This window comes from Paraburkholderia sp. BL6665CI2N2 (assembly GCF_004366535.1).
Taxonomy (GTDB): Bacteria; Pseudomonadota; Gammaproteobacteria; order Burkholderiales; family Burkholderiaceae; genus Paraburkholderia.
The window spans coordinates 2180912-2236484 of the sequence record NZ_SORC01000001.1; the positions used below are offsets into that span (position 1 = coordinate 2180912).

Consider the following 55573-nt stretch of genomic DNA (forward strand, 5'->3'; position numbering starts at 1 on the left):
GCCTCGACGGTTATGACGACAACGAGCCGGCGACCTCCGCCGCGGGCGAAACCTGGAACGCGATGGGGCCGCTGGCGCCTTCAGCTTCCGGCGCCTCCAATGATGCACAAGCTGAAGCAGCGAATCCACGGCCCGTTACGCCAGGCAATTCGGGCGAGGCAGGCGCGACGAACCCGTCTTCGCTTGCTGCGAGCAGCCACGTGCTGTGCATTCCCGGACGCGGCCCGCTCGACGCATTGGCGACAACCATCCTGTTGCAGTTGCTGGGCAAACATGGGTTCACCTCGCGTGCGTTGCCGCATGAGGCCGCATCGCGCGCGTCGATCGATCAGCTCGACGCGGACGATGTCGGCATCGTCTGCATTCTCTACTTGCAGATCGACGGCATTCCGTCGCACTTGCGCTATCTGGTCAGGCGCATTCGCGCACGCTTGCCGAACGTGTCGATCGTGGTCGGATTGTGGGCGGCGGAAGATACGGAGAAGTGGAGCGCGGATCTGCAAAGCGCAATCGGGGCGGAGTGTTATGCGAGCACGCTGCAGGAAATTCTCACGGCTTGCGGGCGTGTCGAGATGGGGAGAAGCCGGACCGAGGAAGAACTATCCGTCGTCGCGGTCAATGGTTAACTCGCCACGATGCCATTGACGGTGGTTCTCTTTGCGCGGCAATGCTATTGCAGGGCGTCTGAACGGTGCGATACCTCATTAGAAAAAACCGCCCGCCGGCAATCCGGCTGGGCGGTTCATCTCCGCTTGGCGTGGCTCGGCGCGGCCTAGTGTGCAGCCGGTTTCTTTGCGTCCGATTTGTCTTTCGTAGCGGCGTCCTTGTCGGGGACGATCTTCGTAGTGCCGCCGGTGGAAGGCGGATCGCTCGCGGGGAAGCTGTCTTCGACCTGCTTGTCAATCTGCTTCTCGCTCTTGTTCGAGTGCGGGTGCTTTTCCTTGTGTTCTGTCATCGCGTTTCTCCTTCAGGTTACCGGTTATTCATTTCGTGACACACGAAGCGCCGCCGACGATCGCCAACGCTTCCGCGCGCGACACGCCACCTCTCATCGCATCGATCAGCCGCGCGGTGTGCGCTTCGCGTTCGCAGGCGAGCACGGCGACCACCTTGTCGTTCTTCACATACAGCGAGACGAATTGCTGACGATCGAGGTCGCCATCGGTCACGATCTCGTCCCACTCGCTCGCATGGCCGAGATACTCGAAGTTCTTGCCGAAGTGATAGGTCCAGAAATACGGCACGCCGACGTAGCGATGACGCGCGCCGCACATGTTTTGCGCGGCGATGCGCGCATGCTGCTGCGCGACGCGCCAATGTTCGATACGGACAGGTTCCCGATCTTCATGCAAAGGAAACACGGCGATATCGCCTGCCGCGTAGAGACCGCACGCGGCCTGCATGCCCGCATTGACGAGCACGCCACCGTCTTTCTGCAGGGGCAGGCCTTCGACAAAACCGGTGGCCGGCGTAACGCCCGTGCCCAACAGCACGATGTCGGCGGCGACATGCTCGCCGTTTTCGAGCATCACCTGATGCACGTTGCCTTCTTCGCCTTCGAGCGAAGCGACCTTTGCTTCGAGATGGAACACCACGCCGTTGCGCTCGTGAAGCGCGCGGAACATCGCACCCGCGCGCTCGCCAAACTGCTTGGCAAACGGTACTTTCTCCGGCGAAATGACGGTCACCGGCGTGCCGCATTTGCGCAGCGCGGAAGCCGTTTCGAGTCCGATGAAGCTGCTGCCCAGAATGACGACCTGAGTCTGGCCGGCATCATCGCCGACGGCGTCGACGAGCGCGGCGGCATCGTCGAGACTGCGCAGCACGTGTACGCCGCCGAGCTCCACACCGGGAATGTGGGGAAGCTTCGGCACGCTGCCGGTCGCAAGCAAGGCCGTGTCGTACGTCAGGGCGCCGCCGCTTTCGAGATGTATCGTGCGGGCGGGCACATCGAGCCGCGCAACCTTCTGGACGATCCGTTCGACGTCGTGCCGTTCGAGCCAGTCCTGCGCCAGAAGCGGCGGCACATCCGTGGGCGCCATTTCACCGGACGGCACGAATTTGCTTAGCGAAGTGCGGTCGTAGGGTGCATGCGCTTCATAGCCTACGAGCGTGATGCGGCCACCAAAGCCACACTCGCGCAGAGCCGCGCAAGCGGCGGCGCCTGCCGCACCCGCGCCGATCACCACGTAATGCGGTTGTTTGTCGCTGGCATTGCGCACCGGCTGCGGGATTTTTTCCGGCGTGACCATCACGTCGTCGCCTGCGACCACCACGGGATAGCGGTCGAGCGCGACCAGCGCGGGCGGTTCGAGCACGTTGCCGGTGGCGACGTCGAACGTCCCCTTGTGCCATGGACAGATGATCCGGCCGTGGCAGAGCGCGCCTTCTTCGAGTGGGCCGCCGGCGTGCGGGCAATCGGCGGAATAGGCGTGCACGGTATCGCCGTCGCGCACCAGCAGAATCTTTTCGTCGTTCACCACGACACGTTCAGCGCGGTCGGTTCGCAATTGCGAGAGCTGAGCGACGCATAGAGCTGTCGTGGGCATGGCCGGTTCCTCGCGGACGGTGGAATAAGAAAACACAACGTAGAACAGCGCGAGCCGTGCAAAGCGCATGATCACGCCGCGATACAGCACGCCTTGCAGGTCGCCGAACTCTTACGCAGCAGCAATCCATGTGCCTAGCCGCACGCGCCGCTGCAAGCGCGCTCTTGCTCGGCCGCCGCACTATGGAGAACGGCCGAAGTGCGGTAAATTCGGGGAAAAGGAAATAGCGCACGAACATGCGGCGAGCGTGCCGCGCCATGGTGTCCCTGACCTGTGTTGAACCTTATGGAGATCGTGACCGTGCAACGTGCCGAACGTGCAGCAGTCGATTTCCCCATGCCGTCGCGCAATTTCGCGGCAACGCGGCGCATGCTGCTGATCGTCCTCGCCGTTTCGATTGTGTTTCCGCTGATCTGCCTTGCGGGCTATGGCTACTTCGATTACCAGCGCCGGATCGCCGATTCGAACGACATGATCGACCGCCTCGCGCGCGTCGCGGAGGAACAGGCCGCCAAGGTGCTGGACCTGAACCAGCAGATGTCATCGCGCATCGTCGAACTGCTCGGCAACGACGACGACGCGCAAATCCGCGCGCGCGAAGCGATGCTGCACGACCGTCTGCGTGGAATCGGCGGCGATTTTCCCCAGGTCTCGTCTATCTATCTGCTCGGCGCGAAGGGCGACCTGCTGGTGTCGAGCCGCACGTTTCCCGCGCCCGCCCTGTCGATTGCCCAGCGCGAAGACTTCACCAGCGCGAAAGCGATGCGCCCGCAGCCGTATTTTTCGCTGCCGATGTTCGGCCCGCTCTCACAGACCAATGTGTTCACCACGGCGACGGGCCGCTCCGACGCCAACGGCCAGTTTCTCGGCGTGGTCTCGGTGGCGTTGCGCAACGAATACTTCTCGCGCTTCTATCGTGAACTGACCAACGGCGATGCGTCGCTGGCGCTCGGCCTGTATCGCCAGGACGGCAACCTGCTGGTGCGCTATCCGCCGTGGCCGGCGGGCGCGAAGCCTAGTCCGCAGAGCAAATTCACGCAGGCGTTGCGAGACAAACAACTGTCCGGCCACGTCCGTTTGAATTCCAGCGTGGATGGCGTGGAGCGGCTGCTGGCGTTTCGCCGCGTCGGCGACTATCCGCTCTATGTCATGAGCGCCTATGCCACGTCGTCGATCGGCAAAGCATGGCGGCAGCATTTCATCATGATCGCGGCATTGACTGCGCTGCCTTGCCTCGCCATCTGGCTGCTGGTGGTCTACTCGCTGCGTCAACTCGAAGGCGAGCGCCGCGCGTGGGAACGCTGGCAGGGCGAAGTGGCGATGCGTCTGTCCGCCGAAGCCGCAAGCCGGCAACTTCAGCGCATGGGCGCGCTCGGCAACCTCGTCGCCAACGTCGCACACGATTTCAACAATCTGCTGATGGTGGTGTCCGCCAACACGGAACTCGCGCGGCTCAAGCGCTTCAACAACGTCGAGAAAGAAGTGCTGGCGGTGGAGCGTGCCACCGCCACCGCCGAATCGCTCACGCGACGCCTTTTGAGCGTGGCGCGCAAGCAGCCGCTCAAACAGCGGCCGCTTGACCTCGCCACGTGGCTGCCCGCCGCCGTGCCACTGATCGACGCCGCGCTCGGCGATAAGGTGGAGTTGGCCTTGAACATGGTCGATCAGGTCTGGCAGGTGCTAGCCGATCCGACCGATCTCGAATTCGCGATCATGAACCTGGCCGTCAACGCGCGCGATGCGATGCCGCGCGGCGGACGCTTCGTGATTCGTTGCCAGAACAACCGGCTGGTCGCAAGCGATACCTTGCTGCCCGACGGCGAATACGTGCTGATTGCCTGTTCCGACGACGGCGAGGGCATGCCCGAAGCCGTCGCGCGGCGCGCCTTCGAGCCGCTCTTCACCACCAGGCTGCACGGTTCGGGCACGGGCCTCGGCCTCGCACAGGTGCTTTCCATGTGCGAACAGGCGGGCGGTACGGCGAAGATCGACAGTGTGCCGGGCAGCGGCACAACGGTGCGGCTGTATTTGCCGCGCTATCGCGAACGCCAGAAGGCGGCGACGGTGCAGAGCGGGACAGTCCCAGCGCCGGTGCCGGCGCCGAGCGGCGTCGTGCTGCTGGTCGAAGACAACGAAGATGTCGCGGCAGGCGTGGCGGCGGTCTTGGAGACCTTCGGTTGCGAGGTGCGCCATGAACCCACCGCCGACCAGGCGCTCGACGTCCTCACGGGCGGCGCACGCTTCGAACTCGTGCTGTCCGACATCCAGATGCCCGGCAAGCTCAACGGCATCGACCTCGCCGAGAAGGTGCGCAGCGCGTGGCCGTCGCAGAAGATCGCCCTGATGACCGGCTACGCCGACGAACTCGAACGTGCGCGGCGGCTCGGCGTGGCGATACTCGCCAAGCCGTTCAACATCGACGAATTGCACGCGCTGGTGGCGTGTGAACCATAGGCTCGCTGTTGGCGGCTCCCCGCGTGGGATGTTCGAAGTGCTCCATGACTCGCGGCACACCCTTTGCTGAGAGAAAGACGAGGTATGCGCATCTGGTCGAACCGGCTGGCGCAACCCGCTTCTTTTCGCACAGGAGAAAGTCATGAACCTCGGAAACAAGACTCGCAGCGCAATCCTCATCTCGGCCTTGCTCGCCGCTTCCTCGATCGCGATGGCACAGGGCAGCGGAGGCGGCGGTGGCGGTCCGGCAGGCAACGACCCGAGCGCGGGCACCAATGCCGGTGCGACGCGTGAAGGCGGCGACATGCAGGCATCGGGCGCGATGGCGCATTCGAAGTCGACTAAAAAGCATCACATGAAGTCGTCGAAGACGAAGCCGGCAACCGACACGACCAATATGCCGGGCGCCGACGCGAGCAGCGATACAAAGGGGCAGTAGCGCAGACACAGCCCGAATTGCACTTCGTCCATAGGTATAGCGCTTGCTGAAATCGACCGCATGCACGGTTGTCGAGCGCCGGTCCTGAAAGCCTCCGATGAGTCCGTGCCCCTTCATTTTTTGCAGGAGCATGGACATGACACTCGGCGACACGATCAAAGGCATGGTCGGCATGGATCCAACGGGACATGCCGACCCCGACATGAAGGCGGTGCTCGACGCGTTCGGGAGTCTGAACCCGAAGCCCATCGAAGAGTGCACGGTGGAGGAGGCGAGGCGGCAGCCAACGCCCGCCGACGCCGTCAAAAAGCTGATGCAGAACCCCGCGTTCAGTGCGCGGCCGGCGCTCGAACTGGAGGCGGTGCGCACCCAGGACATTATGATTCCCGGCGCGGCCGGCAGCAATCCGGCGCGGGTCTACACGCCGCAAGGCGAAGGGCCGTCCCCGCTCATTCTGTATTTTCACGGCGGCGGCTGGGTGATCGCCGACCTCGACACCTACGACGCCACGCCGCGTTCGATGGCGGCGCTCAGCCGGGCCATCGTGGTGTCCGCGCATTACCGGCAGGCGCCCGAACACCGTTTGCCCGCCGCGCATGACGACGCGTTCGCCGCGTGGCACTGGCTGATCGGGAATGCGGCGAACCTCGGTGGCGACCCCGGCAAGATCGCGATCATGGGCGAGAGCGCCGGCGCCAATCTGGCCATCAACGTGTCGATCCGCGCGCGCAACAGCGGTGTCCGCATGCCGATGCACCAGGCGCTCATCTATCCGGTGGCGAGCAACAATATCGTGTCGATCTCTTATGAAGAGAACCGCAACGCCAAACCCTTGAACAAGCCGATGATGCTGTGGTTCATGCATAACGTGATCAACAGCGAGAGTGATCTCACCAGTCCGTTAATCGACGTAGTGAGCGTGGATCTGTCACGCTTGCCGCCGGCCGTGATCGTGACGGCGGGCATCGATCCGCTGCGCTCGGACGGTGAGAAGCTCGCGCAGAAACTGCACAACGCGGGCGTGCCGGTCGAGCATCGCAATTATCGGGGCGCGACGCATGAGTTCTTCGGCATGGCAGCAGTGGTGCAGGCGGCGCGCGACGCGCAGGCGTTCGTATCGCTCGCGCAGCGCCAGGCATTCGGCGGAGCGCCGCTGTGAGGCGGTGAGCGGGTGGTCATTCGCCGATCAGATGCAGCACGATGTCACGGTGCTGCGTGTGACGGCGATGCTCGAACAGATACAAGCCTTGCCATGTGCCGAGCACCATCTGCGCGTGTTCGACCGGCACCGACAGTTGCACTTGCGTGAGTGCGGTGCGTAAATGAGCCGGCATGTCGTCCGGGCCTTCGGCGCCGTGTTCGTAGCGCTCGGCGTCTTCGGGCGCGAGGCTCGCGAAGTAGCGCTCCAGATCGCGCTGCACGGACGGGTCGGCATTCTCCTGAATCAGCAATGAGGCGGACGTATGCCGGCAAAACAGCGTCAGCAGGCCGGTGTCGATCGCCTGTGCGGCGACGAAGCGGCGCGCTTCGTCGGTGAATTCGACCAGGCCGCGGCTGCGGGCCTTGACGCTCAGGTGATGGATGGCTTGTCGCATGATCCGTGTCGGGTTGGGATGGCGCCGCGCATCGAACGCGGCATGCACCGTGCGAACTCAGAGCGACGTCAGAACGTCAGCGACTGCCGCGGCGTTGGCCGGGCGCACCACGCGCGCGACTTCCGCGCCGTCGCGCATCAGGATCAGCGTCGGCCAGAGTTTGACCTTGAACGAGCGGCCGAGCGGCCGGCCCGGGCCGTCCTCGATCTTCAGATGCCTAAGGCCGTCGTGCGGTTCGAGGGCCTGGGCAATCGACGCCTGCGCGCCCTGGCAGTAGCCGCACCAGTCCGTGCCGAATTCGACCAGGGTGGCACCCGGCAGGGCGTCGAGTTGGGCTCGCGAGGGGGCTTGGGAAGAATAGGCTGTCTGGGTTGCCATGCGTGCTCCGGAGCGGTTTAACCTTTACGGGCAAGGGTTTGCGCCGTCGTGGCGTCCCCTGCGGGCGGATTTGGCAAGATTAGCAGCTATGCCTGGAATCGTCAGTGAGCGCGGCCTTGCCCGAATGCACGGCGCGGCGGTGTGAATTTCAAGCAAACTCATAGTCTTGCCGGCATGGCGTGTTAAATATTCGTCCGGGTGTCGCCGTCGTGCGGCGACTCATCGAGGTCGGAAAGGGAAGAAATGGGCGAAAAGATTTATCTGCGATGCCCCGGCAAGGAAGAAACCGTCGCGGTCGCCACCGGCTTTAGCTGGGGCGCGTGTCTGCTGGGCTTCGTATGGGCGTTGTCGAAGAAGATGTGGTTTGCCGCTTTCATCATGCTGGCGATCAACCTGCTGCTTTTCTGCTCGGGTCTATGGGGCGAAACCGCCGACCTGATCGGACTCGTGCTGTCGGTGCTGTTCGGTATCGCGTGCGGTATGTATGGCAATCAATGGCACCGCTGGACTTTGGAGAAACGCGGTTACGTCGTGCTGTAACGCGCGCTCGGGGAATGCTCCACGCCGTCAGCCGTGCGGAAAGCTTGCGGCGTGCAATTTTGGGACGCGGTGGCACGGGTTTACGCGCCCGCGAGCTAAGCCGATAATGCCCCGGTCGTTCCGGCCACGAAGTGTGCGGCGTGCATTGCGCGTCGCAGACTCGCTTTCCCTGACCCACCGCCCCTCGTGTTAAAGACCTCACGTTTTTTCGATCTACTGCGCATTCCCGGCTTCAAGCCGCTCGCTGCCGCGACGCTCATGCTCGGCGTGGCGATGTCGTTCACCGCTCCGTATCTCTCCCTGTTCGGCGTCGAGCGCGCCGGCATGACGCCGTTCAGGCTCGGCGTGTTCATGACGCTGATCGCGGCGAGCGGGGTGCTCGCCAGCACTTTCGCGGGCCGCTGGAGCGACGCGAGCGGACGGCACCGGCCCTTGCTGCTGGCGGCACTGATCGCCGCGGCGCTCGGCTATCTGTGTTTATGCGTGGTGCGTGATTACCGGCTGCTGCTGGTGGTCGGGATCGTCTTTATCGGCGCGGGCGGCTCGGCCATTTCGATGGTGTTCTCGTTCAGCCGCGCCGCCTTGCCGGTGGCGGACCCGGCGGAGCGGGTCTTTGCCAGCGCGACCTTGCGGACCATTCTGTCGGCGGCGTGGGTGTTCGGGCCGTCGGTGGGCGCGCTGGTGCTCGCCGCCAGCAGCTTTTACGGACTTTTCCTGTTCGCCGCGGCCAGTTTCGGCGCCTGCGCGACGATCGTCTGGCGCATGCGCGAGCCGCAGGGCCATCTCGGCGATCACACGGTGGAGGACACCGCGTCGGAGCCGTCGGCTTCGATCACCGTGCCGCCGCTCACCACGCCCGGCGAAGACGCGCACGAGGATTTGCCGGGCGTCGCCTCGGCCAACGACATCGGCCGCGCGGTCGCCGCGCTCACCTTGCTCGGCCTCGCCGCGAACGCGACCATGATCGTGCTGCCGCTCTATATCGTGCACGGGCTGAACGGCACGCATCTGGACGTGTCGGTCATGCTCGGCCTCGGCGCCTTGATGGAGATTCCGATGATGCTCGCGCTCGGCGCGAAGTCGTCGGCGCTGCACAAGCCCAACTGGCTGGCCGCCTGCGCCGCGGTGCACGCGGTGTATTTCGTCGGCATGTCGCTGGCGGGAAGCGTCCACGTGCTGATTCCGATGCAGATGCTCAACGCCTTCGTGGTCGCCGTGACCTCGTGCCTCGGCATGACCTACGTGCAGGATCTGATGCCGCACGCACCCGGCCGCGCCACCGCGCTGTTCTTCAACGCGGCGCGCGTCGGCTCGATTCTGTCGGGCGTGTTGTCGGGTTTGCTGGTGCAGGCGTTCAGCTATCGCGGCACGTTTCTGTTCTGCGGCTTGCTGGCGCTGTGCGCGCTGGTGCTGTTCGCCGTGCCGGGCGATCGCTATCCGTTGATGTGGAAAGCCACCAGGCGTTTTGCGCGTTCGCAATATGGCAAGCTCCAGGCCAGACAACGGCAACGGCAGCCCTAGACGCGCGGGCGGCAACGGCAAAACGAACTGTAAGAAGGCAGTCGGCCGAATCTAAGCCGGTGCGCGCCACGCCTGACAATCCAGTGCGACCGCAACCGCCAGGAACTTTACGCCGCGCAAAACCTCTGCAAAAGGGCGTATTGTCTTTCGATGCATGCGGCGCTGCGCGCTTCGCTGCAAGAGCGCTTCAGGGCTGCTACCGTGTGTCCGGCGCGCGCGAAAAAACACCACTACAGTGAGCATAGCCACGCGCGATCCCCGGCGCCGCGACTGAAGCGCTCAGCGAAAACGTAGCGAAGCGGCAGTAGAACGAAGCAAATCGTCGAAGCACATCCAGCAGCGCAACGAGGCACTTTCCGGAGCGAGATATGCAGCTAGGCATGATTGGATTGGGACGCATGGGCGCCGACATGGTGCGGCGCCTGACGAAGGGCGGTCAGCAATGTATCGCCTACGACGTGCAGCCGGCGGCGGTCGAGAAGCTGAAACAGGACGGCGTGGCGGGCGCGGCATCGCTGGAAGACCTCGTCGCTCAACTCGACAAGCCGCGCGCCGTGTGGCTGATGGTGCCGGCCGCCGTGGTCGACATGACGCTGGAGAAACTCGTGCCCTTGCTGGAGCCGGGCGACATTGTGATCGACGGCGGCAACTCCTATTACCACGACGACATCCGCCGCGGCACCGAACTGGCCGAGCGCAAGCTTCACTATGTGGACGTGGGCACGAGCGGCGGCGTGGCGGGCCGCGAGCGCGGTTACTGTCTGATGATCGGCGGCGAGCCGGACATCGTGAAGCGGCTCGAACCGATTTTCGCGACGCTCGCGCCGGGTGCCGGCTCAGAGCCGGTCACGCCGGGCCGTGTCGCCGGCTCGAGCACCGCGGAGCAGGGCTTCCTGCATTGCGGGCCGCAGGGCGCGGGGCACTTCGTCAAGATGGTTCACAACGGCATCGAGTACGGCATGATGGCCGCGTATGCCGAGGGCTTGAACATTCTGCATCACGCCGACGCCGGCAAGCACGCGCGCGAGGCCGACGCCGAAACCTCGCCGCTGCGCCGCCCCGAATTGTATCAATACCACCTGAATCTCGCCGACGTCACCGAGGTCTGGCGGCGCGGCAGCGTGATCAGTTCCTGGCTGCTCGATCTGATCGCCGGGTCGCTCGTGAGCGACGCCGATCTGAAGAACTACGCGGGACGCGTATCCGATTCGGGCGAGGGGCGCTGGACCGTGGCGGCCGCCATCGACGAGGGTGTGCCCACGCCGGTGCTGAGCGCGGCGCTGTTTGCGCGCTTCAGCTCGCGCGGCGAGGCGGATTTCGCGAACCGGGTGCTCTCGGCCATGCGCGCTGATTTCGGTGGCCACGCCGAGAAAGCGGCCGCGCCGTCCGACAAGCCGAAAACCTGATTCCACGGAGCCGCGATGCCAGCCACCACCTCTACGCCGCACGACGTCGTCTTTCTGTTCGACTGCGACAACACCTTGCTGGACAACGACCATGTGCTCGCGGATCTGCGCGCGCACATGATGCGCGAGTTCGGCGCGGAAAACAGCGCACGGTACTGGGAAATCTTCGAGAACCTGCGTGCCGAGTTGGGCTATGCCGACTATCTGGGCGCGTTGCAGCGTTATCGCTCGGAGCGTCCGCGGGACACGCGGCTGCTGTTGATGTCGTCATTCCTGATCGAGTATCCATTTGCGAACCGTCTGTATCCAGGCGCGCTGGATGCGCTCGATCATGTGGGCAAGCGCGGCCCCACGGTGATCCTCTCCGACGGCGACGTGGTGTTCCAGCCGCGCAAGATCGCCCGCTCGGGGCTATGGGACGAGGTCGAAGGACGCGTGCTGATCTACATCCACAAAGAGTTGATGCTGGATCAGGTGATGGAGTGCTACCCCGCGCGCCACTATGTGATGGTGGACGACAAGCTGCGCATTCTCACGGCCATGAAAAAGGCGTGGGGCGCGAAGCTGACGACGGTGTTTCCCCGCCAGGGGCACTATGCGCTCGATCCGAAAGAGATCGCCAGTAATCCTCCGGCGGACGTGACGGTGGAGAGGATCGGCGAGTTGGCGGAGATCGATGTCGAATCTTTGTTGGCGGAGAAAGGCTAGCGGTTCGTGCGCTCGCGCGTCTCCGTGTGAAGGTCATGCATAGGGAGACGCGCGAGCGCCGCGGGCCAATCACGGTTCGCTTTATGAGCCGAGTTCCTTCAGGCGCGCTTGCGCATCGCCGGCGCCCATGCGGCCGGCCGCATCCATGGCCGTCACACCGTTTGCGTCGCGGGCCTTCGGGTCCGCGCCATGTGCAATCAGCAACTCCATGATCGCCGTGCGATTGAACATCGCCGCGATCATCAACGCGGTGCGTCCGTCCGGCGACGCGCCTTCCACATCCGCGCCATGCGCGAGCAAGCTTTCGATCACCTTGTCGAAGCCCTTGAAGGCCGCGCCCGCAATCGGCGTCTGTCCGTTGTCGTTACGCAGATTCGGATCGGCGCCGAGTTCGAGCAGCGTGCGCACGGCGTCCGCATGACCGTGGTAGCTGGCGAGCATGACGAGGCTGTCGCCTTTGTCGTTGCGCAGATTCGGCGGCACGCCTTTTTCGATCACCGCCGCGAGCATGGCGGCGTCGCCCCTGCGCGCGAGGTCGAAAACCTGATGCGCCAGTTCGAGCAACTCCGGGTCGATCGGCTGGCCGGGGGGCGGGGAAGTATCAACGTGGTCCGTCAAATGAAACTCCTTGCAATGAAGCCGGGCGCCCCGGGTCTGGGCAAGGCAGGAGACCCTGTGTGAAGGCGCCGGGAAGATTGCTCAGGATACACATTTTGCGCCGGCGACGCCCACGCGGCGGCGCTCAGGCGTGGCCGAACAGCTTGACCAGCAAGCCGAACACGCCGATCAGGATGGCGACGCCCGCGAACAGGAACACGCATGTGAGAACGAGGATCAACGGCGCTTTGAGGCGGCTGGGTGTCGGCATGATCGAGTGTTCAGGTAAGAGGCGAGCAAGGCGGGATGCGCCAGATGCGGTCCGCCGTCGCGCGTGCGGCACCGGAAGCTTAACGGCATTCACTTAATATGCGCTTAAAGTCTAGCGCATGCGGCGTGAGGTGGACGCTTGCCACCGTCGCGAAGTCGCAGTTGGATCAAGGTTTGACGATCGAGTCGAACCATGCGGCGCGCTTCCTGTCACACTGGGGCTCGCTGAACAAGGGCGCTCAAGCCCGCCGCCAACACGGGTTGCTACCCGTACGCTTCTCTTGTGTCGTTCGCGTGACAGGACGAGCGCCGCCGCTGATTTCTTTCGCGCCTCCTCCTCACGAACCACCGTTGCCGCATTCGCCAACCTGCCTGACAGTCCTTTTCGAGGAGTGACACCATGGCTGAAGCAACCTCCCAACCCACACCGCCGCAAACCCTGGACGCCGACACGTTGCGCAACATGGATCGCTACTGGCGGGCCTGCAACTATCTCTCTGCCGGCATGATCTATCTGCGCGACAATCCGCTGCTGCGCGAGCCGCTGAAACCCGAACACATCAAGAACCGTTTGCTGGGCCATTGGGGTTCCGACCCAGGGCAGAGCTTCCTGCTCGTGCATCTGAACCGGCTGATCAAAAAGCTCGATCTGAATGTGATCTACGTAGCCGGTCCCGGTCATGGCGCACCGGCCACGCTGGCCAATTGTTATCTGGAAGGCCACTACTCGGAAATCTATCCCGACCGCAGTGAAGACGTAGCCGGCATGCAGCGCTTCTTCCGGCAGTTCTCGTTTCCCGGCGGCATCGGTTCGCATTGCACACCGGAGACACCCGGCTCGATTCACGAAGGCGGTGAACTCGGCTATAGCCTTTCGCACGGCTACGGCGCCGCGTTCGACAATCCCGACCTGATCGTCGCCGTGATGATCGGCGACGGCGAAGCGGAAACCGGCCCGCTCGCTACTTCGTGGCATTCGAACAAATTTCTCAACCCGATCCGCGACGGAGCGGTGTTGCCGGTACTGCATCTGAACGGCTACAAGATCGCCAACCCGACCATTCTCGCGCGCATCCCCCGCGAGGAACTCGAAGCCTTGCTGACCGGCTACGGCCACAAACCTTATTTCGTCGAAGGCGACGATCCGGCCGTCATGCATCAGCAGATGGCCGCGACCCTGGAACAATGCATCGGCGAAATTCGCGCGATCCAGCAGCATGCGCGCGAGAACAACGACGCGTCGCGGCCGCGCTGGCCGATGATCGTGGTGCGTTCGCCCAAAGGCTGGACCGGTCCGAAGGAAGTCGACGGTCACAAGGTGGAAGGCTCGTGGCGCGCGCATCAGGTGCCCGTGCTCGACCCGGTGACCAATAGCAAGAGCCTGAAACTGGTCGAGAACTGGCTGCGCGGCTACGAGCCCGAAACGCTGTTCGACGATGCAGGGCGGCTCGTGAAAGAACTGCGCGAACTCGTGCCCGAAGGCGCGCGCCGCATCAGCGCCAATCCGCATGCGAACGGCGGGCTGCTCTGCAAGACGCTCGACATGCCGCCGTTCCGCGATTACGCGGTGGCGGTGAAAAAGCCAGGCGGCTCGTACACGTCGCCGACCGAGGTGCTCGGCAAGTTCCTGCGCGACGTGATGCGCAACAACATGACGAACTTCCGCGTGTTCGGCCCCGATGAGACTTCGAGCAACAAGCTGACCGCGATCTACGAGGCGTCGGAAAAAACCTGGCTCGCGCAAACTGTGCCGAGCGACGCCGACGGCGGCGAACTCGCGGTGGACGGCCGCGTGATGGAAATGCTCAGCGAACATACGCTCGAAGGCTGGTTCGAAGGTTATGTGCTGACCGGGCGCCATGGTCTGTTCGCCACGTACGAAGCGTTCGTCCACGTGATCGATTCGATGTTCAACCAGCACGCCAAGTGGCTGGAGAAAGCCAAACGCGACCTCGGCTGGCGTCAGCCGGTGCCCTCGATCAACCTGCTGATCACGTCGCTCGTGTGGCGTCAGGATCACAATGGTTTCACGCACCAGGACCCCGGCTTTCTGGATGTCGTCACGAATAAAAGCCCGGACGTGGTGCGCATTTATATGCCGCCGGACGCGAACTGCCTGTTGAGCGTCGCGGATCATTGCCTGCGTTCGCGCGATTACGTCAACGTGATCGTCGCCGACAAGCAGCCGCATCTGCAGTATCTCGACATGGACGCCGCCGTCACGCATTGCACCAAGGGTATCGGCATCTGGGACTGGGCGTCGACGGATCAGGGCGTCGAACCCGACGTGGTGATGGCCTGCGCCGGCGACATCCCGACCATGGAGGCGCTCGCCGCCGTGCAGATTCTGAAGGAGCAGTTCGCCGATCTGAAGATCCGTTTCGTCAATGTTGTCGACCTGTTTCGCCTGATGCCCGAGCATGCGCATCCGCACGGCCTGTCCAGCCGCGATTTCGATTCGCTGTTCACCGCGACCAAGCCGGTGATCTTCAACTTCCACTCGTATGCTTCGCTGGTGCACAAGCTGACCTATAACCGCACGAACCACGACAACCTGCATGTGCACGGCTATCACGAGAAAGGCAACATCAACACGCCGCTCGAACTGGCGATCATCAATCAGGTCGATCGTTTTTCGCTGGCGATCGACGTGATCGACCGCGTGCCGAAGCTGCGCGGTGTCGGCGACCATGCGAAGGAATGGCTGCGTGGCCAGATCATCGAGCACCTGGCATATGCGCATGCCGAGGGCATCGATAAGGAAGAAATCCGCAACTGGACGTGGAAAGGCTGAGCGAGGCATGACCATGCACACTGAAAACAGCGCTGACGATCAAACGATTCTGGTGTTGAACAGCGGTTCGTCGTCGCTGAAGTTCGGGCTGTTCAGGCACGCGGGCGGTGACGAATCACTGCTGCTGGAAGGCAGTGCCGAGGGCATCGGGCGCGACGACGGCAGTCTGCGGATCAAGGCGCCCGATGGCCGCGTGCTGGTTGAGCAGGAGCGCGTGCTCGAATCGCAGATCGACGCGTTGCAAAGGCTCGCGCAGGTGCTCAAGGAACAGCACCATGCGCGACCTGCGGCGGTGGGGCATCGGGTGGTGCACGGCGGACCGCATTTGCGCGCGCATCAGCGCGTTACCGCGGACGTGCGCCGTCGATTGCAGGAGGCCGTGCACTTCGCGCCGCTGCATATTCCGCCAGCGCTTGCGTTGATCGACGAGGCCGAGAAGATTTTCGACGACGCGCCGCATTTCGCCTGTTTCGACACGGCATTTCACGCAACGCTGCCACCGCGCGCGGCGCAGCTTGCATTGCCGCGCCGTTACGCGGAAGCCGGCGTGATGCGCTACGGCTTTCACGGGCTCTCGTATGAATCGCTGGTGACACGGCTCGGCGCCGACTTGCCGGCGCGCGCGGTGTTCGCGCATCTCGGCAACGGTTCGAGCGTGTGCGCGTTGCGCGACGGTCAATCGATCGATACGTCGATGGGTTTGACGCCGACCGGCGGCGTGCCGATGGGCACGCGCAGCGGCGATCTGGATCCGGGCGTGCTGCTGTATCTGATGCGCGTGGAGAAGCTCGACGCGGACGCATTGGAGACGCTGCTGAACCGCCAGAGCGGTCTCGCCGGTTACGCGGACGGCGAGAGCGATATGCAGGCACTGGAAAGACGCGCAGCGGCGGGCGACGCGAATGCGTCGCTGGCGCTCGATGCGTTCGCGACCGCCGTGCGCAAGACGATTGGCGGCTATGCGGCGCTGCTGGGCGGAATTGATTTGCTGGTGTTCACCGGCGGTATCGGCGAACACAGCCAAGAGATCCGTAAGCGCGTGTGCGACGGGTTGGCTTTCATGGGGCTGACGGAAAGTGATCCGGCCAGCAAGGTGAGAGCGATTCACACGGAAGAGGAAAAGCAGATCGCGCGGCATTGCCGCATGCTATTGCACCAGGCAACTAAGGGCTGACCTTCATTCGGCCTTGACGACGGTGTGATCCGATACGCCGGTTACACCGAACAGGCGCGTCACGTCTTCTAGCGCGGCGGTGCGTTGCTGATCGCGCTGCAGTTCGCCGCGCAGCGTGACGCGGCCGCGCGAGACATGGACTTTTACGGCGTGTTCGGGGACCGCGGCGTCCCAGGCGAGACGGCGGGTCGCCTCTGCGGCGATTTGTGCGTCGCTCAGGCGTGCGCTGTCTGCCGATCTTTTTGCTCGGGCATGAGGCATGGTTTCTCCGCTGCGGTGATACGTATGGGGAGAACACTAGCAGAACTACGGGATTTTGTAGCCGGCAACGGCAGCCATGTCGAGACACGGCGAATGGCTGGATCGGCTATATTCGACGCCACTGCCCAACTTCCGCTCACAGAGGAGAATGCCGTGCCCGCATTCACAACGCTGCTCGCTTTCGGCCTGGTTTCGCTCGGCATGGTGCTGACGCCGGGTCCGAACATGATCTATCTGATCTCGCGATCGCTCTGCCAGGGGCGGCGCGCGGGTCTCATCTCGCTCGGCGGCGTCGCGCTCGGTTTCGTGTTCTACATGTTCTGCGCCGCGTTCGGCATCACCGCGCTGCTGTTGACGGTGCCGTACGCGTACGACGCATTGCGCTTCGGCGGCGCGCTGTATCTGCTGTATCTGGCGTGGCAGGCGGTCAAACCGGGCGGCCGTTCGCCGTTCCAGGTCCGCGATCTGCCGCACGACAGCCGCCGCAAGCTTTTCACCATGGGCCTCGTCACCAATCTCGCCAATCCGAAGATCGCGGTGATGTACCTGTCGCTGCTGCCGCAGTTCATTTCGCCGGGACACGGCAGTGTGCTTGCGCAGTCCATCGCGCTTGGGTGCGTGCAGATCGTCGTCAGCGTGACGATCAACGCGCTGATCGCCAGCATGGCGGGTTCGATCGCCGTGTTTCTCGGCGGCCGGCCGGTGTGGCTGCAGGTGCAGCGCTGGCTGATGGGCACCGTGCTCGCCGGACTCGCGGTACGCATCGCGCTCGATTCGCGTCGCTGAGTTGTGTCGAGGCGCGCTATTCGTTGCGCGCCCTGAACACCCAGCCATTGAACAGCGCCCCGCAGAGCATCAACGCGCTGGTGATGAGAAACACCGAAGGCATGCCGAGATGCGCGCCGGCAAAGCCGCCCGCGAGCGGCCCCGCCACCTGTCCCGCGTAATTCGCCGAGGTCGCATAGCCGAGTATGTAGCCGGCCGAGCGGTCGGGCACGTTGTGGCGGATCACGCTCGTGATGGACGGCAGCAGGCCGGCCAGCGCAAGACCCATCAAAAAACGCAGCGCCACCAGTTGCCAGCCGCTCGTGACGAACGCCTGCGGCACCAGCAAGGCCGCGCACACGGCGAGACACGCCACGATCACCTTGGGCGCGCCGATGCGGTCGGCCAGACGGCCGACCCGCGAAGCCGCCAGCACGCTGCCCAGCGCCGAGGCCGACATCACGAAGCCCGACACCAGCGTGACATGCCGTGCGTCGTGCACCAGCTGGCTGACATACACGGTGATGATCGGCTCAATCGACATGTTCGCGAACATCAGCAAGCCGGAGGTGAACAGCATCGCCAGCACGGGCCGCCGACCAGCCCCGCCAGAAACCGCAGCCCCACCAGTTGCCAGACATTCTGCGCGAGCCCCAACAAGGACATCACGATGGCCATGCCGAGGCTCGCGCGAATCAGGATCAGCTTGCGTCCGTAGCGGTCGGCCATGCGGCCCCACAGCGGCGACACCAGCGCGGCAGCGAGGAAGGTTGCGCCAAATGCGACGCCGGACCATTGCACGGCGGCCGCGGCCGAATCGACACCGAGCTGCTGCACATAGAGCGGGAGGAAAGGCAGCAGCAGGGTCATTGCCACGATGGTCGTGAACGAGCCGAACAGGCAGACATAGAGATTGCGCTGCCAGTGCGGCGCACCGTCGGCGGGAGTGGCTGAACTCATCGAGGCAGGATGCGAAGCGGGCGAATGACGTCGGGCCGCAGCGAGCGGCGAAGAACCGATTGTGCCCGAGAGCGGGCAACTGGATCGACGAAGCGGGCAGGGCGCGGCCGATCCGAGGGCTTTCGGGCGACGCAAGGAGAGCAAGCCGGTAACGTCGGTCGGCGCGGTTCTGATTCCATCCTGAATGGCGGGTCGCCATGGACCGGGTATGCTGACTGCACCGATGATCGGCCGCGCGCCACCCGCGCGGCGCATTTCTTGTCTCGAACACAAAGGCTCACCCATGTCCGACTTTCCCATCGACAACCCGTTTCTCGAATCGCTCGGCGTTCGTCTCACGCAATGGCGCGACGGCTACGCCGAACTGCTCATGCCGATCGATGCGAGCAAGCTCAATCGCCAGGGCGTGCTGCAAGGCGGCGCGATCGCGACGCTGCTCGATGCGGCGGCGGGCTATGCGGGAATCTTTGCGGAAAGCGGCGCACCGGCGCGGCATGCTTTCACGCTCTCGCTGACCACCAACTATCTCGACAAGGGACTTGGCGAGTCCGTCACCGCGAAGGGGTTTCTGGAGCGCGCTGGCCGCTCGATTTTCTTCTCGCGCGGCGAGGCCTGGGTGGACGGCAAGCTGCTGATCGCAAGCGCCCAGGGCACCTTCAAGTATTCACGGCCGGCTTGAGAGGCACCCGCTCATAGCGCCTTGTACATGATGGTGGTCGCATCGAACTCATGGGTGTGCGTGCCGCGCGCGTACCCTGGGATCACGCCCGCGGTTCGATAACCCAGTTCGGTATAAAGCGGCTCCGCGTGGTCGCCGGTGCGGGTGTCGAGCGTGAGCAGGTTGCGTTGCAGTGCAGACGCATGGCGTTCGAGCTCCGTCATCAGAGCGCGCGCGACGCCCTGGCGGCGAAAGCCAGGATGAACCAGCAGCTTGCGCACTTCGGCGCGATGCCGTTGATTCGGCATCGTGTCGTAATCGAGTTGCACGGTGCCGGCAATCGTTTCGCCTTGACGCGCGACCAACAGCACCAAGCCGCCGGCACGCAGCGAAGGCAGCACTTTGCCGCGCCAGAACCCTTCACTTTCCTCGACATCGCACGGCATGACGAAGCCGACGCTGGCGCCGTCATGCACGCAGGCACGCAGCAGTGCGCCGAGTTCGGGAAGGTGACGCAGAAGGTCGTCGGCGGTGAAGGTGGCGATGGTGCTGATGGTCTCGCTCATGCTCTGGCTCACACGATGAACAGAAGGTAGCGGGCGCCGCTGTGCGTGGGCGTCACGAATGCGCTGGCGCCGAACAGTTGATAGCGCAGGCAGTCGCCCGGTTGCAGGTCGTGGCGCTGGCCGTCGACGGTGATTTGCAGTTGCCCGTCGAGCAAAATCAGATGATGTTCGAGCCCAGGCCGCGGCGACGCGTCGTAAGTGATGCGCGCGCCCGCGTCGAATTCGCATTCGAGCGCCTCGCCGCTCAGCGCTTGCGCGGGCGGCGAGACGGAGCGCCGCCGGAAGCCGACGCTGGCGTCGGTCCAGACCGGCTGGGCGGCGCGCGGCACGAGCGGCGCGAAGTCTTCCTCGACCATGTGCATGAGGCGCGACATCGGCAGGCCGTAGGCCACGCAGAGCTTGCCGAGCACGCTGGCGGTCGGGCTCACGGCGGCGTTTTCGAGGCGTGACAAGGTCGCGCGGCTAACGCCGCTGAGTTTGGCGAGATCGTCGAGCGACCAGTTGCGCTCGGCGCGCAAGGCCCGCAGCCGTTGGGCGATGCGGCGGTCGATGGCGTTGTCGTCCGAGGGTGAGAGTGCGTTTTCCATATTCGGGAAATTATCTCGAATATGGAAACTCGTCAATTGGAAAAAAAGCGGCGTCTTGACCGTGGCAGCGCGCCGGCTTACTCGTGCCGGGTCATGCGCAGCATCGACGTGTCGTAGCCGAGCGCGCGAACCCGCTCGATCAGCGCGTCCTTCGCGCTCGCAGCAGGAATGGCCTCACGCGTGAGAATCCATAGATAACGGCCGCTCGGCTCGCCGACGATCGACCAGCTATAGTCGTCCGCGTGATCCAGCACCCAGTAGTTGCCGACGAAGAACGGTCCGAAGAACGACACCTTCAACCTGGCATTCTCCGAGCCGGCGACCACTTTCGCACGGCCCTTCGACACGTCGAGCGCTCCGTTCACGCCGCCCTTATGACAACTGTTGGTGACGTCGATCAGGCCGTCCTCGCGCGTGGCGTAGTCGGCGGTGACGGCTTCGCAATCGCGTTCGAAGCCGTTTTCATAGCGCGCCAGTTCGTACCATCGGCCGAGGTAGCGGTTCAGGTCGACCGGCTTGGCGGGCTCCGGCACGTGCGCGTTGCCGCTCTTGCCGGCAGGGCTGAACGCGCAGGCGCCGAGCAGGCACACCGCGCCAATCGCAAGTGAAAGGGCGCTCGCGCGCAGCACCGATTGTCGGCGTAGGGCCATTGACTGACTCCATGAATGATGGACTTCCTGTGGCAGCACGCGACATGCCAGGCGACGCCGCGCGCGCCACGATGCCGCCGAGATTCGCACACTCGCGCGCCCTGGGCCGTTTATCATAGTGCCCACAAACCAGAAAACGCCGTCCGGCTGTGCAACGGTAAGGCACCTCATCCACGAGACCCGGCGGCTATTGCCGCGACATCACTTATGAATTCCACTCCCGACGCTTCTTCCCGTCCATCGATCCGCGCGTTGACCCTGCTCGAAGGACGCGTGCTCGGCGTGCTCGTCGAAAAGCAGCACACGGTGCCGGACAGCTATCCGCTTTCGCTCAACGCGCTGACGTTGGGCTGCAACCAGAAAACCGGCCGCGCGCCGGTGATGAACGCCACTGAAGCCGAGGTGCTGACCGCCGTCGACGGCCTGAAGCGGCTCAGCCTCGTGATGGAAGGCAGCAGCAGCCGCGTGCCGCGCTTCGAGCACAACATGAATCGCGTGCTGGGGCTGCCGAGCCAGTCGGCGGCGCTGCTGACCACCTTGCTGCTGCGCGGCCCGCAAACCGCGGCTGAATTGCGCCTGAACAGCGCGCGTCTGCATGGCTTTGCGGATATCTCGTCGGTCGAAGCGTTTCTCGACGAACTGGCGGCCAACGACCCGCCACGGGTCGTCAAACTCGCGCGCACGCCGGGCGAGCGCGAGAACCGCTGGACGCATCTGCTATGTGGTGAAGTGAGCGCGAGCGAGCTGGCGCAGCCGGGCGATGAAGACGACTCGGTGCCGCTGTCCGCGTTCGAGGCGCTCAAGGCCGAACAGAAGCGGCTTGCGGATGAAGTGAGCCGCCTGCAGATCGTCGTCCGGCGCATGGCGGCGGAGTTGGGCATCGATGCAGGGGATCTCACCGCAGGCGAATGACGCCGCGGAAGAGCGCGAACGGCCGATGCTGCTGCTCGTCTGCCCGACCCGTTGAACTCACGGCACTAGTCGCCGCGCTTACGCTGCGCATCCGTGGACAGCGTCCGCTGCGTCCGGTAGAAAACGCGCGGCGGCACGTTGGGCGAATCTTCGGCCAGCCGGTCGAGTTCATCACGAATTGCCGTGAGGTAATGGCCGTCACGCGCATCGGCATCGCCCGCGAAAATTGCTTCGAGCCTGCGGCGCACCGCGCCATAGCGCGCGCCGGCCGCGCGATGCTTTTCGGCGCGCTCGGCGTAGCGCAGGAACGTCTGCAACGCGGCGGAGACCGCGGCCGTCACGCTCACGAGGCCGACGAAAATCCTGAGTTCCGGCGAAACCGCCGACAGATTCAGCGATGCGAACACCGCCGTGCCCACGAAAGCGGTCAGGGCGGTCACGAGCCAGCCGACCTTGCGGTCGCGCGCCGACAGCAGGTCGGCCATGTCGTAGTGGCTCATCTGGGATTCGCGCGCGCGCCGGATCCATTTCAGCAAAAGCTGGTTCTCGTCGACCGGCGGCTCGTAGGCAGGCAGGTTCTTCATGTCGCTCGTCAGGGCTGTTCGGTTGCGCAAGCTTAGCGCATGCGCCTGACGATACTGTGCCATACGAAGCCGGCGACCCGCGCGGCAGCGGTCCTATGCTGTTGCCGTGGCCGCTTCGGTTGCCGGCACCGTTTCCCGCGCCACGCCGAAGCGCTCGTTGTGTGCGTTGCCGTTCAGGTAAAAATCACCGATTGCGGCCTCGCGAATGATCGCGGGATTGTGCGACGCCAGCACGCGGGCATTGCGCCAGTAGCGATCGAAACGGCGCGTCTCGCTGGTCGCCGATGCGCCGCCCACTTCGAACAGCAGCGTCGCCGCCTGCAACGTCTGCTCTATGACGATCTGTTGCGCCTGGAAGGTCTGGATGTCGAGGTTGATGTAGGTGTGTTCGGTGGTACGGCCTTCCTGTCGCGCGACCGAAACCTCGTCGATGGCACGCGCGAGCGACGCGCTGATGCTCTGCGTCGAGTAAGCCAGACTCGCGAGCCGCCCGACCACGCGATGCACGAGCGGATTGTCGCGCGGACTCGATTCGCCCGGCACACCGAACGTGCGCGTTTTGGTTTGCGTGAACGCGACCGCGTCGCGCAGCGCCGCGCGGCTGATGCCCGCAAGGTTCGCGACATGCAGCGCCTGGTAGTAAGCGGTGAGCAGACTGTTGCGACGCGGCTCGGAGGCGTTGTAGCGCCGATAGAGATTGTCGGGCGAAACCGCCACACGAGTGAAGCGCGCCGTGCCGCTGCCCGTGAGCCGTTGCCCGAAACCATCCCAATCGTCGATACGTTCGAGGCCCGGCGTGTCGGCTTTGACGAGCACGCGCACGTCGCTCTGGCCGTCATGCGCGGTCACGTCGACCCAATCCGCGTAGAGCGTGCCGGTGGTGTAGTACTTCTCGCCATCGAGATGCCAGGCGCCACCGGTTTGCGTGAGACGCACGCTGTTGTTGGTGACACCGGTGCGCTCCGACACCGCGCCGCCGACAATCTGACCTTGCGCGACACGTGTGAGCCAGCGGTCGCGCAACGATTCATCGCCTTGTTCCAGCAGCGATTCGATAAAGCCGCCATGCACGCGCAGGATTTGCGGCAGATTCGAATCCGCTTCGCCAAGGCGCGTAACCAGCGCGAAGAACTGCGCGAGCGAGATGCCTTCGCCGCCGTATTGTTTGGGCACCCGCAGCCTGGTGTAGCCGGCTTCGCGGAGCCACTCGACCGGCGCATAGGCGAGTTCGCGACGCTGCTCGCGCTCGACCGCGCCCTCGGCGATACGCGCGAAAACCGGTGCGAAGCACCGGGTCAGCGGGTCGTCGCCGAAGAGTTGCGCGGCGTCGGCGATGCTGTGATCGGGATTCATTGCTTGAACTGCGGACATGGGTTCTCCGAAACGGGTGCGCGCAAGGCGCAATCAGAGAACGTTAAGGGACGCGGCAGGGCGCTAGCAACGAAGTATTTGGCCGATTCTTAGCAGCAGGAGTGAAATGGTAGTGGCGCGCGCCGCGATAGGCGCGCGGCTTATTTCAGTCCCGCCGCCACGCGCCTGCGCGCGAGTATGCGCACGGCAAGCAGGCACACGCCCATCACGGTCAGCGACAACAGCGTCGTCATGGTGCCCAGCGCGTAGATCACCGGCGTGGTCACCGATGTGGTGAGACCCTGAAGCTCGAGCGGCAAGGTGTTCTGGTCGCCGATCGCCTGCGAGGTGCGGGCGATTTCGTCCCAGGAGAGCGTGAAGCCGAACATGGCGACGCCCACCACCGAGGGACCGATGATCGGCAGCACCACATGCCGGAAGCTTTGCCATGGGGTGGCGCCCAGATCGCGCGAGGCTTCTTCGTAAGCGGGATTGAAGCGGTTGAAGACTGCGAACATGACGAGCAGACCGAACGGCAGCGTCCACGTCAGATGCGCGCCGAGTGCCGAGGTGAACAGGCCCATCGACGTGGTATAGCTGTCGGCGAAAGACTGATAGCCCCACGCGGTGGCGAAGTACTTCACGCCGTTATCCAGCAGGCGGAACGTCAAGCCGATGCCGAGCGAAACGATAATGGACGGCATGATGAGACTGGCCACGGAGACATAGAACACCGCGGTATCGCCGCGAAATTTTCTGCGAAACGCGAGACCGGCCGCGACGGAAAAGAGCACCGTCAGCACCGTGACTGCCAACGCGAGCCGCACAGAACGTCCGAACGCACCCCAGATATCGACATCGCCCACGCCATCGCGCAACATGGCGAACCAGTGTAGCGACACACCGCGCATTGGAAACGTGAGGCCGCCTTCGGCGCCTTGAAACGACAGAATGAAAATCGTGATCACAGGACCATAAAGAAACAACACGAACAGGCCGAACAGCAGCGCGAGCCAATAGAAGCTCGCCGGACGGCGCTCACGATGTTTGACGCGAATGGCCTGCATCTTCACAACTCCTTGCGGATGTCGACCACCCGCGTCAAGCCCCACACGATCATCAGCACCACGGCGAGCAGCATGATCGCGTTGGCCGCCGCAGCGGGAAATTGCAGGTAGCCGGTTTGCACCTGAATGATCTTGCCCACCGACGCGATCTGCTGGCCGCCCATTACGCCGACGGTCAGGAAATCGCCCATCACGATCGTGATGACGAAGATCGAGCCGATCACGATGCCGGTTTTCGACAGCGGCAGGACCACGTCTCGCACCACTTGCCAGCCGCTCGCGCCGGCGTCGCGCGCGGCTTCGAGGAGCGAGCGGTCGATGCGCATCATCGCGTTGAAGATCGGCACGATCATGAAGAACGTGTAGAGGTGAACGAAAGCGAGCACCACCGAAAAGTTCGAATACAGCAGCCATTCCAGCGGCTGGTCGATCAGATGCGCGCCGAGCAGCGCCTGATTGACGAGACCGTTGCGCCCGAGCAGCGGCATCCACGAAATCATGCGGATCACGTTCGAGGTCCAGAACGGAATCGTGCAGACGAGAAACAGCACGGTCTGCATGCTCGTGGTGCGCACATGGAACGCGAGAAAGTAAGCGATCGAAAATCCCAGAAGCAGGGTCACTGTCCACACGATCGCGCAGAACTTGAGCGTCGACCAGTAGGTCTTGAAAGTGACGCAAACGTCCGTGAGCGACGAACAGCCGTTGAAGATCGCCGCGTAGTTCTTCAGCGTGAATGCGGGAATGATCTGGTATTCGTTGAAGTCCCAGAAACTGACGATCAGCGTGATGACCAGCGGCACGATGAAAAACAGCAGGAAGGTCAGCGAGAGCGGCGTCGCCTGCAACCACGCCGGCGCGCGGCGATGTTTGACGGGCTCGTCCTGCGCGTGCGAGGGAAGGTCGATCGTTGCCATGGGCGTATTTCTAAGGAATGGACTATGCGTTCATTCGGACAGGTGGTGACAGCCGGCGTGTCGCGTGCCGGCTGTCATGGCGAACCACGGCTGCGATCAGGCCGCGATGAACTCGTTCCACTTCTGGACCATATAGATGTTCTCGTCCATCACCGCGTTCCAGCAGGCAATCGCGCCCATGCGCTGGTTGTACGAGCCGCCGTCGCGCACGGTGCCGGCTTTTTCGAGCAACTGGCCGTCCGGTGCCTTGATGTCCTGCGCGGCTGGTTTACCTTCGATCCAGTAGTCCCACTCGTACGGCTGCATGTGCGTTTTCGCGGTTTCCAGCACGCCCGAGTAATAGCCCTGACGCATCAGATACGCGCCCGCCCAGCCGTCCTGGAACCAGTTGACGAACTCATAGGCGGCGTCGAGCTTCTTGCCTTGCAGCGAACGCGGGAAACCGAAGCCCGACGCCCACGAACGATAGCCTTCCTTGAGCGGCTGAAACTTGCAGGCGACACCCATGGTGCGGACTTTCGTGACCGCCGGCGACCACATCGACTGGATCACCACTTCGCCCGACGCCATCAGGTTCACGCTCTCGTTGAAGTCCTTCCAGAATGCGCGAAACTGGCCGGCGCGTTTTGCTTCGATCAGAATCTTGATGGTCTGGTCGATCTCGGCCTTGGTCATGTTGCCTTTGTCGCCGTATTTCACGTGACCCATCGCCTCGATCGCCATGGCCGAATCCATGATGCCGATCGCGGGAATGTTCAGCAGCGCCGCCTTGCCCTTGAACTGCGGATTCAGCAGTTCCGCCCAACTGTCGATGGGCCGCTTGATCAGGTCGGGCCGAATGCCGAGCGTATCCGCGTTGTAGGTGGTGGGGAGCAGCGTCATCCATTCGGTCGGCGTGGCGGAGAATTCCGTCGAGCGCGGGCCGGTGAGGAACATCACCTTCTTCGGCGCGGTGCCTTGATCGCCGATCTTCTTGCCGTTCACTTCGCCGCGCGTGAGCACCGGCGTGATCTTGTCCGCGAGCTTGATGCGCTTCGCGTCCATGCCGGCCAGCGTGCCGGCCGGAATCAGCTTCTTGAGGGCGAAGTATTCGGTGTCGACAATGTCGAACGAGTTGGGCTGGGTGATGATGCGCTTGGCGACGTCGTCAGTGGTCACCGGCACGTATTGAATTTCGATGCCGGTGTCTTCCTTGAACTTCTTCGCGATGTCGGCGCTTTGATTGACCGCCGTGCCGAGGTAGCGCAACGTGATTTTTTCCTGCGCGTGCACGTACGGAAAACCGGCAATGCCGGCCGCCGCCACCGCGCCCTTGATGAACGTGCGGCGCGACAGGCCTTTTTCCTTCACATCCGTTGCGGCCGCTGCCGGGCTTTCGTTCGCTTCACTCATTGCTTTCTCCTCAGTTGACGTTCGATTGACGCTTGGTTGGCGTTTGGTTATCGCTTGTTCGAAGTTGCAGCCACGTCTGGACGACTCGGTTCGTTACTCACGCCGCAAGCGGATGCGCGTCCCGCTCTTCCCACCAGACCACCACGCGCGCCTCGGGGCCGAGCCGCGCCGGGTCGTAATCGCCGTCGCTCACGAGCGAGACGAGTTCGGGCGAACCGTCGAGCGGGTCGAGCGTCACGCGCAGATGCGTGCCTTGATATTCAGCTTCACGCACGGTGCAGGGCACGCCGCCGATGCGCGTCATGCCGTTGTCGCCGCTCGCGTTCTGCACCGGCGTAACGCCATGCGGCACGACACGCAGATGATCGGCGCGCACGGTGAACGCGCGGCCATTGGTATTGAAGACGTTGTGACCGCCGAGAAAGCGCGCGACGAACTCGGTGCGCGGACGGTTGAACACTTCGTGCGGCGTGCCGCTTTGCTCGATACGTCCATGGCTCATCACCACGACGAGATCGGCCAGCGCCATCGCTTCTTCCTGCGAATGCGTGACGTGCACGAAGGTGATGCCGAGTTCTTTCTGCCAGCGCTTGAGTTCGGCGCGCATCTGCACACGCAGGAACGGGTCGAGCGCGGAGAGCGGTTCGTCGAGTAACAGGCAGCCCGGCTGATTCAGCAACGCGCGGGCAAGCGCGACCCGTTGCTGCTGGCCGCCGGATAACTGAGCCGGTTTGCGTTCGGCGTACGCCGACATGGCGACCAGTTCGAGCAATTCGGCGGCGCGTTTGCGCCGTGCGTCCTTGGCGACGCCGCGCATTTTCAGGCTGAACGCGACGTTGTCGAGCGCGCTCAGATGCGGAAACAGCGCGTAGTTCTGGAACACCATGGCCGTGCCGCGCGCAGCGGGTTCGGCGCGCGTGACATTGCGGCCGGCAATCAGAATGTCACCGTCGGTGACCGATTCATGCCCGGCGATCATGCGCAAGGTCGAGGTCTTGCCGCATCCCGACGGCCCGAGCAGACAGCAGTACTGGCCACCGTTGATGCGCAGATCGATCGCGTCGACGGCAAGCGAGTCGCCGTATTGCTTCGACACGTGCACCAGTTCGATATCGGCGGCTTTGGTTTCGAGCACCGTTGAAGCAGGCTGAATCATGAAGGGGTGTCCTCGTGAGCGACGATGAAGCGAGGGACGCGGAAAGCAACGCGGCGCCTGAACGAGACCAGGCAAATGCAAGACATGTGCCATCGTTCGCATTGCGATAGCCGATTGATTGCCGACGCGCCGGTGTGCTTAACGTCTACGAGTTGGCTCACATATTGCAAACGATCCGCAGCGTCGATCGTTAGCGATTCCAACGATTCTTTTGCGCGATCGCGGTGCGCGCCGGGTCCGTCGCGGGGCATGAACCGGCCATTCCGGTTCATGCGCACACGCGGCGCGGCGCTTTTTCTCACCCACGGCTTCCTCAAATGAACGACATACGGAACATGGCCGCCGCAGCGAGTCGCGCGCGTCAATTGCTTGCCACGCATGGCCGCTTCGCGTACCGCCCGATCACCGACAGCGACGCGTACCGCTGGCCCGGCGGCAGCGGGCTCGCGGTCTATCTGGGTTTCAACATCGAACACTTTGCCTTTGGCGAAGGGCTCGGCGCCGCGCTCGGTCCGATCTCGCCGCAGCCGGATGTGCTGAACCATAGCTGGCGCGAATACGGCAATCGGGTCGGCGCATGGCGCTGCATCGAGCTGTTCGATCAACTCGAGCTGCCCGCGGGCACGCTGATCAACACCGCGCTCTACGATCATTGCCCGGAGTTAATCGCGGCCTGTGTGGCGCGCGGCGACGAACTGATCGGCCATGGCCATACGAACGCGCACCGCCAGAGCGATCTCGACGAAACCGGCGAACGTGAACTGCTTCTGCATTGCCGGGAACGGATCGCCGAAGTGTCCGGTATAGCGCCGCACGGCTGGCTGTCGCCGTGGATTTCCGAGTCCCATCTCACACCCGATCTGCTCGCGGAAACCGGCTATCGCTACACACTGAACTGGTGTCACGACGATCGTCCCGTGCGGATGGCCACACGCGGTGCGCCGCTCTGGTCGATTCCGTATCCGCAGGAACTCAACGATCTGCCGATGATGGTGGGCCGCCATATGGATGGCCGCGCGTTCGCCGACATGATCGTCGACCAGTTCGACGAGATGCTCGAACAGGCCAATCGCGGTGCACAGCCGCAGTCGCTCGTGATGGGCATCGCGTTGCATCCGTATCTGGTGGGGCAGCCGTATCGTTTGCGGCATCTGCGCCGCGCGCTCGAACATATCGCCGCGGCGCGCGCCCGAGGCGACGTGTGGATCACCACACCGGGCGCCATTGCCGATCATATGGACGTGCTGGAGCGGGACGGCATCGTGCGCCCGGCCATCGCATGAACGCGAAAGCCGGCGCGGCCACCGCGAAAAAGCCTCTGAAAGACGACGCGGATCTCGACGCACGTATCTACCAGTCGATCTTCGACGGCGTGCTGAATCATCGTCTGACGCCGGGCACGAAGCTGCCGGAGCCCGAGCTGTGCCAGCTGTTCGGCGTGGGCCGGGCGGTGGTGCGGCGCGTGCTGGAAAAGCTCGCGTATGACGGCATTGTCGTCTTGCGGCCGAACAAGGGCGCGGTGATCGCCGAACCCACGCCCGAGGAAACGCGCGAGATCTTCGAAGCGCGCCGCTCCGTCGAACGGATGCTGGTCGAACTGGCCGTGCAGCGCGCGAACGCCAAAGACATCAAGGCATTGCGTCAACAGCTCGCGAGCGAACATGAGGCGATGCATCGCTTCGATCAGCCTTCCTGGGCGACGCTCGCCAGCGGCTTTCATATGCGTATCGCCGCGCTGGCCGGCAATTCGATCCTGCAAAACTATCTGAAGGAACTGGTGTCGCGCTGCTCGCTGATTGTCGGCGTGTATGAACCGCCGGGGCATGCGCCGTGCGAACACGCGGAGCACGCGGCGATCGTCGATTGCATCGAGGCACGCGATGCGGCAGGCGCGATGGCGCATATGGAAGCGCATTTGCGCGACCTTGAAGAACGGATCGAAACCTCGCGGATGCGCGGCGAAAAGAGCCTCGGCCAGTTACTCGGCATCACCGCATCCGTCACTCCCAACCAGGCGCCGACATGGAAATAGATTTCGAAGCGATCACCGAATATCAGCGTTACAAGCTGATGGCGAGCCTGATCGTGCCGCGCCCGATCGCGCTCGTCACCACGCTTGGCGCCGACGGCACCATCAACGCCGCGCCGTTCTCGATGTTCAACATGCTCGGCGAGGAGCCGCCGATCGTGATGATCAGCGTCAACCGGGTGGCCGACGGCACGCTGAAGGACACAGCGGTGAACATCGTGCGCACCGGCGAGTTCGTGGTGCATCTCGCGGACGAAGCCATCGCGGAAAAAATGCACCGCTGCGGCGAAAGATTGCCGCCGAACGTGAGCGAACTCGCCGAAGTCGGCTTGACGCCGGTGCCGAGTTCGCACGTCAAGCCGCCGCGCATCGCCGAAGCGCCCGTCGCGTTCGAGTGCACGACATGGGAGACGCTGGAGACGACGAGCCGGCAGATTTTCATCGGACGCGTGCATCGGCTGCACGCGCGCGACGAGTTGATCGACACGCAAACGTGGCGTGTCCGGCTGCAGCATTATTTCCCGGTGGGCCGCTTCGGCGCGAGCGACTATGTGACGACGCGGGACCGGTTCACCCTTGGGTGAGGCCCCAGCGTCCATCACGTAGCCGCGCACCACGTCACGACACGTCACGTCGGATCACACCGCGAGCGCCCGGCCGTCGCTGCGAGGATCGTGCGCGCCGGTGGCCGAGCCGTCCGCCTCGATGCGGATCACGCCCGGATGCCCCGCCAACGGACTTTGCGCCGCAATCGCGCTCACTTCATGTCCGCGTGCGGCGAGCGCCGCGAACACGTCCGCGCCGGCGTCCGCTTCGAGTTTCAGCGCGTCGCGCGTGTCGGAGAACGTCTTGCCGAGCAGAAACCGCGGACGGGCGAGGGCGGTCAGCGGATCCATGCCGTAGTCGATCAGCCTCGTGAGAATCGCCGCCAGCGTTTGCGGCTGACCGTCCGCGCCTTGCGTGCCGAACAGCAGTTGCGGCCGGCCGTCCTTCACATACATGCCGGGATTGAGCGTATGGAAAGGCCGCTTGCCCGGCTGCACGGCATTGTGATGTGCGGGGTTCGTGCTGAACGACGCGCCGCGGTTGTGCCACAGAATGCCGGTGTCGCCCGCCACCACGCCGCTGCCCCAATCGAAGTAGACCGTTTGCAACACGCTCACGCTGCGGCCTTCGCGATCCGTCGCGCCGATGAACACGGTATCGCCCGGACGGAACACATGCGGCCATGCGCGCGCTTTACGCGGATGGATCGCGCGGGCGTGGGCGTCGAGCGTGGCGGGTGAAAGCATCTCGTCGACCGGCACGAGGTTGAACTCCGGATCGCAGACGAAGCGGTCACGATCCACGAACGCGCATTTCACCGCTTCCACCAGCACGTGATAGTAATCGGCGCTGCCTTCCGGAATGGCGGCAAAATCGAAACGCTCCAGCGTGCCCATGATCTGCAAGGTCGTCACGCCTTGTGTGGGCGGACGCAAACTCACCAGTTCGCCGCCGCGATAGGCGACCCGCAGCGGTGCTTCGTTGCGCGCGTGCGTGCGGGCCAGGTCGGTCGCACTGAGTGGCGAACCGGCTTGCCGGAGACCATGGGCGATCCGCTCAGCCAGGTCGCCCTCATAGAACTCACGCGCGCCGAAACGCGCAATACGATCGAGGCTCTTTGCCAACGCGGGTTGAACGAAGCGCTCGTCGATCGCGGGAATGTGGCCGTGCGGCGCGAAAATCGCCGCGAAGCCGGGCAACGCCTGCAATTCGCCGGCGCGCAGGCTTTGCCAGAAATGCTGCGACGGTGTGACGGGAAAGCCGTCGGCGGCAAGTTCGAGTGCACGGTCGAACAGCGACGACCACGACTGCTCGCCGCCCCAAACGCTTTGGCTGATTTCGTAAGCCCGATGCCATGTATCGACGGTCGCGGCGGTGGTGATCGCAGAAGCCGGACCGCGCACCGGAATCGCAGCGTCGAACGCCGGCAGTTGCGCCGCGGCCTGGCCGATGCCCGATAACGTGCGCAACGTGCCTTGCCGGTCGCCGATGACCCAGAAGGCGTCGCCGCCAAGGCCTGTGAAATGCGGGTACGTCACGCACAGCGCGGCGCCGATCGCGATGGCCGCTTCAATGGCATTGCCGCCCGCGCGCAGGACCTCGCGGCCGGCCTCGCTGGCTAACGCGTGCGGACTGGTGACCATGCCGCCTCGCGCGACGGCGGGTTGTGGATCGTGCATCGATGCTCCGCTACTGAGGGTTCGCGAAAACGTGTCGCGAGTATAGATCGTAGATTGCGCGCGAGGCGAAGCAACGCTCGGTCGCTGCCGCGCGCGCCGATGAGCGACAGCGCATGAGATGGTGCGAGCGTTCGTGGTTGCCCCGGCATCGCAGCCCGCGTTGCCGAAGCGCGCGCCGGCGCGAATCCAGGGCGCGTGAGCCCCGAGTTGGTGAGCGCTGCACCACGGGCAGCGTGGGGCGGGGCGTTTCCGGCGGTGCTTCGCGCATCGGCACGGACGGAAGAACCCCGCCCAGCAAGGGTTCGAAGCGGTTTATTGAGGTTGAATAAACACTTGGCATAGCTCCTGCTAATTTGAGTCCAAACTTGTATTCAAGATTGAACTCAAGGAAAAACAGGTGCTTAATCCTTCACCCATGACGGTCAAAGGTCTGCTCGCCGCATACGCTGCGGGGAGCCTGACGCCGACTGAAGCCGTATCATCGGCGCTGGCGCGAATCGACGAAATCGACCGCCCGGAAGTCTGGATTCTGCGCGTGCCGGCAGCCGATTTGCAGGCTCGCGCGAAGGCACTCGAAGCGTTATACGACGCCCAAGGCAGCGCGGTGTTCGAGCACATGCCGCTGTTCGGCGTGCCGTTCGCGGTCAAGGACAACATCGACGTCGCCGGCTTGCCGACCACGGCCGCTTGCGACTCTTTCGCCTACACGGCGGACACGTCGGCGTTCGCCGTGCAGCGGCTCATCGATGCCGGCGCCATCCTGATCGGCAAGACCAATCTCGATCAGTTCGCCACCGGCCTCGTCGGCACGCGTTCGCCGTATGGCGCCGTGCGGCACAGCGAGTCGCCGTTGCACGTGTCGGGCGGATCGAGCTCCGGCTCGGCGGTCGCGGTGGCGACGGGTTGTGTAGCGTTTTCGCTCGGCACCGACACCGCGGGTTCCGGCCGCGTGCCGGCCGGATTCAACGGGCTGGCCGGTCTGAAACCTTCGCTGGGACTGGTCAGCAAACGTGGCGTGGTGCCCGCGTGCCGAAGCCTCGATACGATCTCCGTGTTCGCACCAGACGTGGACGATGCCTGGCGCGTGCTGACCGAAATCGCCTGTTTCGATCCGCTCGACGGCTACTCGCGCAAAGTGCCGGCTCTCGGCTTGTTGCGTCCGGCTCCACGGATTGGCGTGCCGGAGCGCCTGGAGTTCTATGGCGACGCAGTAGCGAGCCAGGCGTTTTCACAAGCGCTCGACACGCTCACGACGCATCTGCATCTGCCCACGCAAGCAATCGACTTCGAGCCGCTCAAAGCGGTCTCCGCCTTGCTCTATGACGGCCCGTGGGTCGCGGAACGGCGCGCGGCGCTCGGCACGTTCTTCAAGACCCATCATCAGGCGATCGACGCGGTCGTGGCCAAAGTGATCGGCAAGGCCGAGCAGTTCAGCGCCGCCGATGCCTTTAACGGTCAGTACGCGCTAGCGGACCTGAAGCGTCACGCCGAAGCACTGTTCGAAACGATCGACGTCCTGATCGTTCCCACCACGCCGACGCATCCGCTAATCGCCGACGTGCAGGCCAGTCCCGTCGAATTGAACAGTCAGCTCGGCTACTACACCAACTTCGTCAACCTGCTGGATCTATGCGCGCTGGCCGTGCCGTGTCAGCGGCGCAGCGACGGCTTGCCGGCCGGCGTGACGCTGATCGCGCCGAGCGGCGCGGATCGGCGCCTCGCCGAACTGGGCGCACGGATTCAGGCGTTGTTCGCGAATCGCGCCGAAACCGCGGAAGCCACTACGACAACCGCGCTCATCCAGCCGTTGCCGTTTCAGGAGCCCACCATCACCCTCGCGGTGGTCGGCGCGCATTTGCGCGGCCAGCCGTTGAACTGGCAACTCCAGCAAGCCGGCGCGCGTTTCGTGAAAGCGACGCACACCGCACCAGGCTACAAGCTCTACGCGCTCGCCAACACTCAGCCGCCGAAGCCCGGCCTCGTGCGTTCGACGCAACAGCAAGGCCGGCCGATCGCCATCGAACTTTGGGAAGTGCCGCTGCGTACCTTCGGTCAATTTGTCGCCGACGTGCCCGCGCCGCTAGGCATCGGCACGTTGCAACTCGCCGACGGGCACAGCGTGAAGGGCTTCATCTGCGAGCCGTCCGCCGTGAGCGACGACAGCGGTGCACTCGACATCACCTCGTTCGGCGGCTGGCTCGCGTATCTGGCCAGCCTCAAGCCAAAGCCGCAAGCCAGCCCTCAGGCCAACGCTCTTTAACCTTCGATCAGGAATTGGACACCATGACCAGCCGCCGCCATTTCATCAAGAGCGCCAGCCTGTTGACGCTCGGCAATATTCTGCCCATCCAGTCGGTGTTCGCCGCGCCGAAGACCACCGTCGGCGTGATCTACGTCGGCGCGCGCGGCGACTACGGCTACAACCAGGCGCAGGCACAAGCGGCCGCGGTGATCAAGAAGATGCCGGACGTGAAGGTGGTGGAAGAAGAGAACGTGCCCGAGACCATCGCCGTGCAGAAGACCATGGAAGCGATGATCGAACAGGACGGCGCGACGCTCATTTTCGCGACCTCATTCGGCTACTTCGACCCGCACGTGCTGAAGATGGCGGCGAAGTATCCGAAGGTGCGATTCGCTCATTGCGGCGGGTTGTGGAAGCAGGGCAACCCGTCGAACATCACCAGCTACTTCGGCTATATCGACGAGTGCCAGTACCTGAACGGCGTGGTCGCCGGCCATATGACGAAGAGCAAAAAGCTCGGCTTCGTCGCGGCCAAGCCGATTCCGCAGGTGCTGCGCAATATCAATTCGTTCACGCTCGGCGCGCAGTCGGTCGATCCGTCGATCACCACGCAGGTGATTTTCACGGGCGACTGGTCGATGCCGGTCAAGGAAGCGGAAGCCACCAACAGTCTCGTCGATCAGGGCTGCGACGTGCTGACCTGTCACGTCGACGGTCCGAAGGTCGTGGTGGAGACAGCGGAAAAACGCGGCGCGATGAGTTGCGGCTATCACGCGAGCCAGGCCGCACTTGCGCCCAAGGGATATCTGACCGGCGCGGAATGGGATTGGGCGACGCCGTACAAGCAACTGGTGACGGGCGCGCAAGCCGGCACGCCACAGCCCAACGTATTGCGCGGCGGCCTGAAAGAAGGCTTCGTGAAGATGTCGCCGTATGGCGCGAAAGTGACGGCCGCCGCGAAGCAGAACGCCGACTCGATCAGAAGCAGCATGGTGGCCGGCAACTTCGTGATCTTCAAAGGCCCGATGAAGGACAACAAAGGCGGCACGGCAATCGCCTCGGGCGCGAGTCACAGTCAGACCGACTACACGTTGGAGAGCATGAACTATCTGGTCGCGGGTGTCGTCGGCCAGATCTGATTCCGGTGACGGCGATGTTTGCTTCAATCAAGGAGCCGTGATGCGCCCCAATGCCTCTGCCGCGAGAGTGATGCTCTCGCTCCTGCCCGCGCTGCCGACCGTGCTGGCGGTGCTCGGCACCTTGCTGCTGTTCTCGCTGTTCCTGCTCGTGCAGGGACAGCCGGCGCCCGACGCGATCGCGCTGATTTTCCAGGGCGCATTCGGTTCCTCCTTCGCGTGGCAGAGCACCTTGCTGCGCGCCGCGCCGTTGATGCTGACCGCGTTGTGCGTCGCCTTGCCCGCACAAGTCGGCTTGATCGTGATCGGCGGCGAGGGCGCGCTCGCGCTCGGCGGCATGTGCGCTGCCATCGTTCCGCAGATGCTGCCGCATAACACGCCCTGGCTCATCGCCACACCGTTGATGGCGCTCGCGGGCATGCTCGCCGGCGGCGTCTGGATCGGCGCGGTCGGCGCGTTGCGGCAATGGCGCGGCGTCAACGAGACCATCAGCAGCCTGTTGATGTCGTATATCGCGATCGCGGTATTCAAGCATCTCGTGGAGGGGCCGCTGCGCGATCCCGCGAGCCTGAACAAACCGTCGACGCTGCCGGTGCCCGACGCGATGATGATCGGCTCGATCCCCGGACTCGAGACGCATTGGGGACTGTTCTGGGGCGTCGTCGCATGCGTCGCGGCGTGGGTGTTCGTGAAGTTCAGCACCAAAGGCTTTGCGATGCGCGTGGTGGGCGGCAGCAATCGCGCGGCGCGTCTGGTCGGCTTGCCGGTCAATGTGCTCGCGCTCACGGCGTGCGTGCTGGGCGGCGCCGCGGCGGGCCTAGGCGGCATGTTTGAGGTCGCGGCGGTGCAGGGCAGCGCGAATGCGTCGCTGCTCGCGGGCTACGGCTACGCGGGCATTCTCGTCGCCTTCGCGGCGCGCCAGAATCCGCTCGCGATCATCGCATGCGCACTGATGATCGGCGGCATCGAGGCGAGCGGCAGTCTGCTGCAACGGCGCCTCGATCTGCCCGACGCCACCACGCTCGTTCTGCAAGGCCTGCTGTTCGCCAACCTGCTCGCGTGGGAAGCGCTCGGCGGGCGTATCGCCGCATGGCGCGTGAAGTTGCAGGCCATTGCGCAAACCGGTCTTCCCGTGCAACTGGAGCAGACCCATGCCTGATATGCACTCGCCCATCGTCATTCTGTTGCTGTCTCTGTTCGCGGGAGCGATCCGCGTCAGCACGCCTTATCTGTTCGTCAGTCTCGGCGAGTGTCTCACCGAGAAGGGCGGCCGCGTGAATCTCGGCCTGGAAGGCATTCTCGTGTCCGGCGCGATGAGCGGTTATGCGGGCGCATTCCTGAGCGGCTCGCCATGGATCGGCGTGCTTGCGGCGGGTTTGGTCGGTTTGCTGCTCGGCTGTCTGCACGGTCTCGTGTGTTCGTTGCCGCGCGTGTCGGATATCGCGTTCGGTATCGCGTTGATGCTGCTCGGCACCGGGCTTGCGTTCTATCTCGGCAAACCGTTTATCGAACCACAAGCGCCGATGCTGCCGTTCATCGACCTCGGCGCGTGGAGTTCGTCGCCGCAACTGCATAACGCGCTGCATCTGAATCTGCTGTTCGTGATCGGCGTGGCGCTCGCGTTCGTTCTGCAATGGGGCTTGCGCAATACGCGTTGGGGCATGGTGCTGCGGCTCGTCGGCGATCACGCGGAAACGGCGCGCGCGATGGGTTATCCGCTCACGCGCGTGCGTATTGCGGCGACCGCGGTGGGCGGCGTTTTTGCGGGCGTCGGCGGTGCGTATCTGTCGCTGGTGTATCCCGGCAGCTGGAATGAGGGGCTCTCCAGCGGGCAAGGGCTGATGGCCGTCGCGCTGGTGATCTTCGCGCGCTGGCAGCCGCTGCGCTGTCTGTGGGCTGCGTTGCTGTTCGGCGCGGCGGGCGCGCTCGGTCCGGCGTTGCAGGCGATCGGCGTGACGAGTGGCTACTACCTCTATAACGCCGCGCCATATGTGCTCACGCTCGTGATCATGATCATCAATTGCCGTCCGGACCGCACGTTGGCGGGCGCGCCTGGCGAGCTGAGCCTGACGCGCTGACACGCTCGCCCATTCACGGACCTTGCCGATATTCAGGAACCCAAACCAGGATACCCAGACCATGACCCGATTCATCGAAGCGAGACCCTACCCGTGGCCTTACGACGGCAATCTGCGCCCTGAGAACACCGCGCTCGTGATCATCGACATGCAGACAGACTTCTGCGGCCACGGCGGCTATGTCGACAAGATGGGCTACGACCTCTCGCTCACGCGCGCGCCGATCGAGCCGATCAAACGCGTACTGAAGACCATGCGCGAGCAGGGCTTCACGATCATTCACACGCGTGAAGGCCATCGCCCCGATCTCTCCGACCTCCCCGCCAACAAGCGCTGGCGCAGCCGCCGCGCGGGCACCGACGGCGTGGGCATCGGCGACGATGGTCCGTGCGGCAAGATCCTCGTGCGTGGTGAACCGGGCTGGGACATCATCGACGAACTGAAGCCGCTGGCGGGCGAGATCGTGATCGACAAGCCCGGCAAAGGCTCGTTCTGCGCGACCGATCTCGAACTGATTCTGCGCACGCGCGGTATCGAGAATCTGATTCTGACCGGCATCACGACCGATGTCTGCGTGCACACGACCATGCGCGAAGCCAACGACCGCGGTTTCGAATGCACGGTGCTCGCCGACTGCTGCGGCGCAACCGACAAAGGCAATCACGACGCCGCCTTGCACATGATCACGATGCAGGGCGGCGTGTTCGGCACGGTGTCGGACTCCGGCGCTTTGCTGCTAACGCTAGGTGGATGATCATGTCGACCGTACGGCAAGCTCTCGGTGTCGAAGTCATGCATGCGTGCAAATCGTTCGGCGCGTTTCGCGCGCTGGACGATGTCTCGATCAAGGTGAAGGCCGGCACGATCCACGCATTGCTCGGCGAAAACGGCGCGGGCAAGAGCACGCTCGTGAAGGGACTGGTCGGTTACGGCGTGCTCGACGACGGACAGATCGCCGCCGATGGCCGCGAGGTGCACATCCATTCGCCGCGTGATGCGCAGGCACTTGGCATTGGCATGGTGTATCAGCATTTCACGCTGGCGTCGGGCTTGTCTGTCGAAGAAAATCTGCTGCTCGCGCGCGGACAGATGCCGTGGAAAATCGACTGGAAGGCGGAACGCGCCGCATTAGTGGCATTCATGCAGCGCATGCCGTTCCGCCTGCCGCTCGATGCGCCGGTCGCGGCGCTCGCCGCGGGTGAAAAGCAGAAGCTCGAAATCCTCAAGCAACTCTACTTGCAACAGCGCTTCCTGATACTCGACGAACCAACGTCCGTGCTGACGCCGCAGGAAGCCGACGAAGTGCTCGGCCTGATGCGCGACCTGACCACGCGCGGCGAGCTGACCGTGCTGATGATCACACACAAGTTCCGCGAAGTGATGTCCTACGCGGACGACGTCACCGTGTTGCGCAAGGGGCGCCAGGTCGGCACCAGCGCGGTGGCGAACACGAGCCGCGATGAACTCGCCGCATGGATGATGGGCACGGTGGCAGCGAGCGACGCGCCGGTCATGGCCGCAGTGACAGAGGAACGTGTCCCGCGCAAACCGCTCGATGAATCGGCACAGGTGCGTCTTGCACTACGCGACGTATCCGTGGAAGACGATCGCGGCCACACGGCAGTGAAGCACGCGACGCTGTCCGTGCGCGCGGGCGAAATTCTTGGGCTCGCGGGCGTCTCCGGTAACGGTCAGAAGGAACTCGTGGAGGCGCTAGTCGGCCAGCGTCGCGTGAAGACCGGCGACATGCAGGTCGCCGGCAAGCCGTACCAGGCGACCCGCGAGCAGATGACGCAACGGCGCGTCTTCGCGATCCCCGAAGAGCCGCTCAAAAACGCCTGCGTCGGCGGCATGAGCGTGGCGCAGAATCTTGCGCTGCGCGACTTCGACCGCGAGCCGTTGCGGCGCGGCGGCTGGTGGCTAGATCGCAGCGCCATGCGCGAGCGCGCCGCGCAGTTGATCGGCGAATTCAATGTGCGGCCGCCCGTACCCGAGCGCGCGATCGGCACGCTTTCGGGCGGCAATGTGCAGCGTGCGGTGCTGGCGCGCGAACTCGGGCAACCGGTGGATGTGCTGATCGTCGCGAATCCCGTGTTCGGGCTCGACTTCGCATCCGTGGCCGATATCCATGCGCGTCTGATGGCCGCGCGCGATGCGGGCGCGGCCGTGCTGCTGGTCAGCGAAGACCTCGACGAACTGCTCGAACTCGCGGACCGCATCATGGTGATCGCCGAGGGCGAGCTGGTGTACGAAACCCCGGCGGCACGCGCGGATCGCACCGTGCTCGGCCAGCATATGGCCGGCCACGGCGACACGCCCACGCAACCCGCCGTGCCGGCCGAAAAACTCAGGGAAGCCATCGGATGACATCGACTAATACGCTGACCATCGACGCCCAACCCGGCCCGTTCAGCTTCGACTCCGCGAAAACCGCGCTGATCGTGATCGACATGCAGCGCGATTTCGTCGAGCCGGGCGGCTTCGGCGAATCGCTCGGCAACGACGTCTCGCTGCTCGCGGACATCGTGCCGACCGTGGCCGCGTTGCTGGCCTTCGCACGCAAGCAGGGGTGGTTCGTCGTGCATACGCGTGAATCGCACGCTCCGGATATGTCCGACTGTCCGCCGGCCAAACGTCTGCGCGGCGCGCCGAATGCGCGCATCGGCGACGCCGGGCCGATGGGCCGCATCCTGATTCGCGGCGAACCCGGCAATGCGATCATCGAACCGCTCGCGCCGCTGGCCGGCGAACTGGTGATCGACAAACCCGGCAAAGGCGCGTTCTATGCGACCCGCCTCGGCGAGGAACTCGCCATACGCGGTGTCACACATCTGGTGTTCGCCGGCGTGACCACCGAAGTGTGCGTGCAAACGTCGATGCGCGAAGCCAACGACCGTGGCTACGACAGCCTGCTGATCGAAGACGCCACCGCGAGCTATTTCCCCGCCTTCAAACAGGCGACGCTCGACATGGTGCGTTCGCAAGGCGGCATTGTCGGCTGGACCGCGCCTTTTTCTTCATTGATCGAAATTGACGAGACGACCCGAGCATGGAAGTAAATCAGCCCGAAATCGTGGCGCAGGTGCACGCGGCGTTCATCGAATACGAGCGCGCGCTGGTCGATAACGACGTCGCGGCGATGAACGCGCTGTTCTGGCACACGCCGGAAACGGTGCGCTACGGCATCGCCGAAATCCAGCATGGCGGCGAGGCGATCCGCGCGTGGCGCGAGCGCTGCGAGCCGGTGCCGAAGTCGCGCAAGCTGCACCGAACCGTGGTGACGACCTTCGGCACGGACTTCGCCACCGTGAGCACCGAGTTCACCAGCGACACTACGCCTATGCTCGGCCGCCAGATGCAAACCTGGGCGAGACTCAATCCCGATGAAGGTTGGAAAATCGTCGCCGCGCACGTGAGTCTCATCCATTCACCGGCCAGCCCATGAAACACCGATAATAAGAAAAAGGGACCTTGGCATCATGAACGACGACCCGACGAATCTGCTGGAGACGCCTGCCGCGCCGGCCGCGGCTAATCCGCTTGCCGAGCAGGTGTACCAGCAGCTCAAGACCGATATTTTCAGCTTTCGCCTGTTTCCCGGCGACCGCTTTTCCGAAAACGGCATTGCGCAGCACTACGGCGTGTCACGTACGCCGATGCGCGACGGCCTGTTCCGTCTGCAACGCGAAGGCTATCTGGAAGTCGGCTTCCGGCGCGGCTGGAAAGTGGCGCCGATCAACTTCGATCAACTCGATCAGCTCTACGATTTGCGCATTGTGCTGGAAGTCGCGGCGGTGGAGCGGGTGGGCGCGGGTGGTGACGTCGCGCATGCGGCCGTCGAGGCATTGAAGGCGATCTGGTGCGTCGCGCCCGAGTCGCGCGAGAGCGATCCGGTGAAAATGTTCGGCATGGACGAAAACTTTCACCGGCAACTCGTCGCCGCCACCGGCAACGCGGAAATGCTGCGCGTGCATAACGAAGTGACCGAGCGCATCCGCATCGTGCGGCGGCTCGATTTTCTGAAGCCGCACCGCACCAGCGCGACTTACGACGAGCACTCCACCATGCTCAACCTGATCGAACGCAACCGCCTGACCGAGGCGATCATTCTGCTGCGCGCGCATATCACGCAGAGCAAGCTGGAAGTGCGCAAGATCACACTGTCGATGCTGGCCGCGGCGCGCGATAGCAAGCTGCCGTTCGTTTCCTGAGCGGCAGCTTGTCGAGATTTCACTGGCAAGCCAGGCTCAGTCGTAAGAAAACGCACCGCCGAATTTGTCGATGCGTTCGAGGGCCATACCCGAGCCGCGCACCACGCAAGTAAGCGGCGCTTCGGCGACGAACACCGGCAAGCCGGTTTCCTCGGCGAGCAACCGGTCCAGGTCGCGCAGCAGCGCACCGCCGCCTGCCAGCATGATGCCGCGCTCGGCGATGTCGGCGCCCAGTTCCGGCGGCGTCTGTTCCAGCGCGATCTTCACGGCCGAGACGATCTGGTTGAGCGGATCGGTCAGCGCTTCGAGAATTTCGTTGCTGGACACCGTGAAGCTGCGCGGAATGCCTTCGGACATATTGCGGCCCTTGACTTCCATCTCCTTGACCTCGGAGCCCGGAAACGCGGAGCCGATTTCCTTCTTGATCGCTTCGGCCGTTTGCTCGCCGATCAGCATGCCGTAATTGCGGCGGATGTAGTTGACGATCGCGTCGTCGAACTTGTCGCCGCCCACGCGCACCGAGCCTTTATAAACGATGCCGCCGAGCGAGATCACGCCCACTTCGGTCGTGCCGCCGCCGATATCGACCACCATCGAGCCGGTCGGGTCCGACACCGGCAAGCCTGCACCGGTGGCCGCGGCCATCGGCTCCTCGATCAGATAGACCTGCGAGGCGCCCGCACTGTGCGCGGCTTCCTTGATCGCGCGCCGCTCAACCTGGGTCGAACCGCACGGCACGCAGATGATGATGCGCGGCGACGGCGCGAACATACGCGACTCGTGCGCCATCTGGATGAAGCGCTTGATCATCTGCTGGGTGATGTTGAAGTCGGCGATCACGCCGTCCTTCATCGGGCGGATTGCCTCGATATTGCCCGGCACCTTGCCGAGCATCTGTTTTGCTTCCTTGCCGACGGCCAGAATGATTTTCTTGCCATTCGGACCGCCTTCCTGACGAATCGACACCACCGAGGGTTCGTCCAGCACGATGCCCTTGCCACGCATGTAAATCAGGGTGTTCGACGTGCCGAGGTCGATGGCCAGGTCATTGGAAAAATAGCCGCGCAGAAAACCGAACATGCAAATTCCTGTCTCTCGGAAGTCGGGCGCAGAGCGCCGCTTGGAGTGCCGCCCGAAGGCGGCAGGCGACCAGTTGACGGTCGGGAGAGACGCAAGAATAACAGTTTCGGGTCCGCGGGCTGTCTAGCGGTTGCGATTGCGGCGCCTTGCGGGCCGCTTACTGCGCGTTGGCAAGCTCCGGATCGATATAGGCGCTCACGTTCTGCGACTGTTTGTACACGGCGTTGCGCACGTTGAACTTGTCGGCGTTCACGCTCGAACCGTACACGGAGTCCAGTCCGTCGCCTTTGGTGAAGGCCTTTTTCGCCGCCGCGGCGTCGAGCAGGTGCGTGCCTTTCAGCAAGGGCAGGTACTGCGCCGGCGTGAGACCGACCCGCGCGGACATGATCCTGACCGCGTCCGGCTGCGTCTTCGGATCGTTGATATAGGCCACGCAGCGATACCAGACCTTGATCACCTTGGCCCAGTCGGCCTTGCGCGATTGCAGGCTGACGGGGTTGACCGTGATCGCGTCGTAGATCAGGCCGGGGGCGTCGGCGGAGGTGAAGATGGGCCGCGAGCCGGGCACGCGCTTGAGCGCTTCGCCCGCGTTCGGTTGCCAGGCGCCGACTGCGGCGACGTCGCCGGATGAGGCGAGCACTTGCGGCAATTCGTTGGTCTTCGCATTGACGAGCGTGAGGTCCGATTCCTTCAGCGCATGTTTTTCGAGCGCGGTGTCGAGCAGCAGGTGATCGACGAGGCCCATTTCCACGCCGACCTTCTTGCCCTTCAATCCTTCCACCGTGCGCACCGGCGGCTTGGCGACGATCATGTCGTTGCCGCTCGAATAGTCGGTGAGCAGGATCATCACGTTCTTCGCGCCGCTTGCGCCCGTCACGAGCGCGTCGCCGTTGGTCGCACCGACCGCGTCGAGCTTGCCGGCGGAAAATGCATCGAGCGACGCGGAGTAGTCGAACCATTGAAAATTGACGTCCACGCCCGCTTCCTTGAACCAGCCTTTTTCGATGGCGATCTGGAAAGCGACGAAGCCGGGCCAATCGCTATAGCCGATGGCGAGCGGCGCGGCCGCGGCTTGCGCCGGGCTGGCGGCAGGGCCCGCGGCAAGACCGATAGCGAGTGCGGCGGCGGCCACAGCGAGCGCGCCACGCGTGCGCAGGGCCGAGGCGAAGCGGGCAGGCGAGGCGAGTGATGCACGGGGAGTGCGAGACGTCAGGACAGATGCGAAGTGTTTCATCGTTTTCTCCAGGAGACCGGTCAATTGCGATTGTTGAGTTGGATCGCGCGGCGACTGCGCGATGAAACAACATGACCGGTTCCCGCGAGAGAACAACGACGCGGAAACTGCGGGAGACAAACACCGGCCACGGAGAGGCACGATAGACATTGCTATCGCCAATCTCCCGGGCTTTTGTCCCGCCGTGTAGTGCGGCCGCCAGTACGTGCCTGCAATCGGATTGCAAGCGAACCGGTCGGCGCACCGGGCTGCTCTCGGACCAGACATTCTCGCGAACCGGAACCCTAGCATCCCTAAGATGCGACGCTGCCGCACCTCTCGGTGAGTTATATAGCGAGAAATATGCCAGCAGATCGCGCGGTTGAGATCATGGCAACGCTTCGACTTCGGCGTCGCGTGAGCGAAGTCAATCCAGCGCCGCAAACCGTTGATGCACGTAAGCGAGAAACTGCTCCAGCCGTTCCTCGATCGATGCCGCGAGGCTCACCTGTTTGATGCGGCGATCCTCGGCGGAACTCGTTTCCAGCAGCCAGCCGCCGTCGATCAACTCCTGTACGTACCGCACGGCGGTGCGGCGGCTCACGCCCGGCATGAATTCGTAGAGTGCTGTCTTGGCGAAGTGGTCGTCCTGATCCATCCACATGCGGCAGAACAGGTCGCTGTAGTTCAGGTCGTTCAGGCCGAGATCGCCGAAATGCGCCGACCATTGCCAGTCCATGTCGAGAATGGCGCGCGCGACGGCTTGCCCCTTGGCCCGCGCAATTTTCTTCTTCATCGATTCACCACGAGGAGGAGGGCTGCACAGTTTAAGTGCTAATCGAGCCGGAAATCGGGCGCGCGAAAATATTCCACGGCCACGTAGGGATAGTTTATTGACTTGCGCTTTTCATGTGTACTATTGCATGCAAATTTGCATGTAGGTGGAGAGGCGATGAAATTCGAATTGTTCAAGACGTTCTGGGGATTCGACGGCGGCCCGCGCGATGCCGCGCCGCTCGTGCGGGCGGCCGGCTTCGACGGCATCGAAGCGCCGGTGCCGTCCGGCGGCGCAGCGCGCGATGCCTTTGCGCAGGCCATTGCCGACGAAAGCCTGGGTTTCATCGCGGAGATCACGACGGCCGGCAGCTACGTGCCGGAACGTTCCGCGACACCTGCCGATCATCTGCGAGACTTCGAGGAGAAAATCGTGTGGGGCAAGCCGCTCGAACCGCGCTTCTTCAACGTCATGGCCGGTTGCGATGCGTGGCCGGCGGCGACCCAGCTGGACTTCTTCGCGCGCGCGGTGGAGATCGCGACGAAGCACGATGTGACGTGCAGCTTCGAAACGCACCGTGGGCGCTCGTTCTTCAATCCGTGGATCACTCGCGACGTCGCGCGCGCCGTGCCCGCGCTCAAGCTGACCTGCGACTTCAGCCATTGGGTGTCGGTGTGCGAACGGCTGCTCGACAGCGAGTGGGACACGATCCTCGAACTGGCGCCGCATGCGCATCATCTGCATGGGCGTGTCGGCTATCCGCAAGGTCCGCAGGTGCCGCATCCGGCGGCGCCCGAGTATGCGGACTGCCTTGCCTCGCATCAGCGGATCTGGGAAGCGCTGTGGAGCGCGCAGATCGAGCAGGGCTACACCGTCACGACGATGACACCGGAGTTCGGTCCCGACGGTTATCTGCATACGCTGCCGTTTACGAACGCGCCGGTGGCCGATCTGTGGGAGATCAATACGTGGATGGGGCGCGAGGAACGGCGCCATCTGGCTGCGTTCCTTGCCGAGCGCGAAGGAGGCGGCGGGAGAAAAGAGCAAGCGCAATCTCAAACCAGCGCGCAGCTTGTTTAGGCGCCTCTCATGAACTCAACCCATACGAGCTTTCAGCAACTACCCATCGTCGACGTGAGCGGCCTGTTCAGCGATGACGCCAGCCGGCGGCTCACCACCGCGCGCGCACTCGATCGCGCGGCACGCGAGGCCGGCTTCTTCTATGTCACCGGCCATCACGTGTCGCGCGCGCAGCAAAGCGCGTTGATCGAGCAGGCCAGGCGCTTCTTCGCTGCCGAACATGCATGGAAGATGCGCTACTACATCGGCAAGTCGGCGGCGCATCGCGGCTATGTGCCCGAAGGCGAGGAAGTCTTCGCGGGCGGCAAGCGCGACAGGAAGGAAGCCTTTGACACCGGCCGCGAACTGCCCGCCGACGACCCCGACGTGCGCGCCGGCACGCCGATGCTGGGCCCGAATACCTGGCCGGAACAAGCGGGTTTTCGCGAAGCGGTGAGCGGCTACTACGAAGCGGCGTTCGAACTGGGCCGCGCCCTGTTTCGCGGCTTCTCGCTCGCGCTCGGCTTGCCCGAACAGCATTTCGACCGGTATCTGCGCAAGCCGCCGAGCCAGTTGCGGTTGATCCACTATCCGCTCGATCCGTCGGCGGAAGACCGGCCCGGCATCGGCGCGCATACCGACTACGAGTGCTTCACGATCCTGCTGCCGACCGCGCCCGGACTCGAAGTGATGAACGGCGAGGGCGAGTGGATCGATGCGCCGCCGGTCGAGAACGCGTTTGTCGTGAACATCGGCGACATGCTGGAAGTGTGGACGGGCGGGACCTATGTCGCGACGTCGCATCGCGTGCGCAAGGTGCGGGAAGAGCGCTACTCGTTCCCGCTCTTTTTCGCCTGCGACTATCACACGGTCGTCGCGCCGCTGCCGCCATTCGCGACGCCCGAAGCGGTGGCGAAATACCCGCCCGTGTCGGCGGGCGACCATCTGTTCGCGCAGACAGCGCAGAGTTTTACCTATCTGAAGGAACGTCTCGAACGAGGAGAACTACAGTTGCCCGATGGTTCGAAAGCGTTGTCGAGCTTCGGCCAGCAGGCGCGCTATGCGAGCGCGGATCTGGACACTCAAGGCTGAGCGAAAACGTGCCGCGATCCAAACGCAAATGCCTGGATGCATGGCATCACGACAACAACGCCGCTTCAGTTACGAGCGGCGCTGTTGCTTTTGCAATTCGATGAAACGTGCCGACATCAAGGTGTAAAGCGCGCGTCGGATAGCGGCAAGCGTCGGCATGGTCGTGTCAGAAGGGAGTTGATGTGGCGCATTGATACGCACACACCATGCCATCGCTCAGAGCCATGTCCGGCGTCGCGCGGGCGCGCGTCGAGCCCAATCGTGGTGCCCGGCGCATCCAAGTGGTGCGGATTAACAAGCGGCGCTGGTGCGTGCGCGATCGGCCCACACCTACCTGCCTGCCGCGCGCATCGCATCCAATCCCTTGCCACGCCACACTTGCCGCATCCTTGAGACAACGCTGGCACGCAACTCGCTTAGCTACGCAGCGAGAGGTGCGAAGTAATTTGCATCATCTTCAGGATCGCTAGGGTTCCGGTCGTGTGCGGGTCAATGCGCACGATGCCTGGTCCGAGAGCAATCCGGTCTTGCCGTTCACCTTCTTTCAAGGCGCCGGCGAGGCTCCACGGAGGGATAAAAGCCCGGGAGGTCGCGATGTCGGTCAATCGCCCTCTCATGCTTATTCCCAACCGATACCTGGAGCCTCCATGTCGACGCAATCCCCTGTCGATCTCGCACCGATCCCGCACGTGGCATGGGAAACGGTGATTCCCGCCGGCACGCATTGGTCCGGCGTGCTGCGCCGTGGCATGGCGTTGCGCGTCGTCGATAGCGAAGGCGGCGCGAATCTGGCCGCCGTGTTCTACCGGCACGACGAACCGCTCGAACGCTACAACATGGCCGATACACTGAAGGCGCAGCACACCGCGCATCTGACGCGCGGCCACGTGCTCTATTCGGACATGGGCCGCGTGCTGGCCTCGATCACCGCCGACACGCTCGGCTGGCACGATCCGCTCGGCGGCGTCGGCGACGCTGAATTGTCCGCCGCGAAGTACGGCGAGGCCCGCTACCAGCAGCATCGCAATGCAATGATCCGCAACGGCCGCGACAGCCTGCTGCTCGAACTGGCGAAGCACGGACTCGGCACACGCGACCTCGTCGCCAATATCAACTTCTTCAGCAAACTCGCGATCGGCGAGGACGGCGCGCTGAGCTTCGTAGCGGGCCATTCGCCGGCGGGCGCCGCGTTCGATCTGCGTTTCGAAATGGACACGCTCGCCGTGTTTTCGACCGCACCGCATCCGCTCGACCCTTCATCCGAATACAAGCCGGGGCCCGTCAAGCTGATCGCGTACCGCGCGTATGCAGCCGACGCCTGCGTGCCGGCCGACGATCCCTGCCGTTGCGCGTGCCCGGAGAACGGGCGCGGCTTCGTCAACACCGACCGTCTGTTCGTTTAAGGAGACCCGCGATGCCTATTATCGAAAGCAAGCTCGAACTCCGTCATGCGGTCTACGACCTCACGCTGCCTTCGGGCGAGCCGTGGCTGCATGAAGTCAAACGCGGTCAGGTGTTCCGCATTCTCGACCTGGAAGGCAACCAGGCCGTGGACACGCTGTTCTATAACAGCGCCGATCCGCTCGAACGCTATAGCGCACAAGACACGATCCGCGCGCAACGCAATCTCTATCTGTCCGCCGGCAGCGTGCTCATGTCGAACCTCGGCAAGCCGATGCTGAGCATCGTCGCCGACACGTGTGGCCGTCATGACACGCTCGGCGGTGCTTGCGCGGCCGAGAGCAATACCGTGCGTTACGCGCTCGACAAGCGCCATATGCATAGCTGCCGCGACAGCTTCCTGCATGCGATCACGCATTGCACGTGCGGCGTGGGCACGCAGCTCGGCAAGCGCGACATCGTCAGCAACATCAACTTCTTCATGAACGTGCCGGTGACGCCGCTCGGCAGACTGACGTTCGAAGACGGTATCTCCGCACCGGGCAAGTACGTCGAGATGCGCGCCGAGATGGATGTCACGGTGCTGATCTCGAACTGCCCGCAGTTGAATAATCCGTGCAACGGCTACAACCCGACGCCCGTGCGACTGACGATCTGGGATGCCCAATGAGATTCCACAAAGTCCTGATTGCCAATCGCGGCGAGATTGCCTGCCGCGTGATTCGCACGCTCAAGCGGCTCGGTATCGCGTCGGTCGCGGTTTATTCCGAAGCCGATCGCCATGCCATGCATGTGATGCTCGCCGACGAAGCCGTGTGCATCGGTCCGGCGCTCGCGGCGCAGAGTTATCTGAACAGCGCGGCGATTCTCGAAGCGGCGCGTGCAAGCGGCGCCGACGCTGTGCATCCCGGCTACGGTTTTCTGTCCGAGAACGCCGCCTTCGCGCAAGCGTGCGACGACGCCGGGATTCGCTTCATCGGCCCAACGCCGCAGCAGATGCGCGAGTTCGGCCTGAAGCATACGGCGCGAGAAATCGCGCAAGCCAACGACGTTGCCTTGCTGCCCGGCACAGGCTTGCTGCCCGACGTAAGTACGGCGTTGCGCGAGGCGAAGTCGATCGGCTATCCGGTCATGCTGAAGAGCACCGCGGGTGGCGGTGGCATCGGCATGTCGCTGTGTCGCGACGCGGCGCAACTGGAGAGCGTGTTTGCGTCGGTCGCGCGGCTCGGCGCAGCGAACTTTGCCAATGCGGGTGTGTACGTCGAGAAGTTCGTGGAAAACGCACGTCATATCGAAGTGCAGATTTTCGGCGACGGCAAAGGCGGCGTGATCTCGCTCGGTGAACGCGATTGTTCGGTGCAGCGGCGCAACCAGAAGGTGATCGAGGAGACGCCCGCGCCTGGCCTCACGCACGCGGAACGCAGCGCGCTGCATGCGAGCGCCGTGCGTCTCGCTCAAGCCGTGAAGTACAAATCAGCGGGCACCGTGGAGTTCGTTTTCGATGCCGACACGCGCCGCTTCTATTTCCTCGAAGTGAACACGCGATTGCAGGTCGAGCACTGCGTGACGGAAGAAGTCACGGGTATCGATCTGGTCGAGTGGATGATCCGCGAAGCCGAGGGCGAACTTGCGCCGCTCGATACGCTGGCGCCCGTGCCGCGAGGTGCGAGCATTCAGGTGCGGATGTACGCGGAAGACCCGCACAAACAGTTTCAACCGAGTGCGGGCGTGCTGACGCATGTCGCGTTCGCCGCCGACGCGCGGGTCGACACGTGGGTCGATTCGGGCACGGAAGTCAGCGCGTTCTACGATCCATTGCTCGCCAAGCTGATCGTCAAAGGCGAATCACGCGAGGCTGCGCTGGCCGCGTTGCGCGCCGCGCTGGAACAAACGCAGTTATACGGCATCGAGACCAATCTCGACTATCTGCGCGCCATTGCCGGATCGGCGACGTTTGCGCGCGGTGAGCAGACCACCGCGTTCCTGTCGCGCTTCATGTTCGCGCCGCATACGATCGACGTGCTCGACGGCGGCGTGCAAACCACCGTGCAGCAGACGCCCGGACGAACCGGCTACTGGGACATCGGCGTGCCGCCGTCGGGTCCGATGGACGATCTGTCGTTCCGCCTCGCCAACGAACTGCTCGGCAATCCCGCGGACGCGGCGGGGCTCGAATGCGCGATGGTCGGCGCCACGCTGCGCTTCAATACCGCGACGCTCTTCGTGCTCGGCGGCGCGCCGCTCGCCGCCACGCTCGACGGAGCGCCGGTCGCGCTCTGGCAGGTCACGCGCGCGCCGGCGGGCGCCGTGCTCAAGCTCGGTGGCGTAACAGGCGCCGGCATGCGCGCATGCCTCGCGCTGAAGGGCGGCCTGCAGGTGCCGGACTATCTGGGCAGCAAGGCGACCTTCACGCTCGGGCAGTTTGGCGGCCACGCAGGTCGCGCTTTGCGCAAGGGCGACGTGCTGCATCTCGCCGATGGCGCGAATCGCGGTGAAGCGGGCGCGCGACTGGACGCGACGCGCGTGCCGGTGCTGACGCACGACTGGACGCTCGGCGTGCTCGACGGCCCGCACGGCGCACCCGATTTCTTCACGCCCGACGACATCGCGATGCTCTATGGCACGCGCTGGACGGTGCACTACAACTCCAGCCGCACAGGTGTGCGCCTGATCGGCCCCAAGCCGCAATGGGCACGCACGGATGGCGGCGAGGCGGGGCTGCATCCGTCGAATATTCACGACAACGCGTACGCCGTCGGCGCGGTGGACTTTACCGGCGATATGCCTGTGATTCTCGGTCCAGACGGTCCGAGCCTCGGCGGTTTCGTGTGTCCGGTCACGGTGGTGGGCGAGGAGTTGTGGAAGCTCGGTCAACTGCGTCCGGGCGATACGGTGCGCTTCGAACGGGTGCCGGTCAAAGCGGCGCAACGCGTGACACAGGCGGGCGAAGCGGCTCACGATTGCATCCTCTATCGCGACCCGACGGCGGGCGAGGGCACCGGCGTGGTCTATCGCCGCTCCGGCGATCAGAACGTGCTGATCGAATACGGTCCGCTCGTGCTCGACCTCAACTTGCGCTTTCGCGTGCATGCGTTGATGAACTGGCTCGATGCGCACCGCTTGCCGGGCATCATCGATCTGACGCCAGGCATCCGTTCGCTGCAGGTGCATTTCGATCACCGCGTGCTGTCGCACGACACGTTGCTTGCGCATCTGCAGCAAGCCGAGCGCGAATTGCCCGCCGTGGACGCGATGCGCGTGCCGAACCGCATCGTGCATTTGCCGCTCTCATGGGACGACCCGTCGACGCGGATCGCGATCGAACGCTACATGCAATCCGTGCGTCCCGACGCGCCGTGGTGCCCGAGCAATATCGAGTTCATTCGCCGCATCAACGGACTGCATAGTATCGACGACGTGAAGCGCATCGTGTTCGACGCGCGCTACCTCGTCATGGGTCTCGGCGACGTCTATCTCGGCGCGCCGGTCGCGACGCCGCTCGATCCGCGTCACCGGCTCGTCACCACCAAGTACAACCCGGCGCGCACGTGGACGCCGGAGAACGCGGTGGGCATCGGCGGCGCGTATCTGTGCGTGTATGGCATGGAAGGTCCGGGCGGTTATCAGTTCGTCGGCCGCACCGTGCAGATGTGGAACCGCTATCGCACCACGCGCGAGTTCGAAGCGGGCAAGCCGTGGCTGCTGCGCTTCTTCGATGAGATCCGCTTCTACGAAGTGAGTGAGGCCGAGCTGGCCGAACTGCGCACGGATTTCGTCGCGGGCCGCGCGAGTCTGAAGATCGAGGAGTCCGTTTTCGACCTCGGCGCATACAACCGTTTCCTGAAGGACGAAGCCGAGTCGATCGCCGCGTTCAAAAGCACGCAGCAAGCCGCCTTCGATGCGGAACGCGAGCGCTGGGACGCGGCCGGACATGCCGAATATGTCGGCGAAACGGATGGCGATGCGGCGCATGCCGGCAACATGACGAACGACGCGCTTGCGGCTGGCCAGCAAGGCATTGTCGCAGACGTGTCGGGCAGCGTGTGGAAGCTGCTCGTCAAGGCCGGCGAAAGCGTCGCCGACGGCCAGGTGGTGGCGATCGTCGAGTCGATGAAGATGGAAATCTCCGTCACCGCTAGCGGCGACGGCGTGATCGAAACGATCGACTGCGCGGAAGGCGCGGCGGTCGTCGCGGGTCAACGATTGATGGTGATGCGCGCCGGCATTGCAGCCGACGCCACCGAGGAGGCTACGTGCAAATGAAATCCCACGACGATCTGTTTCAGTCCATGTCGATCGAAGCGCTGCGGGCGCGCTACCGCGCCGGCAGCCTCACGCCGGCGCAACTGGTGGAAGCCATCGCCGCGCGGACTTCGGGCGACGATCCGCATCACGCATGGATCCGCCCGTTGAGCCGCAACGAGATGCTGCGTTACGCCGACGCGCTCGAAGGCCGCGACATCGACACGTTGCCGCTCTACGGCGTGCCGTTCGCCATCAAGGACAACATCGACCTGGCCGGCATTCCGACCACCGCCGCGTGCCCCGCTTATGCGTACACGCCCACGGTTAGCGCGCCGGTGGTCGCGCGCCTGATCGCGGCGGGCGCGATTCCGATCGGCAAGACCAATCTCGACCAGTTCGCCACGGGGTTGTCCGGCCAGCGCTCGCCGCACGGAGCGTGCCGCAACGCGCTCGATCCGCGCTACGCGTCGGGCGGCTCGAGTTCCGGTTCGGCGGTATCGGTCGCGCTCGGGTTGGCGGCGTTTTCGCTAGGCACCGACACGGCCGGCTCGGGACGCGTGCCCGCGGCGTTCCACGGCCTGTTCGGACTGAAGCCGACCAAGGGCGTGCTGAGCACGCTCGGCGTGGTGCCGGCATGCAAATCGCTCGACTGCGTGTCGATTTTCGCGCGCTCGGCGGACGACGCGCAGCGCGTGTTCGACGCCGCGCGCGGTGTCGCGCCAAGTGATCCGTATGCGCGCGAATTCCAGCCGCCGCCGGGCGCCGCGCAACCTGACGCGCAACCGTCGCTGCGCGGTGTGCGCTTCGGCGTGCCGCGCGCGGACCAGCTCGAATTTTTCGGCGACACCTCGTACGCGCACGCTTTCGATGCCGCGCTCACGCGTTTGCGAGCCGCCGGCGCCGAACTGGTCGAGATCGACTTCGAGCCGTTCCTCGCCACCGCGCGGCTGCTTTATGAAGGACCGTGGGTGGCGGAGCGGCTCGCGGCGATCCGCGAGTTCGCCGACACGCAGCCCGACGCGCTGCATCCGGTGATCCGCGAGATCATCGGCGGCGCGGCGCGCTGGAGCGCGGCCGATGCGTTCGCCGCGTTCGACCGCCTCGCGTTCCTGCGCATGCAAGCGGCGCAAGTCTGGCAGCGGATCGACGCCATCGTTACGCCGACTTCGGCGACGACCGCCACCGTCGACGAACTGGAAGCGGACCCGATCCGCGTGAACTCGCGCTTCGGCTACTACACGAACTTCGTCAACCTGCTTGACCTGTCGGCACTGGCGGTGCCGGCCGGCGTCTGCACGGTCGGCCGGCATGCGGGCTTGCCGTTCGGCGTGAGCTTCGTCGCGCGTGCCCAGGAAGACATCGTGCTGCTCGATCTGGCGCGCGCGTGGCTCGACGAAACGACCGCCCCGCCAGGGTCCGTATACGACGCAACCGCGGTCCGCCCAGGAGAATCCCATGGCCGTCATTGACAGAACCGAATGGTTCGCGGTGCGCCGCGAACTCTCCGCGCGCGGCAAATGGCTGTTAGGGGCGGGCTCGTTCCTGTTGCCGCTGCTGGTCTGGTGTCTGGTCAGCTACGTGCCGTTCATCTGGCATCCGCAGGTGCTGATCGAGACGCCGGGCAGCGTCGACTATTTCCAGCCGGGCATGCGTGTCGACAAGGACGTGTTCGCCGATGAACTCGCCCACGCGCGCGACGCCCATGCCGCCTTGCCGGCCGGCGAACCGGTCAACCCGGTGTATTTGCCGGCGCCCCATGAAGTGTTGCGCGCGTTCTATACCGCGTTCACCACGCCGCCCGCATCGCGCGACGGCGTCTGGCTGCATCAGAGTCTCTGGCACAGCATTCAGGTGATCTTCTGGGGCTTCGTGCTGTCGTCGGTGATCGGCGTGCCGATCGGCATCGTGTGCGGCACGTACAGCGCGATCGCGCGCTTGCAGGAGCCGTTCTTCGAGTTCTTCCGCTACTTGCCGGCGCCCGCGTTCGGCGCGCTGATGGTGGCGATTCTCGGCATTTACGACGGCCCGAAGATTGCGATCATCGTGATCGGCACGCTGTTCCAGCAGGTGCTGATCGTGGCCAACACCACCCGCAAGCTCGAATACGGCCTGTTCGAAGCCGCCATGACGCTCGGCACGAAGAAGTTCAAGCTGCTCACGCACGTGGTGATCCCCGGCATCCTGCCCGACCTGTACCGCGACCAGCGCATTCTGCTCGGCTGGGCGTGGACCTATCTGATCGTGGCGGAACTGGTCGGAACCAGCTCCGGCATCACCTGGTACATCACGCAGCAGGCGCGCTACCAGCATTTCGACAACGTCTATGCGGCGATCATGATGATCGGCATCATCGGCCTGGGCACCGATCTCGTGCTGGCCTTTCTCGGCCGCAAGCTGTTTCCGTGGGACCGCACGCTCAAGGCGTAGCGGACGGTTTCGTGACACGGCTTATCGCATGCACCGCAGCGCATTCAAAGGATTCCATCATGTTAAATCCGCAACCCGTTCCGTCGTACCTGATCCAGTCCGAAGCGGTA

The 55573-nt window shown here is 64.1% G+C and carries 53 protein-coding genes, 1 pseudogene and 2 riboswitches (2 of these 56 cut by a window edge); of the genes and pseudogenes, 33 read left to right on the forward strand and 21 right to left on the reverse strand.

Annotation, left to right across the window (positions count from 1 at the left end; translation table 11 throughout):
• Positions 1–626: the final stretch of an AI-2E family transporter gene (locus tag B0G81_RS09770; RefSeq protein ID WP_134134865.1), read on the forward strand. It extends 1411 nt beyond the left edge of the window; 626 of the gene's 2037 nt are visible here — the last part of the coding sequence; the start codon falls outside the window, past its left edge; the stop codon is at positions 624–626.
• Positions 627–772: 146 nt separating this feature from the next.
• On the opposite strand, the gene B0G81_RS09775 is transcribed toward B0G81_RS09770, so the two are convergent.
• Both B0G81_RS09775 and B0G81_RS09780 read right to left on the reverse strand, forming a co-directional pair.
• The gene (locus B0G81_RS09775; RefSeq protein WP_116144943.1) at positions 773–955 is read right to left on the reverse strand and encodes a hypothetical protein; all 183 of its coding nucleotides are present in this window, start codon (positions 953–955) and stop codon (positions 773–775) included.
• A 28-nt stretch (positions 956–983) separates the two neighbouring features.
• On the reverse strand, positions 984–2549 hold the full coding sequence (locus B0G81_RS09780) for an FAD-dependent oxidoreductase (protein ID WP_134134867.1): 1566 nt from the start codon (positions 2547–2549) through the stop codon (positions 984–986).
• Between the two features lie 300 nt (positions 2550–2849).
• On the opposite strand from B0G81_RS09780, the gene B0G81_RS09785 reads away from it, so the two are divergent.
• The 3 genes from B0G81_RS09785 (at position 2850) to B0G81_RS09795 (ending at position 6601) form a co-directional block, all read left to right on the forward strand.
• Positions 2850–5003, forward strand: coding sequence for an ATP-binding protein (locus B0G81_RS09785; protein ID WP_208328522.1), 2154 nt, complete (start codon positions 2850–2852; stop codon positions 5001–5003).
• Between the two features lie 142 nt (positions 5004–5145).
• On the forward strand, positions 5146–5442 hold the full coding sequence (locus B0G81_RS09790; RefSeq protein ID WP_134134869.1) for a hypothetical protein: 297 nt from the start codon (positions 5146–5148) through the stop codon (positions 5440–5442).
• A gap of 136 nt (positions 5443–5578) precedes the next feature.
• Positions 5579–6601, forward strand: coding sequence for an alpha/beta hydrolase (locus B0G81_RS09795; RefSeq protein WP_134134871.1), 1023 nt, complete (start codon positions 5579–5581; stop codon positions 6599–6601).
• Positions 6602–6617: 16 nt separating this feature from the next.
• On the opposite strand, the gene B0G81_RS09800 is transcribed toward B0G81_RS09795, so the two are convergent.
• Together B0G81_RS09800 and B0G81_RS09805 are read right to left on the reverse strand one after the other, a co-directional pair.
• Positions 6618–7037, reverse strand: coding sequence for a secondary thiamine-phosphate synthase enzyme YjbQ (locus tag B0G81_RS09800; protein ID WP_106278072.1), 420 nt, complete (start codon positions 7035–7037; stop codon positions 6618–6620).
• 57 nt (positions 7038–7094) lie between these two features.
• Positions 7095–7415: a thioredoxin family protein gene (locus B0G81_RS09805; protein WP_106278070.1), complete on the reverse strand. Its 321-nt coding sequence runs from the start codon at positions 7413–7415 to the stop codon at positions 7095–7097.
• Positions 7416–7658: 243 nt separating this feature from the next.
• Here B0G81_RS09805 and B0G81_RS09810 point away from each other — a divergent pair, with 243 nt between their 5' ends.
• From B0G81_RS09810 to B0G81_RS09825, 4 genes are all read left to right on the forward strand, one after another.
• Positions 7659–7955, forward strand: coding sequence for a DUF2628 domain-containing protein (locus B0G81_RS09810; RefSeq protein WP_106278068.1), 297 nt, complete (start codon positions 7659–7661; stop codon positions 7953–7955).
• Positions 7956–8141: 186 nt separating this feature from the next.
• Positions 8142–9476, forward strand: coding sequence for a sugar efflux transporter (locus B0G81_RS09815; protein ID WP_106278066.1), 1335 nt, complete (start codon positions 8142–8144; stop codon positions 9474–9476).
• Positions 9477–9844: 368 nt separating this feature from the next.
• The gene (gene gnd / locus B0G81_RS09820; protein WP_134134873.1) at positions 9845–10882 is read left to right on the forward strand and encodes a phosphogluconate dehydrogenase (NAD(+)-dependent, decarboxylating); all 1038 of its coding nucleotides are present in this window, start codon (positions 9845–9847) and stop codon (positions 10880–10882) included.
• 15 nt (positions 10883–10897) lie between these two features.
• Positions 10898–11590, forward strand: coding sequence for an HAD family hydrolase (locus B0G81_RS09825; protein WP_134134874.1), 693 nt, complete (start codon positions 10898–10900; stop codon positions 11588–11590).
• 81 nt (positions 11591–11671) lie between these two features.
• On the opposite strand, the gene B0G81_RS09830 is transcribed toward B0G81_RS09825, so the two are convergent.
• Together B0G81_RS09830 and B0G81_RS45345 are read right to left on the reverse strand one after the other, a co-directional pair.
• Positions 11672–12208 (reverse strand): ankyrin repeat domain-containing protein, encoded by a 537-nt coding sequence (locus tag B0G81_RS09830; protein WP_134134876.1) that lies wholly within the window; start codon positions 12206–12208, stop codon positions 11672–11674.
• 124 nt (positions 12209–12332) lie between these two features.
• A complete protein-coding gene (locus B0G81_RS45345) occupies positions 12333–12458 on the reverse strand; it encodes a hypothetical protein (RefSeq protein WP_012427141.1) in 126 nt (41 codons plus the stop codon).
• A 399-nt stretch (positions 12459–12857) separates the two neighbouring features.
• On the opposite strand from B0G81_RS45345, the gene B0G81_RS09835 reads away from it, so the two are divergent.
• Positions 12858–15251, forward strand: a complete 2394-nt coding sequence (locus B0G81_RS09835) for a phosphoketolase family protein (RefSeq protein ID WP_134134878.1) — start codon at positions 12858–12860, stop codon at positions 15249–15251.
• 13 nt (positions 15252–15264) lie between these two features.
• Positions 15265–16425, forward strand: coding sequence for an acetate/propionate family kinase (locus B0G81_RS09840; protein WP_134143046.1), 1161 nt, complete (start codon positions 15265–15267; stop codon positions 16423–16425).
• A 3-nt stretch (positions 16426–16428) separates the two neighbouring features.
• On the opposite strand, the gene B0G81_RS09845 is transcribed toward B0G81_RS09840, so the two are convergent.
• On the reverse strand, positions 16429–16686 hold the full coding sequence (locus tag B0G81_RS09845; RefSeq protein ID WP_134134879.1) for a BON domain-containing protein: 258 nt from the start codon (positions 16684–16686) through the stop codon (positions 16429–16431).
• A gap of 153 nt (positions 16687–16839) precedes the next feature.
• Between B0G81_RS09845 and B0G81_RS09850 the strand changes: the two genes are divergently transcribed.
• Positions 16840–17472, forward strand: coding sequence for a LysE family translocator (locus tag B0G81_RS09850; protein ID WP_116144921.1), 633 nt, complete (start codon positions 16840–16842; stop codon positions 17470–17472).
• A 16-nt stretch (positions 17473–17488) separates the two neighbouring features.
• Here B0G81_RS09850 and B0G81_RS09855 read toward each other — a convergent pair.
• Positions 17489–18411 (reverse strand): annotated as a pseudogene (locus B0G81_RS09855) (MFS transporter).
• Positions 18412–18694: 283 nt separating this feature from the next.
• On the opposite strand from B0G81_RS09855, the gene B0G81_RS09860 reads away from it, so the two are divergent.
• Positions 18695–19090 carry a PaaI family thioesterase gene (locus B0G81_RS09860; RefSeq protein WP_106278392.1) on the forward strand — a complete coding sequence of 132 codons (396 nt, stop codon included), beginning with the start codon at positions 18695–18697 and terminating at the stop codon, positions 19088–19090.
• An 11-nt stretch (positions 19091–19101) separates the two neighbouring features.
• On the opposite strand, the gene B0G81_RS09865 is transcribed toward B0G81_RS09860, so the two are convergent.
• The 3 genes from B0G81_RS09865 to B0G81_RS09875 all read right to left on the reverse strand — a co-directional run bounded on the left by B0G81_RS09865 (position 19102) and on the right by B0G81_RS09875 (position 20872).
• Positions 19102–19635 carry a GNAT family N-acetyltransferase gene (locus B0G81_RS09865; RefSeq protein ID WP_134134881.1) on the reverse strand — a complete coding sequence of 178 codons (534 nt, stop codon included), beginning with the start codon at positions 19633–19635 and terminating at the stop codon, positions 19102–19104.
• 8 nt (positions 19636–19643) lie between these two features.
• Positions 19644–20222: an XRE family transcriptional regulator gene (locus B0G81_RS09870; RefSeq protein ID WP_134134883.1), complete on the reverse strand. Its 579-nt coding sequence runs from the start codon at positions 20220–20222 to the stop codon at positions 19644–19646.
• A 77-nt stretch (positions 20223–20299) separates the two neighbouring features.
• Positions 20300–20872: a lipocalin family protein gene (locus tag B0G81_RS09875; RefSeq protein WP_134134885.1), complete on the reverse strand. Its 573-nt coding sequence runs from the start codon at positions 20870–20872 to the stop codon at positions 20300–20302.
• Between the two features lie 207 nt (positions 20873–21079).
• Between B0G81_RS09875 and B0G81_RS09880 the strand changes: the two genes are divergently transcribed.
• A complete protein-coding gene (locus B0G81_RS09880; RefSeq protein ID WP_106278047.1) occupies positions 21080–21784 on the forward strand; it encodes a YceH family protein in 705 nt (234 codons plus the stop codon).
• Positions 21785–21849: 65 nt separating this feature from the next.
• Here B0G81_RS09880 and B0G81_RS09885 read toward each other — a convergent pair whose 3' ends face one another.
• The 6 genes from B0G81_RS09885 to B0G81_RS09910 form a co-directional block, all read right to left on the reverse strand.
• Entirely contained in the window at positions 21850–22368 is a 519-nt protein-coding gene (locus B0G81_RS09885) for an SLATT domain-containing protein (protein WP_134134887.1), read from the reverse strand.
• A 93-nt stretch (positions 22369–22461) separates the two neighbouring features.
• On the reverse strand, positions 22462–23739 hold the full coding sequence (locus tag B0G81_RS09890; RefSeq protein WP_134134889.1) for an acyl-CoA dehydrogenase family protein: 1278 nt from the start codon (positions 23737–23739) through the stop codon (positions 22462–22464).
• Between the two features lie 140 nt (positions 23740–23879).
• The gene (locus tag B0G81_RS09895; protein WP_134134891.1) at positions 23880–24785 is read right to left on the reverse strand and encodes an ABC transporter permease; all 906 of its coding nucleotides are present in this window, start codon (positions 24783–24785) and stop codon (positions 23880–23882) included.
• 2 nt (positions 24786–24787) lie between these two features.
• Complete coding sequence (locus B0G81_RS09900) at positions 24788–25702, reverse strand: ABC transporter permease (RefSeq protein ID WP_106278039.1); 915 nt, start codon at positions 25700–25702, stop codon at positions 24788–24790.
• Between the two features lie 96 nt (positions 25703–25798).
• Positions 25799–27094, reverse strand: coding sequence for a PotD/PotF family extracellular solute-binding protein (locus tag B0G81_RS09905; RefSeq protein ID WP_134134893.1), 1296 nt, complete (start codon positions 27092–27094; stop codon positions 25799–25801).
• 97 nt (positions 27095–27191) lie between these two features.
• Positions 27192–28250 (reverse strand): ABC transporter ATP-binding protein, encoded by a 1059-nt coding sequence (locus tag B0G81_RS09910; RefSeq protein WP_134134895.1) that lies wholly within the window; start codon positions 28248–28250, stop codon positions 27192–27194.
• Between the two features lie 317 nt (positions 28251–28567).
• Between B0G81_RS09910 and B0G81_RS09915 the strand changes: the two genes are divergently transcribed.
• Genes B0G81_RS09915 through B0G81_RS09925 form a run of 3 tightly spaced genes read left to right on the forward strand, consistent with a single transcriptional unit; the run spans position 28568 to position 30863 of the window.
• Entirely contained in the window at positions 28568–29533 is a 966-nt protein-coding gene (locus tag B0G81_RS09915) for a polysaccharide deacetylase family protein (protein WP_134134897.1), read from the forward strand.
• Entirely contained in the window at positions 29530–30282 is a 753-nt protein-coding gene (locus tag B0G81_RS09920) for a GntR family transcriptional regulator (RefSeq protein WP_134134899.1), read from the forward strand. The genes B0G81_RS09915 and B0G81_RS09920 overlap by 4 nt, the downstream gene beginning before the upstream one ends.
• Positions 30273–30863 carry a flavin reductase family protein gene (locus B0G81_RS09925; RefSeq protein ID WP_106278030.1) on the forward strand — a complete coding sequence of 197 codons (591 nt, stop codon included), beginning with the start codon at positions 30273–30275 and terminating at the stop codon, positions 30861–30863. Before B0G81_RS09920 ends, B0G81_RS09925 begins: the two co-directional genes overlap by 10 nt.
• Positions 30864–30917: 54 nt before the next feature.
• Here the strand turns inward: B0G81_RS09925 and B0G81_RS09930 are convergent, their stop codons facing one another.
• A complete protein-coding gene (locus B0G81_RS09930) occupies positions 30918–32504 on the reverse strand; it encodes a gamma-glutamyltransferase family protein (protein WP_134134901.1) in 1587 nt (528 codons plus the stop codon).
• Positions 32505–32919: 415 nt separating this feature from the next.
• On the opposite strand from B0G81_RS09930, the gene atzF (B0G81_RS09940) reads away from it, so the two are divergent.
• The 9 genes from atzF (B0G81_RS09940) to B0G81_RS09980 all read left to right on the forward strand — a co-directional run bounded on the left by atzF (B0G81_RS09940) (position 32920) and on the right by B0G81_RS09980 (position 42171).
• A complete protein-coding gene (gene atzF, locus B0G81_RS09940) occupies positions 32920–34764 on the forward strand; it encodes an allophanate hydrolase (protein ID WP_134143047.1) in 1845 nt (614 codons plus the stop codon).
• 23 nt (positions 34765–34787) lie between these two features.
• Positions 34788–35885, forward strand: coding sequence for a BMP family ABC transporter substrate-binding protein (locus B0G81_RS09945; RefSeq protein ID WP_012427110.1), 1098 nt, complete (start codon positions 34788–34790; stop codon positions 35883–35885).
• A 40-nt stretch (positions 35886–35925) separates the two neighbouring features.
• On the forward strand, positions 35926–37041 hold the full coding sequence (locus B0G81_RS09950; RefSeq protein ID WP_134134903.1) for an ABC transporter permease: 1116 nt from the start codon (positions 35926–35928) through the stop codon (positions 37039–37041).
• The gene (locus B0G81_RS09955) at positions 37034–37960 is read left to right on the forward strand and encodes an ABC transporter permease (protein WP_121310562.1); all 927 of its coding nucleotides are present in this window, start codon (positions 37034–37036) and stop codon (positions 37958–37960) included. The genes B0G81_RS09950 and B0G81_RS09955 overlap by 8 nt, the downstream gene beginning before the upstream one ends.
• Positions 37961–38021: 61 nt before the next feature.
• Positions 38022–38714, forward strand: a complete 693-nt coding sequence (locus tag B0G81_RS09960; RefSeq protein WP_134134905.1) for an isochorismatase family cysteine hydrolase — start codon at positions 38022–38024, stop codon at positions 38712–38714.
• Between the two features lie 2 nt (positions 38715–38716).
• Positions 38717–40327, forward strand: a complete 1611-nt coding sequence (locus B0G81_RS09965; protein ID WP_166678946.1) for an ABC transporter ATP-binding protein — start codon at positions 38717–38719, stop codon at positions 40325–40327.
• The gene (locus tag B0G81_RS09970; protein WP_134134907.1) at positions 40324–41019 is read left to right on the forward strand and encodes an isochorismatase family cysteine hydrolase; all 696 of its coding nucleotides are present in this window, start codon (positions 40324–40326) and stop codon (positions 41017–41019) included. Before B0G81_RS09965 ends, B0G81_RS09970 begins: the two co-directional genes overlap by 4 nt.
• On the forward strand, positions 41010–41405 hold the full coding sequence (hpxZ, locus tag B0G81_RS09975; RefSeq protein ID WP_134134908.1) for an oxalurate catabolism protein HpxZ: 396 nt from the start codon (positions 41010–41012) through the stop codon (positions 41403–41405). Before B0G81_RS09970 ends, hpxZ begins: the two co-directional genes overlap by 10 nt.
• A gap of 34 nt (positions 41406–41439) precedes the next feature.
• Entirely contained in the window at positions 41440–42171 is a 732-nt protein-coding gene (locus tag B0G81_RS09980) for a GntR family transcriptional regulator (RefSeq protein WP_121310558.1), read from the forward strand.
• Positions 42172–42207: 36 nt separating this feature from the next.
• Here B0G81_RS09980 and B0G81_RS09985 read toward each other — a convergent pair whose 3' ends face one another.
• The 3 genes from B0G81_RS09985 to B0G81_RS09995 all read right to left on the reverse strand — a co-directional run bounded on the left by B0G81_RS09985 (position 42208) and on the right by B0G81_RS09995 (position 45260).
• Positions 42208–43251, reverse strand: coding sequence for a rod shape-determining protein (locus tag B0G81_RS09985; protein WP_106278011.1), 1044 nt, complete (start codon positions 43249–43251; stop codon positions 42208–42210).
• A 157-nt stretch (positions 43252–43408) separates the two neighbouring features.
• A complete protein-coding gene (locus B0G81_RS09990; RefSeq protein WP_134134912.1) occupies positions 43409–44485 on the reverse strand; it encodes an ABC transporter substrate-binding protein in 1077 nt (358 codons plus the stop codon).
• Between the two features lie 161 nt (positions 44486–44646).
• A riboswitch (guanidine-I (ykkC/yxkD leader) is annotated at positions 44647–44784 on the reverse strand.
• A gap of 107 nt (positions 44785–44891) precedes the next feature.
• Positions 44892–45260 (reverse strand): MarR family transcriptional regulator, encoded by a 369-nt coding sequence (locus B0G81_RS09995; protein ID WP_134134914.1) that lies wholly within the window; start codon positions 45258–45260, stop codon positions 44892–44894.
• Between the two features lie 156 nt (positions 45261–45416).
• On the opposite strand from B0G81_RS09995, the gene B0G81_RS10000 reads away from it, so the two are divergent.
• The 8 genes from B0G81_RS10000 to B0G81_RS10040 form a co-directional block, all read left to right on the forward strand.
• Positions 45417–46319: a TIM barrel protein gene (locus B0G81_RS10000; protein ID WP_134134916.1), complete on the forward strand. Its 903-nt coding sequence runs from the start codon at positions 45417–45419 to the stop codon at positions 46317–46319.
• A 9-nt stretch (positions 46320–46328) separates the two neighbouring features.
• On the forward strand, positions 46329–47390 hold the full coding sequence (locus B0G81_RS10005; protein WP_134134918.1) for a 2-oxoglutarate and iron-dependent oxygenase domain-containing protein: 1062 nt from the start codon (positions 46329–46331) through the stop codon (positions 47388–47390).
• 455 nt (positions 47391–47845) lie between these two features.
• A riboswitch (guanidine-I (ykkC/yxkD leader) is annotated at positions 47846–47980 on the forward strand.
• A 57-nt stretch (positions 47981–48037) separates the two neighbouring features.
• Entirely contained in the window at positions 48038–48793 is a 756-nt protein-coding gene (locus B0G81_RS10015; protein ID WP_134134922.1) for an urea amidolyase associated protein UAAP1, read from the forward strand.
• 11 nt (positions 48794–48804) lie between these two features.
• Positions 48805–49461 (forward strand): urea amidolyase associated protein UAAP2, encoded by a 657-nt coding sequence (locus tag B0G81_RS10020; RefSeq protein ID WP_134134924.1) that lies wholly within the window; start codon positions 48805–48807, stop codon positions 49459–49461.
• Positions 49458–53054 (forward strand): urea carboxylase, encoded by a 3597-nt coding sequence (gene uca / locus B0G81_RS10025; protein WP_134134926.1) that lies wholly within the window; start codon positions 49458–49460, stop codon positions 53052–53054. The genes B0G81_RS10020 and uca overlap by 4 nt, the downstream gene beginning before the upstream one ends.
• Positions 53051–54505 carry an allophanate hydrolase gene (gene atzF / locus B0G81_RS10030; protein WP_134134928.1) on the forward strand — a complete coding sequence of 485 codons (1455 nt, stop codon included), beginning with the start codon at positions 53051–53053 and terminating at the stop codon, positions 54503–54505. The genes uca and atzF (B0G81_RS10030) overlap by 4 nt, the downstream gene beginning before the upstream one ends.
• Positions 54492–55463 carry an ABC transporter permease gene (locus B0G81_RS10035; RefSeq protein ID WP_134134930.1) on the forward strand — a complete coding sequence of 324 codons (972 nt, stop codon included), beginning with the start codon at positions 54492–54494 and terminating at the stop codon, positions 55461–55463. Before atzF (B0G81_RS10030) ends, B0G81_RS10035 begins: the two co-directional genes overlap by 14 nt.
• Before the next feature lie 59 nt (positions 55464–55522).
• A protein-coding gene (locus tag B0G81_RS10040) for an ABC transporter ATP-binding protein (RefSeq protein ID WP_134134932.1) crosses the window boundary here: on the forward strand, positions 55523–55573 show its start. Its footprint extends 864 nt past the window's final position; 51 of the gene's 915 nt are visible here — the first part of the coding sequence; it begins with the start codon at positions 55523–55525; its stop codon lies off the right edge, out of view.

What these genes read in the sequence shown, in the direction of transcription:
- B0G81_RS09840 (WP_134143046.1), top strand. Translation starts at nt 15,265, where the DNA reads ATGCACACTGAAAACAGCGCTGACGATCAAACGATTCTGGTGTTGAAC.
- atzF (WP_134134928.1), top strand. Translation starts at nt 53,051, where the DNA reads ATGAAATCCCACGACGATCTGTTTCAGTCCATGTCGATCGAAGCGCTG.
- B0G81_RS09980 (WP_121310558.1), top strand. Translation starts at nt 41,440, where the DNA reads ATGAACGACGACCCGACGAATCTGCTGGAGACGCCTGCCGCGCCGGCC.
- B0G81_RS10000 (WP_134134916.1), top strand. Translation starts at nt 45,417, where the DNA reads ATGAAATTCGAATTGTTCAAGACGTTCTGGGGATTCGACGGCGGCCCG.
- B0G81_RS09835 (WP_134134878.1), top strand. Translation starts at nt 12,858, where the DNA reads ATGGCTGAAGCAACCTCCCAACCCACACCGCCGCAAACCCTGGACGCC.
- B0G81_RS09965 (WP_166678946.1), top strand. Translation starts at nt 38,717, where the DNA reads ATGTCGACCGTACGGCAAGCTCTCGGTGTCGAAGTCATGCATGCGTGC.
- B0G81_RS09890 (WP_134134889.1), bottom strand. Translation starts at nt 23,739, where the DNA reads ATGTCCGCAGTTCAAGCAATGAATCCCGATCACAGCATCGCCGACGCC.
- B0G81_RS09910 (WP_134134895.1), bottom strand. Translation starts at nt 28,250, where the DNA reads ATGATTCAGCCTGCTTCAACGGTGCTCGAAACCAAAGCCGCCGATATC.
- B0G81_RS45345 (WP_012427141.1), bottom strand. Translation starts at nt 12,458, where the DNA reads ATGCCGACACCCAGCCGCCTCAAAGCGCCGTTGATCCTCGTTCTCACA.
- B0G81_RS09955 (WP_121310562.1), top strand. Translation starts at nt 37,034, where the DNA reads ATGCCTGATATGCACTCGCCCATCGTCATTCTGTTGCTGTCTCTGTTC.
- B0G81_RS09780 (WP_134134867.1), bottom strand. Translation starts at nt 2,549, where the DNA reads ATGCCCACGACAGCTCTATGCGTCGCTCAGCTCTCGCAATTGCGAACC.
- gnd (WP_134134873.1), top strand. Translation starts at nt 9,845, where the DNA reads ATGCAGCTAGGCATGATTGGATTGGGACGCATGGGCGCCGACATGGTG.
- B0G81_RS09905 (WP_134134893.1), bottom strand. Translation starts at nt 27,094, where the DNA reads ATGAGTGAAGCGAACGAAAGCCCGGCAGCGGCCGCAACGGATGTGAAG.
- B0G81_RS09865 (WP_134134881.1), bottom strand. Translation starts at nt 19,635, where the DNA reads ATGAGCGAGACCATCAGCACCATCGCCACCTTCACCGCCGACGACCTT.
- B0G81_RS09985 (WP_106278011.1), bottom strand. Translation starts at nt 43,251, where the DNA reads ATGTTCGGTTTTCTGCGCGGCTATTTTTCCAATGACCTGGCCATCGAC.
- B0G81_RS09920 (WP_134134899.1), top strand. Translation starts at nt 29,530, where the DNA reads ATGAACGCGAAAGCCGGCGCGGCCACCGCGAAAAAGCCTCTGAAAGAC.
- B0G81_RS09885 (WP_134134887.1), bottom strand. Translation starts at nt 22,368, where the DNA reads ATGAAGAACCTGCCTGCCTACGAGCCGCCGGTCGACGAGAACCAGCTT.
- B0G81_RS09860 (WP_106278392.1), top strand. Translation starts at nt 18,695, where the DNA reads ATGTCCGACTTTCCCATCGACAACCCGTTTCTCGAATCGCTCGGCGTT.
- B0G81_RS09845 (WP_134134879.1), bottom strand. Translation starts at nt 16,686, where the DNA reads ATGCCTCATGCCCGAGCAAAAAGATCGGCAGACAGCGCACGCCTGAGC.
- hpxZ (WP_134134908.1), top strand. Translation starts at nt 41,010, where the DNA reads ATGGAAGTAAATCAGCCCGAAATCGTGGCGCAGGTGCACGCGGCGTTC.
- B0G81_RS09895 (WP_134134891.1), bottom strand. Translation starts at nt 24,785, where the DNA reads ATGCAGGCCATTCGCGTCAAACATCGTGAGCGCCGTCCGGCGAGCTTC.
- B0G81_RS09960 (WP_134134905.1), top strand. Translation starts at nt 38,022, where the DNA reads ATGACCCGATTCATCGAAGCGAGACCCTACCCGTGGCCTTACGACGGC.
- B0G81_RS09995 (WP_134134914.1), bottom strand. Translation starts at nt 45,260, where the DNA reads ATGAAGAAGAAAATTGCGCGGGCCAAGGGGCAAGCCGTCGCGCGCGCC.
- B0G81_RS09930 (WP_134134901.1), bottom strand. Translation starts at nt 32,504, where the DNA reads ATGCACGATCCACAACCCGCCGTCGCGCGAGGCGGCATGGTCACCAGT.
- B0G81_RS09875 (WP_134134885.1), bottom strand. Translation starts at nt 20,872, where the DNA reads ATGGCCCTACGCCGACAATCGGTGCTGCGCGCGAGCGCCCTTTCACTT.
- B0G81_RS09810 (WP_106278068.1), top strand. Translation starts at nt 7,659, where the DNA reads ATGGGCGAAAAGATTTATCTGCGATGCCCCGGCAAGGAAGAAACCGTC.
- B0G81_RS09915 (WP_134134897.1), top strand. Translation starts at nt 28,568, where the DNA reads ATGAACGACATACGGAACATGGCCGCCGCAGCGAGTCGCGCGCGTCAA.
- B0G81_RS09795 (WP_134134871.1), top strand. Translation starts at nt 5,579, where the DNA reads ATGACACTCGGCGACACGATCAAAGGCATGGTCGGCATGGATCCAACG.
- B0G81_RS09805 (WP_106278070.1), bottom strand. Translation starts at nt 7,415, where the DNA reads ATGGCAACCCAGACAGCCTATTCTTCCCAAGCCCCCTCGCGAGCCCAA.
- B0G81_RS09925 (WP_106278030.1), top strand. Translation starts at nt 30,273, where the DNA reads ATGGAAATAGATTTCGAAGCGATCACCGAATATCAGCGTTACAAGCTG.
- B0G81_RS09790 (WP_134134869.1), top strand. Translation starts at nt 5,146, where the DNA reads ATGAACCTCGGAAACAAGACTCGCAGCGCAATCCTCATCTCGGCCTTG.
- B0G81_RS09800 (WP_106278072.1), bottom strand. Translation starts at nt 7,037, where the DNA reads ATGCGACAAGCCATCCATCACCTGAGCGTCAAGGCCCGCAGCCGCGGC.
- B0G81_RS09870 (WP_134134883.1), bottom strand. Translation starts at nt 20,222, where the DNA reads ATGGAAAACGCACTCTCACCCTCGGACGACAACGCCATCGACCGCCGC.
- atzF (WP_134143047.1), top strand. Translation starts at nt 32,920, where the DNA reads ATGACGGTCAAAGGTCTGCTCGCCGCATACGCTGCGGGGAGCCTGACG.
- B0G81_RS09970 (WP_134134907.1), top strand. Translation starts at nt 40,324, where the DNA reads ATGACATCGACTAATACGCTGACCATCGACGCCCAACCCGGCCCGTTC.
- B0G81_RS10005 (WP_134134918.1), top strand. Translation starts at nt 46,329, where the DNA reads ATGAACTCAACCCATACGAGCTTTCAGCAACTACCCATCGTCGACGTG.
- B0G81_RS09945 (WP_012427110.1), top strand. Translation starts at nt 34,788, where the DNA reads ATGACCAGCCGCCGCCATTTCATCAAGAGCGCCAGCCTGTTGACGCTC.
- B0G81_RS09825 (WP_134134874.1), top strand. Translation starts at nt 10,898, where the DNA reads ATGCCAGCCACCACCTCTACGCCGCACGACGTCGTCTTTCTGTTCGAC.
- B0G81_RS09900 (WP_106278039.1), bottom strand. Translation starts at nt 25,702, where the DNA reads ATGGCAACGATCGACCTTCCCTCGCACGCGCAGGACGAGCCCGTCAAA.
- B0G81_RS10020 (WP_134134924.1), top strand. Translation starts at nt 48,805, where the DNA reads ATGCCTATTATCGAAAGCAAGCTCGAACTCCGTCATGCGGTCTACGAC.
- B0G81_RS09990 (WP_134134912.1), bottom strand. Translation starts at nt 44,485, where the DNA reads ATGAAACACTTCGCATCTGTCCTGACGTCTCGCACTCCCCGTGCATCA.
- uca (WP_134134926.1), top strand. Translation starts at nt 49,458, where the DNA reads ATGAGATTCCACAAAGTCCTGATTGCCAATCGCGGCGAGATTGCCTGC.
- B0G81_RS10035 (WP_134134930.1), top strand. Translation starts at nt 54,492, where the DNA reads ATGGCCGTCATTGACAGAACCGAATGGTTCGCGGTGCGCCGCGAACTC.
- B0G81_RS10015 (WP_134134922.1), top strand. Translation starts at nt 48,038, where the DNA reads ATGTCGACGCAATCCCCTGTCGATCTCGCACCGATCCCGCACGTGGCA.
- B0G81_RS09880 (WP_106278047.1), top strand. Translation starts at nt 21,080, where the DNA reads ATGAATTCCACTCCCGACGCTTCTTCCCGTCCATCGATCCGCGCGTTG.
- B0G81_RS09775 (WP_116144943.1), bottom strand. Translation starts at nt 955, where the DNA reads ATGACAGAACACAAGGAAAAGCACCCGCACTCGAACAAGAGCGAGAAG.
- B0G81_RS09950 (WP_134134903.1), top strand. Translation starts at nt 35,926, where the DNA reads ATGCGCCCCAATGCCTCTGCCGCGAGAGTGATGCTCTCGCTCCTGCCC.